The following is a 54,879-nucleotide window of genomic DNA, read 5'->3' on the forward strand; positions in this document are numbered from 1 at the left end:
GGCATGAAAGACTCCAAAGTCATCGTCGCCATCAACAAGGACGAAGAAGCCCCGATCTTCCAAGTCGCCGACTTCGGCCTCGTCGCGGATCTCTTTGACGCCGTGCCCGAATTGACTGAAAAGCTCTAAAAGGATTGTGCCATGACCTATCACGCCCCTTTGCGCGAAATTAACTTTATCCTTGAAGATCTGTGCAACCTGTCCGGGCTCTCCGCGCTGGACGGGTTTGAGGATTTCACGCCTGAAACCATCGAGGCCATTCTGCTTGAGGCCGGAAAATTCGCCAATGACGTTCTGGCGCCTTTGAACCATCAGGGCGATGTCGAAGGTCTTGGCTTCAAAGACGGCAAGGTCACCATGCCACGCGGCTGGAAGGAGGCCTACGCCAGCTTGGTTGAGGCGGGTTGGAACAGCCCCGCCGCAGACCCCGAATTTGGCGGTATGGGGCTTCCGGTGTTGGTCAACACCTGCATCCAAGAGCTGTTCAATGGGGCGAATATCTCGTTTCAGCTCTGCCCCTTGCTGACCCAAGGCGCCATCGAAGCACTGGCCGCCTATGCCAATCCGGCGCTTCAGGCGGTCTATCTTGAAAAGATGGTTTCGGGCGAATGGGCGGGTACGATGAACCTGACCGAACCTCAGGCCGGGTCGGACCTGTCGCAGGTGCGTTCCAAAGCGGTGCCAAAGGGTGATCATTATCTGATCAGCGGCCAGAAGATTTTCATCACCTATGGCGAACACGATATGGTCGACAACATTGTCCATCTCGTCTTGGCGCGTTTGCCCGATGCGCCCGAAGGCACCAAAGGCATTTCCCTGTTCGTGGTGCCAAAATTCTTGCCGGATGCCGAGGGTCAGCCGGGGGTCGCCAATGATCTGCGCTGCGTGTCGATTGAGCACAAACTCGGCATCCATGCCAGCCCGACCTGCACCATGGCCTATGGCGACAATGAGGGCGCTATCGGCTATTTGGTCGGTGAGCCGAACCGTGGCCTGCAGTATATGTTCGCGATGATGAACAACGCGCGGCTGAACGTCGGGCTTCAGGGCATCGGTGTGGCCGAACATGCGTTTCAAACCGCCGCCATGTATGCCTCCGAGCGCAAACAGGGCGCGGTTGCCCATGGCACTGCGCCCGCGCCGATCATCCAGCACCCCGATGTCAAACGCATGCTGGGCGTGATGAAAGCGCAGACAGAAGGCGCGCGTATCCTTGCCTTACGCGCCGCTTTGTCCATCGACATGGCCGAACACGCGCCTGACGCGGACATCCGCGCCCGCCACCAACGCCGGGTGGATTTGCTTATCCCGGTGGTCAAAGCATGGTCGACCGAAATGGCTGTCAGCGTGGCCTCGCAGGCCGTGCAGGTGCATGGCGGCATGGGCTATGTCGAGGAAACCGGCGTTGCGCAGTTTTATCGCGATGCCAAAATCACCACGATCTACGAAGGCACGACCGGCATTCAGGCGATGGATCTTGTTGGGCGTAAAATTTTGCGGGATCAAGGGCTTGCGGTGCGTGAAATCGTGTCGGACATCCGGGCCAGTGCGAATGCTTTGTCGGGTGAGGTGGTGGGGGCGCTTGACGTCAATCTCATGCGCCGCAGTGCCCATGAGGCCGCTGATCTGATCGAAAAATCCTGTGAATGGTTGCTTGCGGCTCAGGTCACGGATGCTGCCTTGCCGCTGGCTGCCGCGCAAAGTGTGATGGATGTGTTTGGCATGAGCCTTTCGGCGTGGTGCCTGATCGACAGTGCGGCGGCGGCGTCGCGCCATCTTGCCCTGGGGGATGGTGACGCTGCGTTCTGGCGCTATCGGATATCCTTGGCCGAATGTTTCATCCATCATATTTTCCCGATGGCACAGGCGCGTCTAACCACCATGCGCAATGGATCGTACAGTGTGATCGGGCTTGAGCCTGACATGTTGGCCCAGGCAAGCTGATCGGATTTCGGCCCCGCCGCAGCGATGGCGCGGGGCCTTTCACAAAAGGATAAGAGATGACGGATATTGTAATTCTGGGCGGGGCCCGGACCGCGATTGGCACCTTTGGTGGCGCATTGGCTGGGATGCCGCCGATTTCGCTTGCGGCGCATGTGACCAAGGCCGCTTTGGAGCGTTCAGGCACCACGCCGGACCAGATCGGCACCGTGGCCTTTGGCCATGTGTTGAACACCGAACCGCGGGACATGTACCTCAGCCGCGCCGCCGCGATCGAGGCCGGGATGGCGGTTGAGACCCCGGCGATGAACGTGAACCGACTGTGTGGCTCTGGCATTCAGGCCATCGTGTCCGTGGTGCAATCCTTGATGCTTGGCGATGCCGAGTTTGGCCTTGCCGGTGGCGCGGAATGCATGAGCCGCGCGCCCTATATCGTTCCCGCGATCCGCTGGGGGCAAAAGATGGGGGACACAGGTGCGACCGACATGATGCTCGGCGCGCTGACTTGCCCGTTTGGCACCGGACATATGGGCGTGACCGCCGAAAATGTTGCGGCGGAACACGGCATCACCCGCGAGGCGCAGGATGCCTTTGCGCTTGAAAGTCAAAACCGCGCCGCTCAGGCGATTGCCGAGGGCCGGTTTGCCAGCCAAATCACCCCGGTCGAGATCAAGACCCGCAAGGGCGTCACCCTGTTTGACACCGATGAGCACCCCAAACCAAGCTCCATCGAGGCACTGGCCAGCCTGCGCACCGCGTTCCAAAAAGACGGCACGGTGACGGCGGGCAATGCATCGGGGCTTAATGATGGGGCCGGGGCGATTGTTCTGGCGCGGCGCGGTGCCGCCGAAGCGGCGGGCCTGACCCCGACATTCCGCATCGTTGGCTATGGCCACGCCGGTGTGCGCCCTGAGGTGATGGGCATAGGTCCGGTGCCCGCCGTGCGCAATTTGATGCAGAAAACCGGCCTCTCGGCGGGGGCTTTTGATGTGATTGAATCAAACGAGGCCTTTGCGTCTCAGGCGATCGCGGTCAGCACGGAGCTGGGATTTGATCCCGCACGGGTGAACCCGAATGGCGGTGCCATCGCGCTTGGTCACCCGATTGGGGCCACAGGCGCGATCATCACGCTGAAACTGATGTACGAGCTTGAGCGCATTGGCGGCCGCTATGGTTTGGCGACGATGTGCATTGGTGGCGGGCAGGGCATCGCGCTTGCCATTGAGCGGCTGTAAAACACGCGCGGGGCCGGGGATCAAACTCCGGCCCCGCGTTTAAACGATCCCTTCGAAAGGCCTTTTGAGATGACCAAAGCAGAGCCCATCGCAGTCGAACAACGTATCGCTTTTGGCGACTGCGATATTGTCGGCATCGTCTACACCGGGCGTCTGCTCAACTATGGGGTTGAGGCGATTGACGAATTTTACAAACAGGTGGTCGGGGGCGGGTGGTTCGAATTTTGTACGGACCACAAACTTGCGACGCCCTTTGTGAATGTGACTGTGGATTTCCGCAAACCGGCAACGCCACGTGACAAGCTGATCTGTCACGTTGCGCCGACCCGGCTTGGACGCACCTCGATCGTCTTTTCCGTGGTCGGCAGGCAAAACGATGCGATCTGTTTTGAGGGCAGCTATACCTGTGTGTTCACCTCGATGGACACGCTGGAAAAACAGGCCCCGCCCGATTGGCTCGCCGAGGCGATTGCCCCTTGGGTCGGTTAAATGTCAGGCAGGGCTGTTTTTAGACGATAATCCGGTGATGTGGTGGGGCTGCCCGATGTTTGGCTTTGAGCATCCGCGCGTCAACAAAAGCCGACCGCAGCAGTGCGGTCGGCTTTATATGTCTGAGGCGCAATCGCGTGGGGATCAGTGCGCGACCATCACATGACGCACGACGGAATAATCTTCGAGCGCATAGGACGACATGTCCTTGCCATAGCCGGATTGTTTCATCCCGCCATGGGGCATCTCGTTGGTCAGCATGAAATGAGTGTTCACCCAAGTGCAGCCATATTGCAGACGGGACGCGATCTGCATGCCGGTGGAGACGTCTTTGGTCCAAACTGAGGACGCCAGACCGTAGTCGCTGTCATTGGCCCATGTGATCGCCTCCTCCGCATCCGCAAAGCGGGTGACGGAGACGACAGGTCCGAACACTTCGCGCCGGACAATTTCGTCCGTTTGCAACGCGCCCGCGACGACGGTCGGTTTGTAAAAGAAGCCGTCGCCATCGGGGATGTCGCCGCCTGTGGTGATCTCGATGTGATTGGCCTCGCGCGCACGGGCCACGAAACTGGCGACCCGATCCCGTTGGCGCAATGAGATGAGCGGACCCATTTCATTGAGGCTGTCATCCGGGTTGGCATATTCGATCTGCGAAATGGCATCGGTGAGTTTGCCGACGAAATCATCATAGACCGAGGCCTGTGCATAGATGCGGCAGGCGGCGGTGCAATCCTGACCCGAGTTGTAGAACCCAAAGGCGCGCAGACCCTCGACCGTGGCGTCAATATCGGCGTCCCCCATCACGATGACCGGGGCTTTGCCGCCGAGTTCGAGATGGGTGCGTTTGATTGTTTTATTGGCCGCATCCAGAATTTTGCGCCCGGTGGCGATGTCGCCAGTGAGCGAAATCATCGCCACTTTCGGATGGTTGATCAAGGCGGAGCCGACGGTTTCACCACGCCCAAGGATGATGTTCACCACACCTTCGGGCAGGACATCGGCAAAGATCTTGGCCATCGCCAGTGCGGTGAGCGGCGTTTGTTCGGAGGGCTTGAACACCACCGTGTTGCCCGCCGCAATCGCCGGGGCGATTTTCCACGCCATCATCATCAAAGGATAGTTCCACGGCGCGATGGAGGCGACGACGCCGATGGGATCGCGGCGGATCATTGAGGTGTGGCCTTCAAGATATTCGCCCGCAACCGGCCCGGTCATGCAGCGCACGGCACCGGCGAAAAAGCGGAAGCAATCGACAATGGCGGGCAATTCGTCATTGAGCGCCAAAGGCCCCGGCTTGCCACAGTTGAGCGCTTCGAGCCCGGCGAGGGTTTCGGCCTGCGCCTCGATCCGATCCGCGAGTTTCAACAAATATCCCGAGCGCGCGGCGGGCGTTGTGCGCGACCACTGTGCAAAGGCTTTCTCCGCCGCCGTCACTGCCGCTTCGACTTGGGTCAAAGAGGCCTCGGGCAGGGTGGTGATGATCTCACCTGTGCGTGGATTAAAGATGCTTTCTTCGGTTTCGGTGCCGCGGACGAGCGTGGCGCCGATCAGCATTTGGGTGTCCATGAGAGTCTCCCTGTTTTCGTTATTTATCGGAACCGGCGGTATGTTCGCCGTCGCGTGTGAGGTAATAGGCGGCCAAAATCGGCAGCACGGTGACGATCACCACCGCCATGGCAACCACATTGGTCACCGGGCGTTGACGGGGGCGGACAAGTTCTTCGAGCATCCAGATCGGCAGGGTGGTTTGGTTGCCTGCGGTGAATGTGGTGACGATCACCTCATCGAAACTGAGCGCAAAGGCCAACATCCCACCCGCAAGCAAAGCGGTGGCGATATTGGGCAGGATGACGAGCACAAAGGTCTGAACCCCATCCGCACCCAGATCCATCGCCGCATCAACCAGTGCGCCAGAGGTCCGGCGAAACCGCGCCACCGCATTGTTGTAGACGATCACGATACAGAAGGTGGCGTGACCCAAAACGATGGTCCATGTCGAAAACGGAATGTCCAAAAGCGAGAAGGCCGAGCGTAATGAAATCCCGGTGATGATGCCCGGCAAAGCGATGGGCAGGATCACCAAAAGTGAAATCGTTTCACGGCCAAAAAAGCGAGACCGCGCCACGGCAGCGGCGGTGAGCGTGCCCAGGATCAAGGCCAGCGTGGTGGAAATCGCCGCGACTTTGAGCGACAAAGCCAAAGCCTCCCAGACATCCGCACGCCCTAAGGTGACGCCAATCCATTTCGTGGTCAGGCCGGGCGGCGGCCATTGAAAGCTCTTTTCCTCGGTGGTGAAGGCATAGACAAAGATCAGCGCAATCGGGGCCAAGAGAAAGATCAGCCCGCCGATGGCCGCAAATTTCAGGCCCAATGGGGCGCGGGTGTTAGAGTGCATCGAAAGCCCCCATTTTGCGTGCGCCCCAGAGGTAGATCCCCATGATGACGATCGGAACGACGGTGAACGCGGCGGCCAGCGGGATGTTCCCGGCGGTGCCTTGTTGGGTGTAAACGGCTTGACCGATAAAGAGCCTTGAGTTGCCGACGATCTGCGGCACGATGTAATCGCCCAAGGTCAGCGAAAAGGTAAAGATCGACCCGGCAATGATCCCCGGCAGAGCCAGCGGAAACAACACCATGCGGAAACTTTGGCGCGGTGTGGCGCCAAGATCAGAGGCCGCTTCCAACAACGCCCCCGGCACGCGTTCAAGTGACGCCTGAACCGGGATGATCATGTAGGGCAGCCAAATATAGAGGAACACGAGGAAGGTGCCGGTATAGCTGACCGAGAGGGAATTGCCGCCGATGACGGGCAGGCTGAGCAGGCCGTCCAACAGCCATGTCAGATGCAGCTTGGCAAAGAGCCACGTCAGAATGCCCTCTTTCGCCAACACCAATTTCCACGCATAGACCTTGACCAGATAGCTCGACCAAAGCGGCAACATCACCCCGATGTAAAACAGCGCCTTCCATTTGCCCTTGGCATAGCGTGCCGCGAAATAGGCGATGGGAAAGGCCAGTACGGCGGCGGCGATGGTGACCGCAGCGGCCATGGAGACCGTGCGTAAGATGATGTCGAGGTTATAGGGTCGTAGCAATTCGCCGTAGGTCTTGAACGTAAACTCGCGCACGACGATGCCGGAGAATTCGTCGATGGAGAAAAAACTTTGGATCAAGAGCGCGATCAGAGCCCCGATATAGACGATGCCAAGCCAAAGCGTGATCGGCAGCACCATCAGGAACACGAACATGCGCGGGTGACGGATCACCCAATCGACCGTGCGCGACAGTGGTCCGCTTCTGGGCGTGAAAATCGCCGGTTGCGTGGTGTCAAACCCGCTCATGCCTCATGCTCCATGAGATGCGCGCGCGATGGCTCCCATGACACATGGGTGGTCTCGCCAATCTCGGGGGTGGTTTCATGCGCCGGGATGAGCGCGGTCAGGCTTTGACCGTTGACATTGAGCGACAGTTTGGTCACGCGCCCGTGGAAAAACTTGCCCGTCACCGTGGCCTCGCGCCCTGATGCATCCAGGATGATGTCTTCGGGACGTAAAGAGGCCCATTGGCCAGCGGCCCCAACCCCGGCCAGATCGGCGGGCACCACATTGGAGGAGCCAACGAAATCCGCGACGAACTTTGATGCGGGGCGGCGATAAATATCTTCGGAACTGCCGATCTGTTGGATTTTGCCGCCCGCAAACACCGCCACGCGGTCTGCCATTGAAAGGGCTTCGTCCTGATCATGGGTCACGAACACAAAGGTCAGACCCAGCGCGCGTTGCAATTTGCGCAGCTCTTCTTGCATCTGTTCGCGCAGCTTGAGATCAAGCGCACCCAGAGGTTCGTCCAACAGCACAACCCGAGGTTTGTTGATCAACGCCCGTGCCAAGGCCACGCGTTGACGTTGCCCGCCCGACAATTCGCCCGCCCGACGCGCGCCGTAGCCCGCGAGTTCAACCAGCTCAAGCGACTCTTCGGCGGCACGGTGACGTTCGGCGCGTCCCACGCCTTTGACGCGCAGGCCAAAGGCCACGTTGTCGAGCACATTCATATGCGGGAACAGGGCGTAGTTTTGGAACACCGTGTTCACATTGCGCAAATACGGCGGCACCCCCTCGGCGCGCTCGCCAAAAATCTCGATCCGCCCGGCGGTTGGTTGTTCGAACCCCGCAATCAGGCGCAGACAGGTGGTTTTGCCAGAGCCGGATGGGCCAAGCATGGCAAAGAATTCACCATCGCGAATGGCCAGATCGACCTCATCTACGGCTTTCACGGTTCCGAAATGGCGCGATACGCCTCGGAAGGTCACTGCATCAGTCATTGTCCGTCTTTCAGGGTCAGTCTTCAGGGAGAAAGGTCGGGCCGGCCCGAAAAGGCCAGCCCGTGGGGGGGGAAGGATCAGCGGCCGCCAATCACACCGATGTAGTCAGAGACCCAGCGGTAATACGGCACACAGGTGCCTTGGCTTTCGCAGCTTGAAACCGGAGTTTGCCAGAATTTGATCCGGTCAAAATCGTCCAAACCGTTCTCGGAACAGCCTTCGGCGGTCTGCATGCCAGAGCCATCGGTACAGGCCTCCGGCACAGACGGCACCGCGCCAAACCAGACGGAGAGATCCGATTGCAGGTTGGAGTTCAGCGAATGCTCCATGAACTGATAGGCGCAATTCGGGTGCTCGGAGTCCGCGTGCAACATCAACGTGTCGGCCCAACCGCTCGCGCCCTCAGACGGGATGGTGGAGGCGACCGGCACTCCGTCGGCTTTCAACAGATTGACCATGAACGGCCAAGACGAGGATGCCACCATGCCTTCGTTTTTGAAATCGTCGATCTGGATGAATGCATCATGCCAGTAACGCGATACCAAGGTGCGCTGGGTGCGCAACACGTTCAGCGCGGCGGCGTATTGATCCTCATTCAACTCATAGGGGCTTTCGATGCCAAGCTCCGGCTGATGCGTCATCAAATACATCGCCGCGTCGGCAATATAGATCGGGCCATCATAGGCCTGCACCCGGCCTGTGTTGCTTTCGCCATCGGGCAGGGTCATTTCTTCGAACACCACATTCCAACTGGTCGGAGCCTCTGGGAAAACCTCGGTGTTGTACATCAACACGTTCGGACCCCACATGAATGGCGTGCCATAATGGGTGCCTTTGACCGTGTGCCACGGCGCGTCTTTCAGACGGTCGTCGACGCGCGACCAGCTTGGGATCAGGTCAATATTGATCGGCTGGACCCGGCCGCCCGCGATCAGACGCAGCGAGGCATCGCCCGATGCGGTCACCAAATCAAAGCCGCCTTCGTTCATCAGCGCGACCATTTCATCCGAGGTGTTGGCGGTTTTGATCTCGACCTTACAGCTTGTGGCCGCTTCGAATTTGGTCACCCAATCAAAGGCCGCATCGGTTTCACCGCGCTCGATATAGCCCGGCCATGCGACGATGGAGACGGTGCCTTCGCCCGCGCCAAGTTCGGTCATCATATCGGCGGCAGAAAGCGGCACGGCGGTGGCGGCGACGAGTGCAAGACCGGAGGCACACCCTTTGAAAATCTTTTTCATCTTCGGTTTCCCTGTTGCTGCGGGAGTCAAAGCCCCCTTGGGCGACAGGGTGGGAGAACGGGTCCGATTTCACAAATTCAATTCTCAGGTTTTGGGTATCGGAAAAATTGATACCCATGAATTACTTCGTGTTTTTATGGGTTTGTGCCGCCAAAACAAATTCACGCGTCGGACGGGACAGCGGCGAGCCTTTGCGCCAGACGGTTCCAACCTGCACAACGGGGAGGCTTCCCGATACATCGCGCGACACAATCCGGTCACCTTCAAGCGACCAGCGACGATACACCATCTCCGGCAAAAGCGCGATTCCCGCACCCGTCGCCACCAAAGAGCGCACCGCCTCCACAGAGCGGGTGCGAAACGCGACACGCGGGCGGGCGCCAAAGGCCGAGAGCAATTTGCGCGTGGCCTCTTCGATCTCATCAATCCGCAGCATGATCATCGGCTCATCGGTCAGATCCTCGATCGACACCGAGGGCCGGGTGCTCAACTCATGCCCGTTGGGCAGCCAAAGCTGATAGGGGGATGTGTCGATGATTTCTGTCTGAAGCGCCATGCGGTCGCGCAGATTGGTGGTCACCATTACCGCCACATCCAACTCTCCGCCGATCAATAGATGCTCAAGATAATCGCCGCTGTCCTCGACCGCGGTCACTTCGACCTTGGGATTGGCGCGGCGAAACCGGGCCAGAATATCGGACAACACATAGCCCGCGACCAAGGAGGTCACGCCAACATGCAAAGTGCCGGACAGGGTTTCGGCCTCTTGCGTCAGGGCAAGGCGGGCATCCGAGACACCGGCCAAAATACCGGTCGCATGGCGCAGGAATTGATGGCCTTTGTGGGTGATGTCGAGGCCGCGCGGATGGCGGTCAAACAGGGACACGCCAAGGTCGGTCTCCAGCTCGCGAATGGCCTCTGTCACCGCCGATTGCGAGATCGCCAGGGCCTGTGCCGCGCCGGACACGGTGCCGACCTCCGCCACGGCGATGAAATAGCGCAATTGCTTGAGTGTGAACGCCATGTGTTTCCCTTCCGCCGGTCCGTTGTGGGACAGAACGCGCCTGTCGCCGCCCGTGTCACAGGTAGGTTGCAGGCGGCTCGGCTTGTCAAGCGATGAGGTGGCGCTGGGATGTGACGCAGGGGGCGATAGGGGGGGGGCGCGGGTTACTGCGGCACCACGACAAAGCCCTGACGTTCGAACGCGGCGCGGGCCGGGGCACCGTGCAGGTAATCCAAAAACGCCTGTGTCGCTTCATCGTCGTGCTCGGCAATCGCGGCGGCGGGATAGACAATCGGCGGGTGGGTTTCGGACGGAAACGTTGCCACAATGTGTACGTCATCTTCGGCCGCCGCATCCGTGGCGTAGACGATCCCAAACGGCGTTTCTCCCAAGGCCACAAGCGAGAGCGCGGCGCGGACATTGTCGGTTTGGGCAACAGAGGGGGAAAGTTGATCCCATAGACCAAGCGTCTCAAGTGCTGCTTTGCCATAGATCCCCGCCGGAACCGCATCGACCAGCGCCATCGCCAGCCGATCCTCGCCAAGCGCCTCTGGCAGATCAGAAATCGCCACTAGGGTGGAGTCTTGGCCATGGGCGATGAGGACAATCGAATTGTTCAAAAGATCAAAGCGCGAGCCTTTGGAGAGAAGCCCGTCGTTTTCCAAAACATCCATCCAGTCGGGATTGGCGGAGATGAACACATCCGCAGGCGCACCCTGTTGAATTTGCCGCGCAAGGGCGGAGGAACCGGCGAGCGAGACGATGAGGTCATGCCCGGTGTCGGTTTCAAACCCCTGTTCGATGTCGACCATCGCAGTGGTCATGCTGGCGGCGGCAAAGACGATCACCTCTTCGGCGTGGACGGCGAGCGGGGCGCAGGTGAGGAGGAGGAGGGCGGTGAGGCGGGCAAAGGGCAGGGACACAAGCAACTCCGTTCAATATGTTTGTGGAAACATATCGCAGCCCATCACTGATCTGGCAAGCGCTATTTCCCTTCGGACATATCGCCAAACAGCGCCGCAATCGCTTCGATCTGCTCAGACCCCGCCGCAAGTGCGCGCTGCTCAAGCGCACGATACTGGGCCAAAACCGCCTCTCCCGTCTCCGACAGATGCGCCCCACCGCCCTGTGCCCCACCCCGCGACGAAATCACCAGCGGCGCCCCAAAGGCCGCATTCATGTCTTCGACCAGCGACCAAGCCCGTTTGTAGCTCATCGACATGGCGCGCCCGGCGGCGGAAATCGACCCGGTGTCACGAATGCCCGCAAGCAAATCGGCCTTGCCGGGGCCAAGCATCAACCTGTCCCCGAAATGCAACCGCAGGCGCATCCTGACCTCTGTGATATGGTTTTGCTTTGAATTCATAACGTGACTGTGCCGTGTCTGCGGGGCAATCGCAACGCCAACCTACCCGGCGCTCACACCAAAAATCATCCCAACCCCTGCCGTGGCCACCATGGCCAAATCGGCTTGGTTCGTATCGGTTTGCGACCACACGGACACATAGTCCCCCGCCTACGCGGCGGCACTGAGGCCCTTGGGCGTGATGCGCAAGGCCCGCAGCGCATTCAAGATGACGGCGACGTCAATCACCTCTTGCAACAGCGCGCCTTGCACTGGCGTGAGGTATCCAAAGGCCGCCGCGATCATGCCCAAGACCGACAAGCCGATCCCGGCAATCACGCTTTCAACGGCAATGCGGCGGGCGGCGCGGGCAATCTCGATCCCCGGTCCAAGCCGGTCGATCCGATCCACCAGCAAGACCACATCGGCGGCCTCCGCCGAGGCGGCGGCCCCCCGCGCGCCCATGGCAACACCGACATCGGCGGCGGCCAGAGCAGGCGCATCATTCACACCATCGCCGACCATCATCACCGGGCCATTTTTGCGCTCGGTCAGAACCAAAAGCACCTTTTGATCCGGCGACAATCCGGCCCGAAGCGCATCAAGACCAAGCCCCTCGGTCACCCGTTCGGCCACGTCTGCACGGTCTCCGGTGGCCAACACGATCCGCACAATCCCTTGGGCGCGTAGCCCGGTCAGCATGGCCTTTGTGCCCTCGCGCAGCGGATCGGCCATGACGAGATGCCCGGCCATTTGCCCATCTATCGCCAAAGCCACAAGCACCGACCCCGCAGACCGCATGGGGTGTGGCGCAGGCCCTGTCACATGCTGGGCGATCAAATCCGTGCCACCCACGACGACGGCATGACCTTCGACCCTGCCGCTGACGCCTTCGCCGGGTGTTTCAACCACATTGGTGGGCAGGGGCAGGGACATCCCCTTGGCTTTCGCGGCGGCGACAACCGCCTGTGCGACCGGGTGTTTTGACGCCTGATCAAGTGCTGCGGCGAAGCGCAGGATGTCGGTGTCGCTGTGCGTGTTTTGACTGTCGATGCGGATGATTTGTGGCCGCCCATCGGTGAGTGTGCCGGTTTTGTCCAGGATCAGCGTGCGACTGCGCGCCATGGTTTCAAGCGGACCTGCGCCTTTGATCAACACGCCAAAATGCGCCGCACGCGACAGGCCTGCGGTCAGGGCAACGGGCACGGCAAGGATCAGCGGGCAAGGGGTTGCCACGACCAAAACCGCCACCGCGCGGATCGGATCGCCGGTCAGTCCCCAAGCGGCGCCGGCAATCATCACGGTGACGATCAAAAACCCCAAAGACCAACGATCCGCCAGCCGCGCCATCGGCGCTTTTGACCGCTGGGCCTCTTCGACCAGGCGGACAATCCCGGCATAGGTGCTGTTTTTGGCGGGCTGGGTTGCGGTCAGATCAAACGGCGCGCCCGCATTGGTCGAACCGCTCATCGCCTCCGCGCCTTGCGCCAAACGCACCGGAAGCGACTCGCCGGTGAGCGCAGAGGTATCGACAAAGGCGGTCTCGGAGGCAATCACGCCATCGACGGGCACCACATCGCCTTGACGGATCAGCAAAAGATCACCGGGGAGGATGTCGTCCAGCGGCACGTCTTCCAGCCCACCATTTTGGTGTCGGGTGGCTGTGCGCGGCACGCGGGACAACAGGTCATGCATCTCACGGCGGGCGCGGCCCTCGGCCATGCTTTCAAGAAAGGTGCCACCGGAATACATCACGGCAACAACCGCCGCCGCCATGGTTTCGCCAAAGCCAAGCGCCGCCGACATCGACAGCGCGGCGACAATATCAAGCCCGACCTCCCCGGCGCGCAGACTGCGCAGAATTTCGATCAAAAGCGCGATCAATACCGGAAGAACGCCGAAGGCCCAGACGAGGGCCGCGAGGTCTTTGAGACCCGCGAAAAACAGGCCAAGCCCGATCACAAGCCCGGCAATCGCCAGCCCCAAAAGTCCGGTTTTCATCCGCTCAATCCGCGCAAAGTCCATTATATGGCTCTCCCTGGGGCATTTGCCGCCGCGTCCTCATCGGCAAACACGCGGCCGACGCCAAGGCTGCGATATTCCGTTTGGCTCACGCGGAGCAAGAACAAGGCCTCCAAGCCTTGCGCACGGGCAAGGGCCGCGCCCTGTTCCGCGCCGAGCACCATCAATGCGGTGGCCCAAGCGTCGGCTTCGGCACAGGTTTTGGCCACAACGGTGACGGAGGCGGGTGAGCTCATCAGGGGCGCACCCCGGCGCGGGTCCATGGTGTGCGACAGGTGGCGGCCTTGGACCTCGACCCAATGGCGGTAATCGCCAGAGGTGGCCACAGCCGCGTCTTGCAGGGTCAGCACGGAATGGGCGCTGCGGCTTTCCGGGTCGGGGGCCTCGACCGCGATGGACCATGGCGCCCCATCGGGACGCAGGCCCATCGCGCGCATTTCGCCGTCAATGCCAACAAGCGCATTCATGATGCCAAAATCGCGCAGGGTCTCGGCCAATCGGTCCACGCCATAGCCTTTGGCAATGCCGTTGAGGTCCAATGCGATGGGCGCGGTTTTGCGCAGGCGTCCTGCCGCAACGTCCAGGTCAAGCGCATCAGAGGCGGGCACACGTTTGGTGTTCATCGCGGCTTTGATGCGGTCAGGCGCGGCCTCAGCGGGGCCAAAGCCCCAGGCCGTCACCGCATCACCCATGCCAATGTCGAACGCCCCCTTTGAGGCGCGCCCGATCTCTAGCCCAAGGGTGATCACGGTCATCAGCGAGGCGGGCACATCGCACCAGTCGCCCAGAGGCGCTGCGTTGAGGCGCATCAAATCGCTGTTGGCGGACCATGTCGACATTTGTGTGTCGACTTCGGTGACGGCTGACTGAAGCGCGGCTTGGATCACGGCTTGGATCACGGACGGGTCCACGTCCGGGGCCGTGTGAAATTGGGCCGACCAGCGCGTGCCCATGGTCGGGCCGTTGAGCGCGTGGCGGGTGAGATCAGTAGACATCTTCGACATAGCGCCCTTCTGACTTGAGCATGAGCGGGGTAAGCCCGGCAGGAGATAGTATATCCGCCAAGACCTCGGACACGCCTTGCGCCATGTCACGTCCGCCACAGACCATCACACGGGCACCGTCGCGGATCAATCGGATCACTTCGCTTCGTTCAGTGCGCAGAACATCTTGGACATATTGCGGATGTGCAGTGCGCGACACGGCGGTGGTGAGATGCGTCATCTGCCCGGCGTTTTGCCACCCCGGCATATCCGAACCATAAAGAAAATCGCTATCCGGGTGGCGCATCCCGAAGAACAGATGCACCGGGCGCTTGTGCGTGTTGCCCCGGATGATCCCGGCCAGCGGGCCGATGCCCGTGCCCGCACCAATCAAGATCAGCGGCGTGCTGTCTTTGTCCGGGTGAAACACCGTGTTGCGGCGCAAGAATCCGGTGACAGTCTCGCCCAGTTGCAGGTCGATGAGTTGGCCGGAGCACAGCCCGCCGGCATGTTTTTTGACCACGATTTCGATGAATCCGTCACGGTTCCCAGAGGCCAGCGAGTACAGCCGGGGCACGGCGGAGCCTTTGGGCAGGATGCCGATCAAATCGCCCGCTTGGAACCGCCCAAATCCGCGCCGCATCAGCCGGTGCATCAGCGAAGCCTTGGGCAAGGCAAAGCGTAGGATCGCAGTCGGGGCCTGGACCTCGGCGCCATAATCGCGGCGGCTGATCAAGATCAGGCTTTGTGTCGTGGGTTGGACCGGATGGTGGGCCAGTTCAAGCGGGAGTCCCATCGTTGTGCCAAGCGCGTGACCCCAACGCGCGAATTCTTGTGCCGATTGCCGGTCCACGGTGTGAAAGGCCAAAAGCTCGGGCCAGCCTTTGGCCCGCGCTGCCTCCGAGACCGCTTGCGCATAGGCGCAATAGGCCGGAAAGCTGCGATCGCCCAGGCCAAGCACGGCCAGCGGGACGTTTGGCAAGACCTCAGCGGTGGCGAGCTGATCAAGGAAACCCTTGGCGGAACTCGGTGCATCGCCATCGCCATAGGTTGCGGCCAAAATGAGGATGCGTTTGGCTTTGCTATAGCGGCTTGGATCAAAGGCGGAGAGGGCGGTGGCATGGACGGTTTGCCCGGCCTCGGTCAGGGCTTTGTGGAGCGTCGCGGCAAAGCCCCATGTGCTGCCGCCTTCGCTGCCAATGAGGAGGATCGTTTCGGCGCGACTGGCCGGGGCATTGTGGCGCAAACGCGGTCGACCACGACGCCCAGCCAGCCAGACCAAAACTCCGGTGATCGCCATCGCCGGAATGGCCAGCGCCATCAGCCCAAGCACCAGCCCCAACAGCGCGGCACCTTGACCGGTGTGCAGCATATAGATGGTCTCAGACAGGATTTGCATGGGGCTCAGATCGGCCCAGACCAGCATCTTGCCGGTGCCTTGGTCGATAAATCCCATGCCCTGATCGGTCGTCAGGGTGAACACGTCACTGGCATCATCGGGGTAGGGAAAGCTCAATTCGCGCAAATCAGACACCGGGGTGCTTGCAAGCCGCTCCATCGCGGCAAAGGCCGCACCCGTTTCGCCGCTGGTTTCAGTGGGGAAGGCGGGGATCACCTCGCCATCCGGCAAAAGATCAAAGGTCGAAGCGGTCATCCACAGCGCGGTCACGGACGACAGCGCAAGGCCCAGCACCGCGACGCGGGCCAATTCAACGTGAATGCGTCCCGCAAGGGGCCCGCGCAGAGGCGCAAACCACCGCCGCCAGCCACCCATGCGCCGCACCACCAAAAGCGTGCCAGAGATCGCAAGCACAAGCATCGCCAAAGCCCCAACTGCCATGGCAATGCGCCCGCCATCGCCCAAAAACAGCGAGCGGTGCAAATTGGTCAACCAGCGCAGCACCGGGTTTGGATCGGCGGAGGCGACCGCTTGGCCGGTGAGCGGATCAATGATGTCCGCGCCGGGGGTGCCGTCTTTGAACCAATAGGCGGTGATCCGCCCCGAAGGCGCGCGTTTGATTTGCTCGACACCGGGGAGGGCGCTTTGGATGCGCGTGGCAAGATCCGCCACGCTTTGATCGCTTACGGTTTGCGGCGCGGACAGATATTCAAGGCTTGGAAAGATCGACAAAGCCGCGCCACTGAGCGCCAGAAGGGTGACAAGAGCCAGAGCCAAAAGACCCGGCCAACGGTGGAGTTTGCGGATCATGGCTCTGTCCCTTTTACATGTCGTAGGTGAAATTGGCGATGTAGCCGCGACCCTTCACGGCGGTTCCGGCCCCGTCAGAGGTCAAGGGCACAGAAATTTCGTTCGGGCTGTCGCGGCGATCTTCGACGGCGGCGTCGATATGAAGCGTATAGCCAGCATCAAACAGCGCATCCGCCAGATCCAGAGAGATTTTCAGTGACCGCCCAGCGCCCACACTTGCGCCGGTGATGCCATTGATCTGCGCCGTGTCGCCGCCGGTGAACCGATACCAATCGGTCAGGTGTTTGTAATATTTCGACTTTCGACCCGCCATCCACAGGCTGCCGGCATAGGCACCTTGGGGGTCGGTGACATACACCGCCAGATAGGCCCCATCACCGCCATAGTTTTTGAGCTGTGTTGTGAGGGTCACGGGGCGCGCCATGGCGAGGCCGGGCAGGGTCAGCGCCGTGGTGAGCGCCAGAGTTGCGAGAACAGATTTCATCTTGGGTATTCCTTTTTTGTCACAGTTTATACGCGCTGCAGCGGTCGTCCCGGCGCAGCGCGGTGTCATTTAATTCACCTGAACTTGGGGTGGGGTGCCGGTGCCAAAGAGCCCGTTTTGCGGTGGGGCAACGGTGCCTGCGGGGGCAGGCGTGTCGATGGACCCGCTGCAGTCATCATCGTCGTCATCATCGTCGTCGTCGTATTTGTTTTTACGGCGGTCCTCCTCGTCCTCGTCCTCGTCCTCGTCATCATCCTCGCACTCGTCATCATCATCATCGTCGTCGTCATCCCCAAGCCAACGCAACCAACCGCGCCCCTCATCGTCGTCATCACTGACAAACATGAGAGAGGGTGTGTTTGAGGTGTCTGCACCTGCGGACACGGCGTCGAGCGGTATGCCATAAAGCGGAGCAGAGGGGCCGCTCCATGCGGGCAAGCCGAATGTGGCGGACAGGGCGGTTGAGGCGGCAAGAAGGGTTAAGGTCTTTTTCATGATACAGGTCCTTGGTTGTTTTGTGACACTCTGAGGTGCCAAGCTGAGCGTCTCCTGACGCGGAAAAGATTTTTGCTTCAGCTTGCTGTCAGGTGCCAAAATCAGATCCAAAAAAGGCCCCGCCGGTCAGGACGGGGCCAAGGGGGCCGAGGGGACACACGGCATGGGATACAAGGCGTGGGAAAACAGGGCGCTGGCCTTCAGTCATCATGACGTTCGTCACGTTCAACGTGGTGATGATCGTCGTCCTCCGCCTCGTCTTCATATTCAAATTCAAGCACTTGAAGCGTTGCGGGGTGTACCGTCACTTCAATTGGGCGGCCCTCGGTATCGCTGCCGATGATCTCATAACAGCCATCGTCGATCTTGATCCGGCGCACTGTCCAGCCGTTTTCTTGCGCCAGTTGGGCCACCGCTTCGCGCGGTTGCCAATCGGCCATGGGGACGAAACAATCGTCCTCGGCCAAGGCCATCCCGGCGGGCAAGGCCAGGAGAAAGCTCAGAATTGTCAATGGTGTCTTCATGGGCCAAACTCCGTTTTGCGGCCATCTTGGGAGGACTGTGCATCCCAAAGCTGACGGGAACCTGACGCGGGGCACATCTCTGCGTCAGCTTTGCGTCAGCCAGAAAGGTGATAGAAGGTCATCAAGAGATAAAAGGGAAAGCCATGCGACTCCTGTTGATCGAGGATGACACTGTTTTGGGCGCCGCGGTGCGCGACCAGATCGCGGCGGATGGCCATTCGGTGGATTGGGCCAACCGTCTTGATGCAGCTATGGATGCGATCCATGGCGCGGCGTTTGATCTGATTCTGTTGGATTTGATGCTGCCTGATGGGCGCGGGATCGGGTTTCTCAAAACCCTGCGTGCGCGGGGCGATGTCACCCCGGTGATCATCTTGACCGCCTTGGATCAGATTTCGGACCGGATCGAGGGGCTGAATGCGGGGGCGGATGATTATCTGGTCAAACCGTTCGATTTGGCGGAGCTTTCGGCCCGGATCGGATCAGTCGCCCGGCGTTATTCGGGCAATCCCAACCCGATCATCAGCCATGCCGGTCTCGACATTGATCTCGCGGCGCGCAGCGTGCATCGCGATGGCAAACAGGTGGCTTTAACCGCCCGCGAATGGGCCTTGCTGGAGGCGTTTCTGGCGCGCCCCGGTCAGCTTTTGTCAAAACCGCAGCTCGAAGAAAAGCTCTATGCCTTCTCGTCCGAGGTCGAAAGCAACACCATTGAGGTTCACGTCAGCCGCCTGCGCAAGAAACTCGGGGCGGGGGTGATCGAGACGGAGCGTGGCATGGGCTATCGTTTGGGAAAACCATGAGAATGCCGCGCAGTCTTCAGGCCCGGCTGGGACTGTCGCTCGGCGTGTTGTTGACGCTGTTGTGGATTGCGACGGCGTCGGTGACGGCGGTGATTTTGCGCCAGGAAATGGATGAGGTGTTTGACAGCGCATTGCAAGAAACCGCCCAACGGATTTTGCCACTGGCCGCCGTCGATATTGTCGGGCGCGATGACACCGGCGCGACCCAAAGGATCGGGGAGGTCCGCGAACACAGCGAGTTTTTCACCTATGTCGTGCGCGACAGCGAAGGCCGCATCCTGTTGCAATCGCACGCCGCTGATCCGGCGGTGTTTCCGGTCTATGATGGGCCGGGGTTTCGTCAAACCGCCACGCATCGCCTCTATAATGATGATGTGTTGCAAGGCAGCATCCGCATCACCATCGCCGAGCCTTTGGACCACCGCGCACAGGTTGCGCGCGAAATTCAGATGGGGCTTGGCCTGCCGCTTTTGGTGGTGATCCCGGTGGCGCTTTTGGCGATTGCTTTGGCGGTGCGGGCGAGTTTTGCTTCGCTGCGCCATTTTCGTGCGCGGCTTGAAACACGCAATGCGCGGGATTTGTCCCCCATTCCGGTGGATCATATGCCTGCCGAAGTCGCCCCGATCGCCGCCACGCTCAATGATCTGTTGCACCGTTTGAACGGCGCGTTTGAGGCCGAACGCAGCTTTGCCGCCAATGCCGCGCATGAGTTGCGCACGCCTTTGGCCGGGGCCATTGCGCAGGCGCAGCGGTTGCAATCGGAAACCGATGATCCGGCGGCCCGCGCCCGCGCTGGCGAGATCGAAGCGACGCTCAAACGCCTCACCCGCCTGTCCGAGCGGCTGATGCAATTGGCCCGCGCCGAAGGCGGGCGGTTGCGGTTGGATCAGGCCTCGGATTTGCGTGTTGTGGCACGGATCATCGTTGAGGATATTGCGCGCACCACCGCCCCGGATCGCATTGTTTTGACCCTGCCAGAAAGCCCGGTGATGTCTGATCTGGACCCGGACGCTTTTGGTATCCTGTGCCGCAATCTGGTTGAAAACGCGCTGCGGCACGGGTCACAAAGCGCGCCGATTTTGGTGGTGCTGACAGCCGATGGTCAACTGAGCGTGTCCAACGAAGGCCCCGTGGTGCCGCCCGAAACGCTGGCCCGCCTGACCGCCCGTTTTGAACGTGCGGGCACCCAAACCGATGGCAGCGGGCTTGGCCTCGCCATTGTGGCGGCGATTGCCGAACGGATCGGCAGTCCGCTTGTCTTGACCTCGCCGCGGCTGGGCTCGGCGTCCGGTTTCGAGGCCAGTGTGCGATTGATCGCGGCGGATTTGGTCACACCTCTGCGCTAGCTATATGGGCTAAGAGGGTCCACGCTGGCTTTGGGAGTGTTTATGATAGTCCAAGTGGATGGGAAGAGCCGCATAGATGTTTTCTCGCCTGTGGATCGGCCTTGTGAAAGCCTCGGTGGTTGTCGACCGCAGGGTGCCAGTCCCCGGAGCCAGTCGCCATACCGGCAAAACCGTTGGGTGTGGCCCACCTTATTGCGGACTGAACCGGATATGTGGCCGGTCGGCATCGGACGATCCGCTTACATGCGCCGTGACCCGGAAGACATCGCGCAGGATTGCCTGTGTCAGCACGGCGTCGGGCGTGCCGCAGGCGCGGACGGCCCCGGCCTCAAGCACCACGATCCGGTCGCAAAACATGGCGGCAAGGTTGAGGTCGTGCAGCGCGATGACACTGGTCAGATCGAGATCGCGCACCATGCGCAGAATCTCGATCTGGTGATGAATGTCGAGATGATTGGTTGGCTCGTCAAGGAACATCACCTGTGGTGTCTGCGCCAGCGCCCGCGCGATATGCACACGCTGACGTTCGCCCCCCGACAGGGTTTGCCAAGGTTGCGCCCTGCGGGACGTCATGTCCACACGCTCAAGTGCGTGGGCCACCGCGGTCTCGTCGGTCTCGGACCAGCCCGCAAGGGCCGAACGGTGCGGGGTGCGACCCAGCCTCACGACATCGCGCACCGTGACATTGGTGTCGGTCGCCGCGCTTTGCTGGACAAAGGCAATCTGTCGCGACAGCGCCTTGCGGGGCACCTGCGCAATGTCCTGGCCGTTGATTTCGACCCGCCCGGACAATGGGTGCCTCAACCCTGACAGCAACCGCAACAAAGACGACTTGCCCGATCCGTTGGGGCCAATCAGGCCAAGCGTTTCGCCCGGTGCGACTGTCAGAGATACGTCGGACACGATGGTCTTGCGCTTTACGCCCCATCTCAGGTTTTTCGCAACGACACTCATGCCTGAGGCCTCGCGCGGTAGAGAATGATCGCAAAGAACGGCACGCCGACAAGCGCGGTCACAACCCCGATAGGCACGGTTTGCTGTGTCGCGATCACCCGCGAGGTAATGTCGGCGATCACCATAAAGACCGCCCCCACGACAGCGCAGGCCGGTAGCAACCGCAGATGCAACGGCCCGACCACATATCGTGCCGCATGGGGCACGACCAATCCGACAAAGCCGATGGCACCCACCATGCTGACAATGGTCGCGGTCAGCAGGGCGGTCACCCCGAACAACACAAGCCGGATGCGGGCCACCGGCACGCCAAGCGCCGCAGCATCCTCGTCACCGAAGGTGAAGGCGTCAAGCGCCCGGCCCATCCAGATGCAGACGCCCAGGCTGACGATCACCACCACCAAAAGAAGCTGGACATCCGGCCAGCGCACGCCGCCGAAGCTGCCGAGAAGCCAGAACATCACGTCCCGTGCCTGTTGGGCATTGCCGGACGTCGTAACGATGTAGGAGGTCAGCGCGTTGAACAGTTGCGACGCCGCCACGCCGGCCAGGATCGTGTGGTTCGGGCCGCTCGTCGCTCCGTTGGACAAAAGCGCCACCAGCGCAAAGGCGGCGAAGGCCCCGGCGAAAGCTCCCAGTGACAGCGACAGGCCGCCCGCGCCGATGCCCAGCACAATCACGCAGACCGCCCCGGTCGACGCCCCTGCCGAAACGCCCAGCACGAAAGGCTCAGCTAAAGCGTTGCGCAACAATGCCTGTAGGATCGCGCCGCATATCGCCAGCCCGGCCCCGGCCAATGCGGCCACCAGCGCGCGGCTCAGGCGCAGGTTCCAGACGACGCTTTGCTCTATCGGTGCGATGTCGGCACCCGTCAAGCCGAGCTCGTTGGTGACCGACAGGAACACTGTCCTCAGATTGATATTATAATCACCAATCGCTGTCGCAGTGGCGACGGTGAAGGCAAGAACAATCAATGACAGACACAAAAAGAGGGCAAGGCGGACAGCCCCGCCCTCTGGTGCATCAGACGCCATCATGGAAGATCGAGCGCCTTGAGTTGTTCGGCCACCTGCTCGGCGCCGTAGAGCGTGCGAATACTCGGGTTCATGGCGGCGCCGCTCATGACGACGATCCGTCCGTTGCGAACCGCCTCCATCTGGCTGACGGTTGGATCGGATTCCAGAAAGTCGATCTTGTTGTCTGCGGTGTCCAGATCCCAGCGGTTGCGGTCGACCTGTGTCACGACAAAAACAGTGGGATCGGCGGCCATAATGCCTTCCCAGCCAACGGCCGGCCAGTCCGCTTCGGTTGTGATGGCGTTGGAGCCGCCAAGAACATCTGCGATGTAACCCGAAGGCCCGTTGCCCCCGCCAAGATAGGCATCATCGGCGGGTGATGGGCTGGAGAACCAGAACAGGAAGGTCAGGTCCTTGTTCTCGGAGAATTGCGCGCGCAGGGCGGCCTCGCGCGCCTTGAAATCCTCGATCAACGCCTGTCCGCGTTCGGCCACGTCGAATATCCGGGACAGATCCTCGATCTCCTTGTAGAGCAGGCCCATGCTCCAGAGCGCGTCGCGCGAGCCATAGGCGTCGCTTGCATCGAGCGTGGTCGAACAGGCACTCGGCGAAAGATATGTTGGGATCCCAAGGTCTTCGAAATCCGATCGCTTGGCGACCTTGCTGTCAGGGCCGAGCAGCGTCGTAAGCATTGCCGCCACGAAGTCGGGTTGCTTCGAAAGCACGGATTCCAGCGATGGAAATTCGACGGTGAGGAGATCGATCCCGCTATTGGCTTCCGCCACTTCGGGCAGCACCGCATTGGGCCAGAAGGCGGTTGCGGCCATCTGATCTGCCAACCCCAGAAGCAGCATGATTTCTGCGCTGTTCTGGCCCAGGGCCACGGCATTTTGGGGGGCCTGTTCGAAGGTGACGGTCTGGCCGCAGTTTTCGATCGCCAGAGGGTAGTCCGTTTCCGCCTGTGCGGCCACGTTGGAAAACGCCAGCGCAGCACTTCCCAACGCCAGAATCGACTTGAGTCGCATCAACAGTCTCCTAATTCTTGAGTAGTTTAGTCGGAAATTGAGTAAAGGCATGCGAAACCAAGTTCAAGAGTGTTTTTGTCAGGAATTCACTGATGGAGGTCACACCGCGTGTTTCTCCTCCCCTCAGCACCCCCGAACGCCTGATGGCCGTCCCCTTTTTCAGAAAAGAGTGCGGCCGCCAGAATCTGGAGTTGCGCAACCAGAGGGCCTGTATCCCGGAGCCAGCTTTCAATAAAAAATGGCCACTCATGGCGGGTCGCGCGTTTGACTGGGGAAAGGGCTGCAAAGCGATCAGCACGGCCCAAGGGAGCGGATCACAGCATGGGATTTTCGCAGGGAAAACAGCACCCGTCTGCGCGGCAGAGGAAAAACCTCTGACGAAAAAGGCAGAAATATCTGGTGCTTTTGAAGGGATGGGAATTGTCACGAAGTTCTGCCTCTGCTGGCGGAAATTTCTCTTTTATTTCAGTACCAAAAAATCTCGATGCTGAACTGAAGCTGCCTTTTTCGTCAGATAAGGTTGCCTCTGAGAAGACATGAAAAAAGCCGACACAGCGGCCGGCTTTCTCAAGGCTTTCGTGTTAGAAGGTGCCGGAGGTGAATTCACAGGCGGCCGCCCTACCAGGCAAGCGGCCCCACCCGCATTCCTGACCTCATCTCTCGTTCACATCACGGCGGCGAAAAATGATCCGGTTCTCGCCGTTGAAAACGAGTGGTTCGACGCCGTTTTTGTAGAGCTCGCGACAGAGATTGGCGGTATCGCGTCGCAGTTCGCGAGCAAGATCGGCAGCCGAAATATACCGTTCGCCGAAGGTTGTGACGGAGGCCTCGTCGACCACCAGCCAGCGTTCGGAGGACTTTGCGGTCTTCGGAGCAGCACTCAGATAGCCTGCGTTGACCAGGTTGCGGATTGTTGCGGTATCGACCCCGAGCTTACCGGCAGCTTCCGACATGCTGATCGCACCAACTGAGCTCTGGCCTATGGCCGTTTTCGCCCGCTCGACAGATATCAGGAAATCGTTGAACCTTGGGTCTGTGCCCGCCGCGCAGCGTAGCGGAATGTCGTGTTCGAAAACCAGATGCAGGAGTTCGAGGGTCGAACATTGGCACGCGGGCGTGGCCGCAATGAGCGGGATCTCATCATTGGCGGGTTCCAACTTGGGGCGTGTTTGGCGGTACAAGCGACCGAGAAAGGCGTCGAGATCTTTCTTCCGAAAATACGGCGCGTTTCGGGCCATCTCTCCGGCTTTCTTAATGAGCCCTTCCACGACGAAAGTGCGCAGCAGGTGGATGTCCAGCCCGAGATAGTCTGCCGCGTCAAACCCGCGGAGTAGCCCATTCGTTTCTTCGGCGAGTTGCTGCAGCGTCTCCCGCGAGGGGTAGCGACGATAAGTGATGGCACCGGATTTGCCCGATTTCGAGATGTCGCCACGCTCTAAGAGCTTATGGCGCAGCATCCGTTCGTCGATGCCGTAGGCCTTCGCGCCTTTTCGAAGGGAATATACCTGTTGCCTGTCGCACCGTAGCCGCAGGACGGTACTACCGACGAGCACGGGATAGGTCCGCAGGATGTAGTCGAAGACAATCTGGCGGATGTCATTGAAGGCGGCATCATCCTCACGTTGGGACAGCCAGGTCAGGAATGAACCGGCAATCGCACCGTAGGTGTGACAGCCAGGGCCTGCCTTCATGCGAAGCTCTTCAAGCGTTGCGAACATGTGATCTGGCCCGTTGCGCAGAATGTCGTAGCCAGCGGCACCGGCCTCAAGCCATTGTCGTTCGGTCGTTTCCGTTCGGCTGGCTTTGGGGCCGTTGGTCAACAACAGGCCGAAGTTCTCGCAGAGCTGCGCCGCGACGTGGAAATCCAGCGTGTCCAGCCAGCAACCACTGGAGGCGCCTTCCAATCGGCCAATGAGGTAGCGCTCCAAGGATCGCGCTTCCTCTGCAACAGGCTTGACGTCACTCAAGTTCATATTGTCGACCATCCGCGCGAAATCATAGCTGTGCTTGTGATGGGTTGGAGGCGGTACCTCGATCAGCATGCAAGAATGCTGGGCGCAGGTCCGGATTGATGTGAGTTGCCATATCCCGAGGTGAAATGGCCCATGGGCGCCATGTTTGGACCGGGATTCGGCGGCACATTTCGGGCATCCCCTGATCAAGCTTCGGCTGTAAGCCGTGAACCTCGGTGCTTCCGCTCCCAGTTGATAATTCGTCTTCGACGGGGCGTGGGGCGTCCAGTTGCGGAGTGTGGTGGGATCGCACCCGGCAAGTGCGGCAACCCGCTCGATCTCGATTGGATCACCGACCTTCAAGGCGCGATATGAAATGCTCATGTCGGCGCAGAAGGACTGAAGGCTTGCCGTCCCGTTCTTCCGAGCGATGCGGGACGCAAGCGACGTCGCGCTTTCGCCACGCACCGGGCTGACGTAGAGCGGAAGCGGCTTGAGGGGTGACAACATCATGTGCGGTTCTCCCGAGAAAACACCTGACGGGCGTCGATGCGCATAAAATCCGGCACGACAAACGGATTGAACTCGGCATCGCAGGATGTCCGGCGATGATAGGCCCGGATGAAATTGTGCCGGTTCAGTGTCTTCTGACCCTGCAGGTAGGCGTCTTCGATGGCGTCCAGGATCAGGACGATGGCGATGCCGAACTGATTGGCTGCGGCATGGACAACGCGTTCGCCGTGGGACAATTCCAGCACGTCGTCCTCTGGTTCGAGGTTTGCACGCTCACAGTAGCTGTCCAGGAGGTCGAGGATTTCATCGCCATATGCAGCGGGGGATAGGCTCTCAAACCGGACGGTCTTCATGCGGCGTGCGAGCTGGTAATCGTGGTTGAGAATGTCCTCCAGTTCGTTCGTTCCGGAAAGAATGATCCCGACGGGCCACTCCGGATCAGTCATCAGCGTCTTCAACATTGATGTCACTGAATCGAGCTCGTGCTTGGTGCCACGCGATGCGAGGTCCTGCGCCTCGTCCAAGTGCACAAACAAGACGCGGCGCTCTCTAAGGTGGTGTTGGACCAGATCCCAAATGTACCACGCGTGACGATCGGCACCGATGGGGTAGCCGAGCGCCCGCAAGAGCATTTGTCCGACGAACTTCAGCGTTGCGGGTGACGGCACCCGCAAGCTGACGATGGTGGTGTCGCCGTGCCCATGCTCGGCCAGTCTCTGGCCTTCCATAGCGAGCAGATGGGTGACCGCGGCGCTTTTCCCGGCCCCCGAATGCCCCGACAGGGCCAGCCCTTGGGCCTCACTGGTTCGTCCGGTCTGGATGTCCACGATGCGCTTTTCGGCGAGAATGGAGAAGCCTTCTGCCAACGGTACGAAGCGTTCGTGGTGGACGAAATGCCCCTTCAGAGAAGCGATCCGTTGGGCTGCCTGAGTGACCAAATCATTTTTCATCATCAAACCTCCAATGCTTGCGGCGTTCGCGTCTTTCACGGCGTTCGGGCGGGTTGGTTGTGTCGTTGCTGGGGGCGTCTAGTTTGCCTTTGCCGATGGGCGCAGTGATGGAGATTCCGTTACTAAGTGGGTCATCGCTGGGCTTGATGTGTCCCAATCGCATGGAATCGGAGCGGATCGGGTAATGCAGGGCAGCCTCTGAACGTGCCACATCGATATCCGTCATGTGGAATGGCGTCAGTTCGCGGAGAGCAAAGGCGCGACGGTTTATTTCGGAAATTCGCTGGATTGCTCTCTGGACCTTGGGTGCGTCCAGCAGGGCATCCCGTTTGTGCTTTTGTCGAATGGACCGCCTACCTTCACGGAGCTGCTCGAACGTGATGCCATCGAAGCCCGGCTGGTTGGCCAAAGCGGGATACCATGTCGCGCCAACACGGACGGCAACCCACCCGATGTCGCTTAGGTCAGCCCTAATCTCGGCCTGCCGTGTCGGGGAGTGGAGATAGGCCTCACGCAGCGCCTCGCAGCTATAGCTGAGGCCTGCAAACAAGACCCCGTCGCCGCGCAATTTGCGGACCATCGGCCGACCGAACTCCTTGCGCAATGTTAGCCCGTCAGGAACCAAGGGCGTACCATGCTCCACAACGAGGCGCTCCCAAGCTGCATTCGGTGTTTCGCCCTTAAGCGACCCATGCGGCTGGTTGTGATAGATGTCGACGATGAAGGTCAGCAGGATCTTGATCAGATCGTCGTCGCACAAACAGGCAAGCGTTTCCGAAGGGTAGTCGCCACGTTCCACTGTATCGAAAAACGTACGCCCCGCCAGAAGGGGCATCAATTGATGGCCGAGCGTACGGAAGAACGACTCGATATGTCCACGTAGCCAGGGCACTCCGGCACTGGGGAGATGAGCCGTCGTTCCAAGCGATGCCACCGTACCTTGAAAGGCATCCGACGTGAAAGCTGACCCCATGTCTGTGACCAGGGTTCCGATGCCGCCATGGTGATGCCAAGTGCTTTCGCATTCGGCTGCCTGCGCCAACGGCGTCTTGTCCTCAAAGATCTGACGTAGAGCCCGAATTGCATCATCGGAGTTGGGATTGTCGGCCAAACGCATCGACAGCACGCACTTCGTCGCACAATCGATCGCGATGTAGAGCCAGCGCCTACCGGACTCGAATTTCTTCTGGCGCTCTCGTGGCAGGTGGTCCCAGATGCCCGTCAGTGTCAGTAATGAGATCACATCGAGAAGGTTTTCATCCATCTCGACTCGCTCCATTGGCCGCACGACATCAGGACCGTTGCTGAACAGTGTAAAGTGCTTGGCCGCCGCTGCCGCCCCGTACCTTTTTGCATAAAGGTAGAATGGATCCGCCATGCTAAGGCGTCGTCGGATACTTGCCGCCGACGGCACGACAAGAGGAGGCGCCCCCCTTTCAGCACGCCGACGGTTCTCTTCGTCGAAACGTGCCTGTGTCTCCTTGATCGCCTGAACCTTGGTCGGGCGCTGCGTGTCAGCGTAGATCTCGACAACCTGATTCATCAGGGCTTCAGAGCGTGGGCACCAAAACCGTTCCCTATTTCCAGAGCGGTAGGTTTCCGGGATGAGTGCAAGCGGTGAACAACTTGCAGACTGATAGGAGCGAACCCACTGAAACGCCGTTCGACTTCCAGGGAGATTTCGAACTATGACGTCTTTACCTGGTCGTACCTTCTTGGGAGCCGCGGCACCTTCGCCGACGCGCCGCTGCGTTTCCGCGGCCAGTCTGGGGCGAGCATGATCATAGCCCTCCTGCGTGCGTCTGATGTCACCAGTTGCCTCCAAGGCAAGGAAAGCGTCGCAGACCGCCTTTCGCCAAATGACGAGCCGCCTGATCTGCTCCGGCAACTCGCTGATGAGGTCGACCGGCTTTTTCAGCCGCATCTCTTGGGCGGCGCGGTCGAAATACCCGGCAAAGTAGGTTGTGTCCGGCCGGCGCATCATCTCAGCCAGTTCCTGATGGGAGAAAGCTTCCGTGATCCCCGGCTGGCCGACGCGCTCAAAAGTGCCACCCGCATCGGTGATCTCAATCGGGCGCATGGCGACGCCCGCCGTGGTGATCATGTCAGATTTCGAAAAGCGAAAACGCAGGGTCATGCTGCCACCTCCGTAAGAGAGGGGCGTGACCAGGCCAGCGTCCTCGCCGCTTCGGCGGCTGCTTGCCGATCAATGTGCTGATCAGTGACGAGCAGCACACGGTCCGCAAAGGACTTGGAGACTGCGACCGACACAGATTCGAGCTCCGAGGCGAAGTTCAGCTTCAGAACACGCTGCATAGGTTTGATGGCCACCGCGATGCGCTCGCCATCCTTCTTGGTGACTAGGAAGTCGAAGATATGCCGCGCGGGACGGCCATCGGTACCGACATAAGAGATCGCCGGAGGCTGTTCGCGGATGTGGTGCACGTCGTCTCGCACCAGCATCAGGCAGAGGAAGGCATATTCGAGCGCACTCTCGAAGTGGATAAGGCGCGGACGCTGGAAACCAGGTAGCATGGCAACCATTGAGCCGCGCAAACTGCCCTTGGAGCGGCGTGCAGGAATTCGGGTCGCGTGGCTCGGTTCCGGCCCGCGGTAGATCAGATTGTTCTTCATGTTAATTGGAGCGCACCTCACCAGCGCACCGAACCAGACGGCTCGGAGCTGGAGAGGGGCGGCATCCCCCTATGTTTGGAATGAGTTGAGCAGCCCTGCCGAGAGATGTCTCGGCAGGTTGACTTTTCTTGAGACTCAGGGGATGAATAAGAAGTCGAGTCGAAACGACACTTATTCAAAAGGCCTTCCTGTTGACGCAGGAGGGTCTTTTCTTTTCCCGATGTCAGGTTTTACTTGCCGCGCTGTCCTCCTCTGCTGAGTATCGGTCAGGGAAAAGCTCTGCCGGTGTCGTTCCGACTGCATTGGCGAGGGCTTTCTCGATTTTCGAAGACCTGCGCAGGCCTTGGCTGACAAGCGTTACTGTCGAACGCAGCACATCAAGCTCTCGTGCGACTGAAGCAATGGATTTACCACGCAACCGTAGTTCCATCTTCAGGCGTTCATGAGCAGGTTTCACTTTGTGGGACATTGACGCTGTAACCATGATTGCTGGGACTTCGTGATCTGGAGAGAATCAGCTATGAACGAATCAGTCAAGGATAACTGTTTGAAATCAGATGGTTAAAAAATTCGGCGAAATTCTTGGGATATATGTCTGTGGAATTTTGCCGAAGTTTTTGGCCAGAGGGAGAGCGTATGGGAGCTGCCAGAAATTATCTGGATATCGCGGGCGATACCGTTTTTGTCTTCGCCGACGGAGAGGCAAAAGGCGTCCATCATTCTGAACTCCTTGATTTAATGAGGCGCAGCCGCTCGTTAGCAGAGGTTCGGAAGCGCTTTATGGCCAGCCGGTCCAATCTAATCGAGACGTTGGATCACTTCGGATACGACTTCGACACGCTGCTCGAAGAGCAGTTTCGGGAGGGGTATCGCGATGCTGCCTTGGCAAAACTTCATCGCGTTGATCCCAAATGGATTGCGGACAAGCGGCAAGCATTGGGCTTCCCGAATGCGCCAGGACGGACGCGTGTCGAGTTTTCAGTGGATGAAATCATGCGCGCTTACGATGCAGCCGGAAGTTTTGTTGGAGCGGCGGCGCTGCTTGGCATCAACCGGAAGACCTTCAAGAAGTTGTACTTATGGGCCCTTGAAAATGGCCTTCAGATCGAGCACCGATCTAGCGCATCGGCCGAACGCCTAGCAGCACTACAAGAGAAGGCAAGGGCACTCGGTATCACTACGACATTGACTGAAGCGGAGCTGAAGGCCTTTATGGACGACCAATGGGGCGAGGGCGACTAGCGCGATCATCGCTACAAGATGCCTCCCGAGAGCGAAGGTAAGAGGGCGACAAATTTTGGACCGCATAGAAGAATTTGTCGACGAGCGACAGCAAGCTTGGTGTATCCATTGCAGCCGTTGGCTAGCGGGTCTTGAGACAAATGAAGATCATGTGCCTACGAAGAGTTTCCTTTCAAAACCGCGCCCTCACAATCTGCCGAGCGTGACCATTTGCCGTGAGTGCAATAATGGCTTCTCGCGGGACGAGCAGTATGCTGTGATCTTTCTGAGTTGCGTGCTATCGGGCACTACTGAGCCAGACCGACAACAAAACGCCAGTGCTGCCCGGGCACTGGCAAAAAGTGCTCGGTTTCGGGCCATGATTGACCGGGCGAAAACAGAGTACCAAACACTGGGTGGAGAAACGAGGGTCGTTTGGCAGCCCGATGTTGAGCGGATCAACCGCGTAATTATCAAGAACGCCCGAGGGCATGCGTACTTTGAATATGGGGAACCTTTGATGGAGACGCCTTCCCATGTATGGGCCGCGCCGTTGGGAACGATGTCGGCGAGCGATCACGCTGACTTCGAAAGTGTCAACAATTGTCAAGAACTTGCCGCTTTGCCCGAGGTCGGAAGTCGGATGATGACGAGGGTCTTTACTGGCCAAGATCTGGACGATGGTTGGGTTGTCGTGCAAGATGGTGCCTACCGATATGCAGTTCATCAGACTGGCGTGCTTCGCGTGAGGTCGGTCTGGTGGGAGTATCTCGCGACGGAGGTGAAGTGGTGACGACAAAATCACCCAGTTCGGTATTGTCCGACGCGAAACGAAGCTCGCTCAATGCGCGGCTCGCTATGCTGCGCAATGCGGTGTCCGCCGAACGATCTCGTGCAAGTTGTCTTCGACGGTGGAGCGAATTTGTCCGCGAGCGTGACGGATTTCGCTGCGTGGACTGTCACTCGCAAGAGCGGCTATCTGCCCATCATATTTGTCGAAAAACGTTCCTCGGTGCTGCGCAATTCGACACGGGGAACGGGATTACACTTTGCCGTACATGCCATCGCGAGGCTCATGCAGGCTTCAATGGGCGTCCCGACATGTCACTGCCAGTTGACGCTCAGGGGGGCGAGAAGCTCGCCTCGATGGAACGACTATACAGCATACTTTTGGATGACGCGATCGAGCGCGGAAGAATGTGTGAGGAATACTATTTTCTCAGTGACGAAGTGCTTGGCTTTCTCAAAGTGTTGCAAGGCTTTGATCCGAAAACTTATTTTCCAGGTTCGCGTCTCGAACGAGCATACCTCATCTTGGCGGAACCTGAACTGCAAATGCGTCAGGCTATTGCTGGGGCGAATGGTTTCAGTTTTGGAGACCAACCTCTTTTGCCTGGTGGAGTGATGATCGTGTTCGATGACGAGAAAGATCGGTCGCAGAGTTCAATCCTGCAAGCACGCTGGGGCAGATTGTAGAAAATTGCGCACAGAACAACTCTGAAAGCATTTTCTGCGTCACTGAGTAAGCTGTTATCTGGCCACAAATAGTGATGGTATCGAAGCAACATAATAGATGATGGCATTGGCACAGGCATAATTCAAAGATAGCCTACCGCATGAAAAAATGCGGATCGAGTTATGCGCGAGTGCCTCGTGTGCACAAAAAAAGGCGGCAACAATAGTGGCAAAGTTTCACATCAGAGCGCGAACCATAGATCTTCTTGGTCGACAGCAAATCGCCAACATATCTACGGCAATAAGTGAGCTTTTCAAGAACGCGCATGACGCTTATGCCACTACAGCGGAAGTCGACTACTTTCGGGATGATGGCATGTTTGTCTTGAGAGATGACGGCCTCGGGATGACCAAACAAGATTTCGAAGACCGCTGGCTCACACTTGGAACTGACAGCAAGGTAGGATCGTTTTCAGGCCTGAAACGCCCCCCAGTGGATAGTGCACAAGACGTCCGTCCCCTTCTTGGGGAAAAGGGCATAGGGCGGCTAGCAATCGCTGTCATCGGCCGACAAGTACTTGTACTAACCCGCGCAAAAGTCGATGGGCAAACTGAGGATACCATTACGGCCGCTTACATCCATTGGGGGTTGTTTGAACTACCTGGGATAGATCTCGACGAAATCGTTATCCCACTTGAAACTTTCAGAGCTGACACCCTGCCGAACCTTGAAGACGTGCAAAAGATGGTAGCAAAAGCCCGGGACAGCCTCGAAACCCTATCAAGCCGGATAGACGATAAAACTGCTAAGACTATCCGCGAAGACATGGACGCCTTTAAAGTCGACCCTCGAGATGCATCAACCTACCTTGGCCAGCCTTCTTTTGATTTGAACGGTTCGGGCACTCATTTCTATATACTGCCTGCCGATGAAATCATCCAAGATGATATTGACGATCGGGATGAATCAACCAAGGCGACAAGGTTCGAAAAAAACCTCATTGGCTTCACAAACACTATGACGCCGGATTTCCGGAAGCCGAAGATCATAACCCGATTTAGAGATCACGTTGATGAAGGGGCGCCGTTGGAGCGAGTTGGGGAGAAAGCTTTCTTTAGCCCTGAAGAGTTCAAGCAAGTAGATCATCATATACGAGGACGCTTCGATGAATATGGCCAATTCCGAGGCAAGGTCGGTGTGTATCAGACATTGCCTTCGGAGTATGTACTCAATTGGTCAAACGCAGACAGCAGGCCGACTAGCTGCGGCCCATTTGACTTTTCAATAGCGGTGATTCAACCAACTCCAATGGACTCGTTGGTGGACCCTACAGAGCACGCCAAAATTCGGCGCAAGCTTGAACGCCATGGTGGTATTTACATCTACAAAGACGGTGTCCGAGTTCAGCCATACGGTGGTCCTGACTTCGATTTCCTCGATGTTGAACGCAGGCGGAACTTGAGAGCAGCAACGGCCTACTATTCCTTCAGAAACATTATGGGGGCAGTCGAACTGACATCTAGAGATAACCCCAACTTGGTCGAAAAAGCAGGGAGGGAAGGTTTCCGTGAGGATAAGGCTTATCGACAGTTTCGAAGTATACTGATCAATTTCTTCATACAATCGGCGGCGGACTTCTTTAGGGAAAATGGCGGCAAGTATTCAGAAGAATGGGTTGAAAAGCGTCAAGAACTTCAACACCTTGATAAGGTCCGAAAGACTCGAGAAAAACAGTCAAGGGGTAAGAAGAACAAGTTCGGTGAGCAGCTAGAGAAATTCTTCAAGGTAATAGACTCAGGACAGCTGCCCGAAACTATATCTGGTACTGTTTCTGATTTTGAAGCGAACGTGCTTTCTGAACTCAATAGCACGAAGACTCCACAATCAAAGGCGCTTGCAATTGGTCGTCTGGAGGCTGAAGCAAAGTTGCAATTGGACCAACTTCGCAAGGAGCATGCTATCTCAAAACCTCGAGGTGTAGGTCTTAACACTGAACTACGAAACAACTGGGAGGCCTACCAAACAGCAATGGGCCGGATAACGAGCGATCTTGTGTTGCCTGCCGAGAAGACGATCGAGAACATCGTTACAACAACCGTAAAGAACAACAAGCTGAACCTTGAGCCGGGGCTGCGACTGAATGCTGCTGTCCAAAAACACACAAAAGAGACCCTTTCATCTATGAAGTCTTTGCGGACGCAGACAGAAGAGACCCTCACCGACCTGACACGAATAGTAAGGGATACAACAAAAAACAGCTTTCGAAACGTATCGAAAGTCGTCGATGAAGTCCTTGCCGAACTAGAGGCCGTCAAAGGTATGAAGCAGGCAGAGTTCGATTTCTCAAAACAGCGTGAGGCTTTCGAAACCTTGGTGGCCGACGCCTTCGAAGAAGAGAGTGAAAAACTGCGGAGAATCTACAGTCAGCTCGAAGCTGTTCTCTCATCAACCCAAAACAGCGGTTCAGATATGGTCGAAGTCACTGAGGCGCTGGAAGAGGAAGTCGTCGCGCTTCGCGAGCGACAGGAGGCCGATTTCGAGCTTGCCCAGATTGGGATGGCACTTAACACGATCAATCATGAATTTGGTAAGACTGCTGGCAGCCTGCGAGATGGCCTCAGACGAATGAAGTCCTGGGCGCATGCCAATCCTGATATGAAGCGCCTCTACGATGACATGCGCGTCAATTTTGATCATCTGGACAGCTACTTGGCCCTATTCAACCCGCTCGACCGAAAGCTGCAGTCGACTGCTGTCGACATTAGAGGCAGTGACATATTTCGATTTGTGTCTGACTTGTTTGAGAAGCGCCTCAAACGTCACAACGTTCGGCTGGTCGCCGATGAGGGTTTTAAGGCCCATACTCTTCATGGGTTTCACGCAGACTTCTATCCTGTCTTCGTCAACTTGATTGATAACGCGATCTATTGGGCGTCTAGCGCTAGAAAAGACGCGGGCATTATTGAACTAATTGAAGACAATGGCGACCTTTGTGTCAGAGACAACGGTCGTGGGGTGAGTAGCATTGACGTCAGGAACATTTTTGAGCTCAACTTTACCCGCAAGCCGGGTGGTAGAGGTATGGGACTGCATATTTCAAGGCAGGCGCTTGGCCGCCTTGGTTATGAACTGAACATCGATCCACCAACGCCCAATTCTGGTGCCTGTTTCCGTATTTCAAAGATGTCCCAAGAGAAGATTTGATCAGATGAATTTTGCAGATGACCAATACAACGCTGCCAGCTCTTTCGCCTATACAATGATCGTAGTTGATGACGAACCTGTAGCTGACCCCATCGAAGCGGCGCCGACCGTTGATGTTAAAACACCCAGTAGGCGCGATGTTGTAGCCGCTAAAAAGGTTGACGAGAAACCTGAGGCACAACGTTCACATCCGCTAGACGCAAAAGGATTGATAAAAAGTGCCCTAGACTTGGGGCTTATCTGCTCGGTTGTTAATCCGAGTGGTGATGAAGGTAGTGTAGCAAAAAGTGTCGCTAAAGCCTCCTTGAGAGCTGATATCGTATCCTTAGACTGGCACATGGATCACGGTGATGATGGAGAGCTCGCATCCGAGATTATTCAGGAAATTCTTCGTGGAGATGAGGCCATTGGAGGACGCCTGAGATTGATTGCGATTTACACCGGCAACAAGGATCACGGAGCCATCCTTGAAAAAATCGCTGAAAGGCTCAACGCAGCTGAGGAAATCACTGGCAATGTTACTAAGACAGGTGATGTGCTTACCAACTCTTCAGGTCTACGTCTAATTTGGCGCGAAAAATCGATGGGCAATGAGAAATTAACTGGTGCCGTTTCCGAGACGCAACTTCCAAAAGAATTGTTGAAGGCATTCTCGGAGTTATCAAATGGTCTACTTTCGAACGTCGCGCTCGCAACGATTTCCTCGATGAGAGACACGACGCATCATGTTTTGAGCAAATTTTCATCAGAGCTCGATGGCCCATTCTTTCACCACCGAGCGCTTCTAAAAAATTCATCAGATTCGATGGATTATGCAGTTTCTGTTGTGATGAGTGCGTTGAAATCGGAGGTGGACAAGTCAAAAGTCACGTCGAAATATACAACGGTGGACGCAATAAAGCGTCGCTTAAGTCAGATGCCTCAGTGCCCTGAGAATTTCACACTCCGCTACTCGAAGAAAGATCAAGAAAAAGAGTTTAAGCTGCATGTTGATGATGTCATTTCAATTATGGAGCGTGGGTTCTCCGCTTGGCCAGAACCAGACAAGAAAGCAGCTCTTGGGAGGCAACAAGACCCGCAAGCCAGCCCAATGCCGTCAAAAGCTGAATTTTCCAAGAATTTTTCTACGCTGTTCTGCGATACCATTGAGACAGCAAGTTTCTCCATGCGGCAGTTCTCGTTCCTGACTAACTCTCAGTCAAGTGAGCTCAGTATGGTACACCGAAAAGCACCACCAAAATTAGGGCTAGGATCAGTCATTTTCTCGGATGCTGGCGGCTACTTTTTGTGCTTACAAGCGACCTGCGATACTGTCCGTGGGGCTGGATTGTTTTTCTTTGTTCCGCTCGAAATCGTTGATAGTGATACCCCTGATATCGTCGTGCCTCATGGAAAAAATGGGACGCTTATCAACTACGTGGGCCTTTCGGTTCCGCCAAAGTGTTACACCAAATCCCAGTCTCTTGATTTTGGTGTGATAAACGATGCCATAGGGCATATCCCAATATGCTACGATGAGCAGCGAGAGATTTACCATGTCCCGGATGCCAACAATACGGACTACCGCTGGCTCGCAAATCTAAAGTACAAGCGGGCACTTAGAATTGCGCAGAATATGAGCCAGGAAATCTCTAGGATTGGCTTCGATGAATTCGAGCCATTTCGCAAAGGTTAGCACCCCCTGATCTGGGGGCAGCCGTAAGACAACGATTTTGAAATCTGTACCGCGTGCCGCCTAATAAACTCTGGGGGTAACGCATTACCGATCATTAGAGCGACCTTGCCGCGACCTTCCGTGAGGTCAAACTGATAATCAGCAGGAAACGTTTGAAACAACGCGGCTTCACGTAGACTTATTGCACGGTCCTCTTCGGGGTGAAGATATCGCCCCTTTGAGGGATTTCCGCAGCCACCAGTCATCGTTGGTGAAACCTTGTCCCACGACATTCGTCCATAAACATCTCGAAAACCAGTGTTCTTCTTATGGCATTCCAATACCAAATGGTCGGGCAAGGATGTTCTTGAGCCCCCGTCCTTTGGTATATTTCGGATGATCTCTGCAACATGAGCTGCCCTGTTAGGAACATGATCATGCAATGGATCCCCTGCTTCACCAACTGGCGCCAGACGAACAGCTTCGAGGCATTTGCGGACAGTAATAGCTTCTGATTTTTCAGCTTGCTTGACTTGGCCAGTCTTGGACGCGAGCAAGATCATCCTGTAGCGGCGCTGAGGTACACCGTATTCCGCAGCGTCCTCCACCCTTACGTTCTTCCGCCCAACCTTGTAGCCAAGAACAGAGATACGCTTCAAGAACGTCTTCATCCGGATATCGTGTGCTAATGCAGGCACATTCTCCATCATGATTGATCGAGGAGAAAGAGCCTCAACTATGCGAAGAAACTCGAACAGAAGATCGTTCCGATCATCTGCAACCGCATTGGATTTTTTTCTGGTTCGGAGCGTGGAGAAGCCCTGGCAAGGTGGACAACCTGCTAATAAGTCGAGTTCGCCACGTTTTAAGCCAGTTGCTTTCAAGATCTCAACAGCACCAATTTTGCGTATGTCCTTGTCAAAGCAATGAACATCTGGGTGGTTGAGCTTATAAGTCGCTGCAGGTATTTTTTCAATTTCTATGCCAGCCAGCACGCGAAACCCGGCCTGCTTCAAGCCCAGCGTCAGGCCACCTGCGCCGCTAAACAGGTCGATAGCCGTCAGTGTCTTGCACATGCACGGTTGTGGCTGACTATGCTGATTTGCTTCTGTACTTTCCTCGCTCAAAGTAATGCCACCTAACGTGCTGATAGAAATGCGCAATTTTTGGGGCAATGATAGCCTTTTCTAACGCCCTTCTCAAGGCGCTATCTTCGCAATTTGGTGGCGTCGAGAGAACCGGAAAGCACAGTATCCAAGAACTGTTTTTCTGCTCCATCTATGGAATGCTTGCGGTATGTACTAAAAAGACCGTTTCTCAGTACGGGTTTGGATTGCGAGTCAATCGCAACGGAGGACTTTGTGCCGCCGTTTGTGACCCTCTTCTGGAGGTGTATGGTCTGTTAAATTCGAAGTATCCTCGGCGAAAGGTTCCATGGGGAAGGGCTGCAAAGCGATCAACACGCCAAAAGGCGCGGACCGAAGTAGCTTAGATTTCCGTAGGAAAATAAGCACCCATCTTCGCGACAGAGGCAAATCCTCTGGCAAGAAAGGCAGAACTATCTGCCCCTTTTCAAGGGAATATGGTGGAGCCTAGCGGGATCGAACCGCTGACCTCCTGCATGCCATGCAGGCGCTCTCCCAGCTGAGCTAAGGCCCCATTTGACCGATTTTACCGCTGTGTCTGGCGGGGTGCGAGGGGCGATTTCCGCCCGCTCGCGCTTCCTAGGGTGTCTCGCTTGGGGTTGCAAGCGAAAAAATCCGGCCCCGTGAACTTTTTTACGAGGCCACTTTCAACCCTCAATCGTCGTCGTCTGCGGCCACGTCAGCGATGTCGTCGAGCGAGACATTGTCGTCATCGTCATCCACGAGCAGATCGTCTTCGATATCGACATCTGCATCATCATCAATCAACAGATCTTCATCATCGGCATCGTCGTCAATCGGGGCGGTTTTTTCGGCAATGGCCACGCGCGACTTGTTGTTCATGTCAAACGTGACGGTTTCGCCGGTGTAGGGCGACACAATCGGAGTTTTGTTCAGGTCGTAGAACCGTTTGCCGGTGGTTGGGCATACGCGCTTTACGCCCCATTCCTCATTGGGCATGATAATCCCTTTCGTCATAACTGGTCCAGGTGCGGAGATTGACGCGCCATGCCATATCACGACGGGGGTGTCAAAGCCTTTCGCCCTAAACTAGAGTAAACACGGATATGAGGCGGACCCAGAGCTGGTCTGACCCTGCGGTCCTACCGGAGAAAAAGACGTTGTGAGCGAAACCATTTTGTTAGGCCAGCCGCCTGTACATATCACCCTGCGCCGCTCTGGTCAGGCGCGCAGGCTCTCGCTGCGTGTATCGCGGCTTGATGGTCGAGTGACCTTGTCGATGCCCAAGCGGGTGCCAGAACGCGAAGCCATGGCGTTTTTGCGTGAAAAAGAACTTTGGATCAGAAAACATCTTGATGCACGTACGCCCGATCGAACGGTGCGCTTTGGGCAGGCGATTCCCTTTTTGGGGCAACAGGTCGAGATCGTCCCCGGACAGGGGCGGGCGGCGCGTCTGATCGAGGGGCAATTGCATGTGCCGGGCGCAGAGGATCGCGTGGCGGCTCGGGTGCAGGCCTTTCTCAAACTTCAGGCCCAACTGCGCCTCAGAGCCGCCTCTGATCACTATGCTGCGGCGCTTGGGACCAGCTACGGGCGGATCACCCTGCGCGACACCCGTTCGCGTTGGGGGTCATGTACCAGCGCGGGCAATCTGATGTATTCGTGGCGGCTGGTGATGGCTCCGGTTGAGGTGCTGGACTATGTCGCGGCGCATGAGGTGGCGCATCGGTTGGAGATGAATCATTCGGACCGGTTTTGGGCGCAGGTTGCCAAGGTTTGTCCTGATCATGCCCGACATCGCGCCTGGCTGCGTTCAGAAGGTGAAGGATTGCACGCCTGGCGGTTCGAGACGGATTGACCTTGCGACATTTTGTGATCACATTGCTCCCATGATCACACCCATCCCACGCCCCTCTGATACGCTCGGTGCCGCCCATGATCGGGTGTACCGCACTTTGCGCACGCGCATCATGCATGGCGAATTTCGCCCCGGTGAGGCGCTGACCCTGCGTGGGATTGGCAAGATGTTTGACGTGTCGATGACGCCCGCGCGCGAAGCGGTGCGGCGTTTGGTGGCCGATGGCGGGCTGAATCTTAGCTCCTCTGGTCGTTTGAGCACGCCGGAACTGAGCAATGAGCGGATCGAAGAATTGGCGTCGATTCGGGCTTTGATCGAACCGGAACTGGCCTCTCGGGCTTTGCCGCGGGCGCATATGGCTCTGATCGAACGGCTTCAGACCATCAATGGTTCAATTGCGGAAATGGTCGCAAAACATGATGATGTTGGGTATATCCGCACCAATCTTGAATTTCACCGCACGCTCTATTTGCGCGCCCAAGCCCCGGCGATGTTGGCGTTGACTGAGACGGTTTGGCTGCAACTCGGCCCAACGATGCGCGCGCTCTATGCCCGCCTTAATCGCACCGAAGTGCCGCAAAACCACCGGCTGATTGTGGCCGCTTTGCGGGCGGGGGATGAGCCGGGATTGCGGCTTGCCGTGCGCTCCGATGTAACCCAAGGGCTACGGATGTTGGCGGTCTGAGGCGGGGTTTTGCCCAGACTTCGGTCCTTTTTGAGCCTGCGTAAAAATAGAAAACGTTCAAAAAATTCGTCGGAAATCCTGCGCTGCTGCGTTCCTGAAAGAGGCGTGTCCGATCTTTGGCGTGCTCAGACACGCGCTCTACGGACTCCGGCCCGAAATCACCCCCCCCGATGATGGGTCGGGCAGGAAGGGATCATTTTTGATGAATGATCCCTTCCTGCAATTCCGCCAATGCTTGACCTTTTCTGCTCTGCAGCGTCTTTTGGTGGGTAGGGTATTGAAGGGATCGCCATGGCACGTTATTTAGAGATGACCGAATTGATGACGCCGGATATGGCGAATTTTTCCGGCAAGGTGCATGGCGGCGCTTTGCTCAACCATCTTGATCGCGTCGCCTTCTCCTGTGCCTCGCGGTATTCGGGCAAATATGCGGTGACGCTGTCCGTCGATCAGGTGACGTTCAAAGAACCGATTGCCGTGGGCGAATTGGTGCATTTTCGTGCGACGGTGAATTACGTGGGTCGCACCTCGATGGAGATCGGCATCCGGGTCGAGGCCGAAGACATCCGCACCCAAACCGTGCGTCATACCAACTCTTGCTATTTCACCATGGTGGCGGTGGATGACGATGGCAAATCGGCCCCTGTGCCGCAATTTGTGCCGGAGACGGAGATGGATCAAAAGCGTTGGAATTCCGCCGAGCTGCGCAAAGTGTTGCGCCGCGAACATGCCGCGCGGATGGCCAATATTGCCGCCACGGGCGAAGACAAGAAATGAAAAAAAGGCGCCGGTTTGAGGCGCCTTTTTTTTTTGATTTTAGAACCGCTTAGGCGTGGATCGGACCGTCACCACAGGCCAAAGCCGCCTCCCGCACCGCTTCCGAATAGGTTGGGTGCGCGTGGCAGGTCAGCGCGATGTCTTGGGCCGATCCGCCGTATTCCATCGCCACACAGATCTCGTGGATCATGTCGCCCGCAGCCGGGCCGATGATCGCAGCACCAAGCAAACGGTCGGTGTCCGCATCCGCGATGAGTTTGACGAACCCGTCGCCTTGGAACACGGCCTTGGCGCGGGCGTTGCCCATGAAGGAGAACTTGCCGATTTTGACTTTGCGGCCTTCTTCTTTCAACTGTGCTTCGGTCTGGCCAACGGTGGCGACCTCGGGCGAAGTGTAGATCACGCCGGGGATCACGCCGTAGTTGACGTGGCCATGTTTGCCGGCAAGCACCTCTGCCACGGCCATGCCTTCGTCCTCGGCTTTATGCGCCAACATCGGGCCGACAATGGCGTCACCGATGGCGTAGATGCCTTTGACGTTGGTCGCCCAATGGGCGTCTGTTTTGACCTGACCGCGCGGGGTGAATTCGACACCCAGTTCCGCCAATCCAAGACCATCGGTGAAAGGTTTGCGACCCGTGGCGACCAAAACGACATCGGCGTCCAGCACATGCTCAGAGTCGTCTTTTTTGAGTTTATAGGTCAGTTTGGCTTTGGTTTTCGAGGCATCTACCCCCTGCACAGCCGCGCCAAGGATGAAGTTCAGGCCTTGTTTCTCAAGCAGCTTTTTGAAGGTGCGCTGAACGTCTGCGTCCATGCCGGGCGTGATGAAATCCATGTATTCGACCACGGTCACTTCGGAGCCAAGGCGGGCATAGACCGAGCCGAGTTCCAAGCCGATGACACCCGCGCCAATGACAGCGAGTTTTTTCGGCACTTTCGGCAATTCGAGCGCGCCGGTGCTGTCGACCACGATACCGCCGTCATTGTTGACCTCAACGCCCGGCAGCGATGTCGGCACAGACCCCGTGGCGATCACGATGTTTTTTGCCTCATGCACCTCGTCGCCGACTTTGACTTTGCCCGCGGCGGGGATGGTGGCCCAGCCTTTGATCCAATCGATCTTGTTCTTTTTGAACAAGAATTCGATGCCGCCGGTGTTCTGACCGACCACATCATCTTTGTAGGATTTCATCTGATCCCAATCGACGGACGGGGATTTGCCTTTGAGGCCCATGGCGGCGAAATTATGCTCCGCCTCATGCAGATGGTGGGTGGCGTTCAACAGCGCTTTCGAGGGGATACAGCCGACATTGAGGCAGGTCCCGCCCAAGGTGTCGCGGCCTTCGACCACGGCGGTTTTCAGGCCCAGTTGGGCACAGCGGATCGCGGACACATAGCCGCCGGGGCCAGCACCGATGATGATTACGTCGTAGGAAGCCATGGTCTTCTCCTTGGTCTTGAACTCTATGCGGGGCCGCTCAGATCAGAGCGGCAATGAAAAGAACGGCGATGGAGAGCATCGCCACCATCCAGATATAGGACCGCCACGGCGCCCATCCGAGGGCATAGGCGGGAATGTAAAGCGCGCGGGCAATGAGATAGGCCCAGGCCGCCGCCACGGTCACGCCGCTCGACTGACCCGTGACATGGATCAGGAGCACAGCGGCGGCGAAAAACGGGAACATCTGAATGTGATTGTCATAGGCCCGCAACATCCGCGCCGTGACCTTGCGCATCTCGCGCGACGGTGCCCGGTCGCGCGGGGAGGTGGTGTAGCCCGGCCCGACATCCTTATTCGCCATGTAAGACGCCACCACGAATTGCGCGATGTGCAAGAGGCCTGCGAGGGCGAGGGGGATGAGGGTTGGGGTCATTGGAACCACATTAAAGGTGGGCGGGCCATTGGCCCGCCCTAGTATTTTTACAGATCCATCAACAACCGACGCGGGTCTTCCAGCGCTTCTTTGACGCGCACGAGGAAGGTCACGGCACCTTTGCCGTCGACGATGCGGTGGTCATAGGACAGGGCCAGATACATCATCGGGCGGATCACAACTTGGCCGTTGATCGCCATCGGGCGGTCTTGGATTTTGTGCATGCCGAGGATGCCGGATTGTGGCGGGTTGAGGATCGGCGAGGACATCAAGGACCCGTACACACCACCGTTGGAGATGGTGAAGGTGCCGCCCTGCATTTCCGCCATGGAGAGTTTGCCATCACGGGCACGACGGCCTTTCTCGGAGATCGCTTTTTCGATCTCGGCGAAAGACATCGCATCCGCGTCGCGAATGACAGGAACCACGAGGCCCTGCGGCGTGCCCGCCGCGACGCCCATGTTGACGTAGTTTTTGTAAACCACATCGGTGCCGTCAATCTCGGCGTTCACTTCCGGTACTTCTTTGAGCGCATGGACACAGGCTTTGGTGAAGAAGGACATAAAGCCCAAACGTACGCCGTGCTTTTTCTCAAACTCGTCTTTGTACTGATTGCGCAGCGCCATCACCTCGGTCATGTCGACCTCGTTATAGGTGGTGAGCATGGCGGCGGTGTTTTGCGACTCTTTGAGGCGGCGGGCGATGGTTTGACGCAGCTTGGTCATTTTCACCCGCTCTTCGCGGGCGGCATCCGAGGGCGCAGACGGTGCGCGCGGCGCGGCGGCGGGTGCCGGTGCGGCTTTCGGCGCGGCCATGGCTTTGAGCACATCGTCTTTCATGATGCGGCCATCTTTGCCGGTGCCGGTCACAGAAGAGGCATCCACACCGTTTTCGGCCATCATTTTGGTGGCAGAAGGCGCGTTTTCAACGTCTTTGCCAGTGGACGCAGTAGCCGGAGCGGCAGCGGCAGCCGGGGCAGCAGCGGACGCACCCGCACCCGAGGCGATCACGGCGAGTTTGGCGGAGGCGTCGACGGTGGTGCCTTCGGCGGCGACGATTTCGGTCAACACACCGGCGGCAGGGGACGGCACTTCGACGGAGACCTTGTCGGTTTCCAACTCGCAGAGCATTTCGTCCTGCGCCACAGTGTCGCCCACGGCTTTGAACCATGTGGCAACGGTCGCCTCGGTGACGGATTCGCCAAGGGTCGGGACCATGACATCGACAGAGGCACCAGAGGCACCAGAGGCAGCGGCAGCAGGTGCTTCGGCTTTCGGTGCGGGGGCAGCAGCGGCGCCGTCGCCTGCGTTCAGCGTGGCCAAGAGCGCATCAACACCCACGGTGTCGCCCTCTTTGGCAATGATGTCGCCCAACGTGCCCGCCGCAGGCGAGGGGACTTCGACGGTCACCTTGTCGGTTTCCAATTCGCAGAGCATTTCGTCAACGGCAACAGCGTCGCCCGGCTGTTTGAACCAAGTTGCGACAGTGGCCTCAGTGACGCTTTCGCCAAGGGTGGGGACGCGGATTTCAACGGACATGTGATTATCCTTCGATGTTGAGCGCATCATTCACGAGCGCCGATTGTTGTGCTTTGTGTTGAGATGCGAGACCAGTGGCTGGCGACGCGGAGGCGGCACGACCAGCATAGACCGGACGCGTGTGTGTGGCATTGATCCGGGTGAGGACCCATTCGATATTGGGTTCAACAAAGGACCAGCCGCCTTGGTTTTTCGGTTCTTCCTGACACCATACGACCTCAGCCTCTTTAAAGCGCTCAAGTTCCTTGACCATCGAGAGCGCCGGGAACGGGTAGAATTGCTCAAGGCGCAGGATGTAGGTGTCGTCTTTGCCGGCCGCATCGCGGGCTTCAAGCAGGTCATAGTAGACCTTGCCCGAACAGATCACGACGCGTTTGATGTCTTTGTCGGCTTTCAGTTTCAGTTCCGATTTCGCGGTCCCGTAGGTGGCATCGGCATCATCCCAAAGGACGCGGTGGAAGGAGGAGCCTTCGATAAAATCAGCGGCCACAGAGGTCGCCAATTTGTGACGCAACAAGGATTTTGGCGTCATCAGCACCAGCGGTTTGCGATACGAGCGATGCAACTGGCGACGCAGAATGTGGAAGTAGTTCGCAGGCGTCGTACAGTTGGCCACGATCCAGTTGTCCTGACCACACATTTGCAAGAAGCGCTCAAGACGGGCGGAGGAGTGTTCCGGGCCTTGGCCTTCGTAGCCGTGTGGCAAAAGCATCACGAGACCGGACATGCGCAACCATTTGCTTTCACCTGAGGAGATGAATTGGTCGAACATGATCTGCGCGCCGTTGGCAAAATCGCCAAACTGCGCCTCCCAAAGCGTCAGAGCATTCGGTTCAGCCAAGGAATAGCCATATTCAAAACCCAAAACCGCATATTCGGAGAGCATCGAGTCGATGACCTCATAATGGGCCTGACCTTCGCGAATGTGGTTCAGCGGATAGTAACGATCCTCGGATTTTTGATCAATCAGAGCCGAATGACGCTGAGAGAAGGTGCCGCGCGTGCTGTCCTGACCGGCCAAACGCACCGGATACCCCTCGGTCAAAAGCGATCCAAAGGCAATCGCTTCGCCGGTGGCCCAGTCAAAACCCTGACCGGTTTCAAACATCTGTGCCTTGGCTTCAAGTTGACGGGCCACGGTTTTGTGGATGTTGAAATCAATGGGATGCGAGGTCAGCGACCGGCCGATTTGGGCCATCGTGTCTTGCGAAATCGCGGTTTGACCGCGCTGATACTCTTCGCCCTCACGGTTGATATGCGACCACCGCCCGTCAAGCCAATCGGCCTTGTTCGGCTTAAAGGTCTTGCCCGCTTCGAACTCGTCATTAAGCTGCGCCTGAAACGCCGCTTTCATGTCCTCGATCTCGCCCTCGGGGATGAGACCATCGGCCACGAGACGCTCGGTGTAGAGTTGCAGCGTGGTTTTGTGCCGCTTGATGTTGGTGTACATCTGCGGGTTGGTGAACATCGGCTCGTCGCCTTCGTTGTGACCAAAGCGGCGGTAGCAGAAAATGTCGATCACCACGTCTTTGTGGAACTTTTGACGGAACTCGGTGGCCACTTTGGCCGCGTGCACCACGGCCTCCGGGTCATCGCCGTTGACGTGGAAAATCGGCGCCTCAACGACCAGCGCGTTGTCGGTCGGGTAGGGCGAAGAGCGCGAAAAATGCGGTGCGGTGGTGAAACCGATCTGGTTGTTCACCACGATATGGATCGTGCCGCCGGTGCGGTGACCGCGCAGACCGGAGAGGCCAAAACATTCCGCCACAACACCTTGGCCCGCAAAGGCCGCATCGCCGTGCAGCAGGATTGGGATCACCGAGGTGCGGTCTTTGTCGTTATACTGATCGGTCTTGGCGCGGGCCTTGCCCAGAACCACCGGGTTCACCGCCTCAAGGTGCGAGGGGTTCGCGGTCAGCGACAGGTGGACCTTGTTGCCGTCAAATTCGCGATCCGAGGAGGCGCCGAGGTGATATTTCACATCGCCCGAGCCATCCACGTCTTCGGGTTTGAACGAGCCGCCTTGGAATTCGTTGAAAATCGCGCGGTAGGGTTTGGACATCACATTGGCCAAAACCGACAAACGGCCGCGGTGCGGCATGCCGATGACGACCTCTTTGACGCCAAGACTGCCGCCGCGTTTGATGATTTGCTCCATCGCCGGGATCAGGCTTTCGCCGCCATCAAGACCAAAGCGTTTGGTGCCCATGTATTTGACATGAAGGAATTTTTCAAAGCCTTCAGCCTCAACCAGTTTGTTGAGAATGGCTTTGCGGCCTTCACGGGTGAACTGGATTTCTTTGCCGTAACCTTCGATCCGCTCTTTCAGCCAACCGGCCTGTTCGGGATCGGAAATATGCATGTATTGCAGCGCGAAAGTGCCACAATAGGTGCGTTTGACGATGTCCATGATCTGACGCATCGACGCATGTTGCAGCCCCAAAACATTGTCGATGAAAATCGGGCGATCCATGTCGGCCTCGGCGAAACCGTAGGAGCGCGGATCAAGTTCCGGGTGCTGGGTTTCTTCACGCATTTTCAGCGGATCGAGATCGGCGGCCAAATGGCCCCGGATGCGGAAGGCGCGGATGATCATGATCGCGCGGATCGAGTCGAGCACAGCGCGTTTGATTTGATCCTCAGAGATCTCAACGCCTTTCTCAACGGCTTTCTCTTTGATCTTTTTCGCGGCAGCGACCGGTTCGGCCCATTGCCCATCCAACGCCTGGGTCAGATCGTCATGCGGCACAGGCGGCCAATCGGCGCGCGCCCAAGAGGGCCCTGCGGCCTCGGCGGTGACATCCGATGCGGCATCGCCCAGAGAGTTGAAAAACTCAGCCCAGGAGGCGTCCACGGAGGAGGGATCTTGGGTGTATTTCGCGTAGACCTGTTCAAGGTACTCGGCGTTGTGCCCCTGCATAAAGGAAGAGGCGTGAAGGATGTCGTTGGGACTCTGGTCGTTCATGTTACTGACCTTCTGAGGGCGTCTGAAATAGGGTCGCTTTGACGTTTGGGCCGTTTTTGCGGCAAAGCCTGCGTCCGATGAGACCACCGGGCGCAGGCTGTTTTTAAGAGCTGAGCGCCGTTGGCTTAGCCTTTGTTGATCGCTTCCATCACAGCTTCGCCAAGGGTGGCGGGGCTGTCGGCGACCACGATACCAGCGGATTTCATCGCTTCGATCTTGGACTCTGCATCGCCTTTGCCGCCTGCCACGATGGCGCCAGCGTGACCCATGCGACGGCCCGGAGGGGCAGTGCGGCCCGCGATGAAACCAGCGGTCGGTTTCCAACGGCCTTTTTTCTTTTGCTCGGCCAAGAATTCCGCAGCTTCTTCTTCTGCCGAGCCGCCGATTTCACCGATCATGATGATGGAGGTGGTTTCCGGATCATCCAGGAACATGTCGAGGATATCGAGGTGCTCCGTGCCTTTGATCGGGTCGCCGCCGATGCCCACAGCCGTGGACTGACCCAAACCGAGGTCGGTGGTCTGTTTCACAGCTTCGTAAGTCAGCGTACCGGAGCGGGAGACCACGCCGACGGACCCGCGACGGTGGATATGACCCGGCATAATGCCGATTTTGCAGGCGTCCGGGGTGATCACGCCGGGGCAGTTCGGGCCGATGAGGCGCGAGGTGCTGTCGATCAGCGCGCGTTTCACCTTCATCATGTCGAGCACCGGGATGCCCTCGGTGATGCAGATGATCAATTCCATTTCGGCGTCGATCGCCTCAAGGATGGAATCCGCGGCGAAGGGCGGCGGTACATAGATCACGGTGGCGTTGGCTTCGGTCACGGCTTTCGCTTCGTGAACCGAGTTGAACACTGGCAGGTTGAGGTGGCTGGAGCCGCCTTTTCCGGGCGTCACGCCACCGACCATTTTGGTGCCATACGCGATGGCTTGTTCAGAGTGGAAGGTGCCCTGCGAGCCAGTGAAGCCCTGACAGATGACCTTGGTGTTTTCGTTTACAAGAATTGCCATGGGTCTTAGCCTTTCACCGCTTTAACGATTTTCTGCGCGCCGTCTTTGAGGTTGTCGGCGGCAATGACGTTCAAGCCAGAGTTTTTGATGATCTCTTTGCCGAGTTCGACGTTGGTGCCTTCGAGGCGCACAACGAGCGGAACGGTCAGGCCGACGTCTTTCACGGCGGCGATGACGCCCTCAGCAATCACATCACAGCGCATGATGCCGCCGAAGATGTTGACCAAGATGCCTTTGACGTTCGGGTCAGAGGTGATGATTTTGAACGCTTCGGTCACTTTCTCTTTGGTCGCGCCGCCGCCCACGTCGAGGAAGTTGGCAGGCTCTGCGCCGTAGAGTTTGATGATGTCCATCGTGGCCATCGCCAGACCGGCACCGTTCACCATACAGCCGATTTCACCGTCAAGCGCGATGTAGTTCAGGTCATGTTGGGATGCGGCCAGTTCTTTCGGGTCTTCTTCGGTCTCGTCGCGCAGACCCACGATGTCGGGGTGGCGGTACAGAGCGTTGCCGTCGAAACCGGCTTTACAGTCGAGACATTTGATGTCGCCAGCCGGGGTCACGATCAGCGGGTTGATTTCCAGCATCTCCATGTCTTTTTCGACGAAGAGGCGGTACAGGTTCTGGATCAGTTGCGAACACTGTTTGATCTGTTTGCCCTCAAGGCCCAGAGCAAAAGCGACGCGGCGACCGTGAAAGCCCTGAAGGCCGGTCGCGGGATCGACGGAGAAGGACAGGATTTTGTCAGGGGTGTTCTCAGCCACCTCTTCGATGTCCATGCCGCCCTCGGTGGAGCAGACGATGGACACACGGGACGACTGACGATCCACGAGCAGGGCGAGGTAGAGTTCGCGTGCGATGTCGGAGCCATCTTCAATGTAAATGCGGTTGACCTGTTTGCCAGCCGGGCCGGTCTGGTGCGTGACCAGAGTGTGGCCGAGCATTGCATTGGCTTCTTTCGCGGCTTCCTCAACGGATTTCGCAAGACGCACGCCGCCTTTTTCACCAGCGCCAGCCTCTTTAAAGGTGCCTTTGCCGCGTCCACCTGCGTGGATCTGCGCTTTGACAACCCAAAGCGGTCCGTCAAGTTCGCCAGCTGCGGTTTTTGCGTCGGCCGCGTTCAAAACGACACGACCGTCGGAAACCGGCGCGCCGTATTCCTTGAGGAGGCGTTTGGCCTGATACTCGTGGATATTCATTAGAGATGTCCTCTCCCTGGTTCGATTGGCCCTGACATGACACACCGCTTGGCGCAAACGAAAGGATTTTTCGACCGTTAGCGATAAATAGCCGATGTTTTTGAAATTTGTGATCACAGCAATAATTCGTGTGATCACAAAACGCATTCCGTGTGGCAATGGAGGTCTGAAAAAAGAATCGACGCACTGATGTGTTTGCCTTTCATGTGCAATTGCCTGATGTCGCATGTCAGTGTGGTTTGGGCGCGACGCTTGCGCGCATCCGCACAGCTTAGGCTCGCGATATATACAGAATATCGTGTATGTAGAGACAAAGAGACTCACTTGCGAAATGAATTGGAAACATGATGCGCAGCATTGCACTGAAAGCCACATTGGCCGCAACCGTGGCGACCCTTGCCACACTGTCCGCGGCGCAGGCCGAAAATTTTACCATCTCTGTCTACTCCGGCTACCAAACAGCGCCACATAGTGGCGTGTCCGGCAACGATGGTGTGACAGATTTTGATTTCACCACCGGTTGGGATGGCAAGAGCTTTGAAATGCCGCCCTATTACGGCATCCGTGGCACCTGGTGGGTGCGGGATAATTTCGGCTGGATCGCGGATTTCAACCACACCAAGGTCTATGCTGACGAAGACGACATGGCGGCAAACGGATTTTCGACGCTGGAATTCACCGACGGGCTGAACAACCTGACGGTGGGGCCGATCTGGCGTTGGCCGGGGGCGTGGAACAAGCTCACCCCCTATGCGAGCGTCTCCGCCGGGATCGTCATTCCGCATGTCGAGGTGGTCACCGCCAATACGAACACCATCGAATATCAAATCGCCGGGCCGACCGTCGCCGTTGTGCTGGGGGCAAGCTATGCGATCAATGACACATGGGATATTTTTGGCGAATACAAAGGCACGTATAGCCAAGTCAAAGCGGACCTGAACGGTGGCGGCACGTTGGAAACCGACATCATCACCAATGCGCTCAACTTTGGTGTGGCCTATAATTTCTAAACGATCCTTGGATCAATGTCCTAAGCCGGGTCCGAAAGGGCTCGGCTTTTGCTTTGGGCTAAAGCTTTAACCCGGCTGTGGCGATCAGCGACGCTTCACGCTCACGCAGCATGGCGTTGAACGTGGCGGGTGACAGGTCCAGATCGGCGCAGGCTTTGGGCACAAAAGGCACCTCGTGCAACACACCCAAAATGCCAAGGATCGTCGTCTGATGCTCGGTCAGGCTTTGTACCCCGCGCACCAGTTGGAAGAGCGCGTTTGGATCACTGGCGTGATCGCGGATAAAGCGAAATTGCGCCGTGCGTTCTTGGCCGATTTTCCGTTTTGGCCCCGCGTAGTTCTCAAAGGCTTTTCGAAGCAATTTCAAAGCGTAATGCAGCTCCGTCAGCCCGTCGAAATGCAGCAAAAGTCGGGAGTCGGATTTGACCAGTTTGCTTTGATCAAATCCATTGGGGGTGTGAATCCCCATGGTCCAATCGCGCCCTGTGCGCACGATGGTTTTGCCGACACGATGGCCGGTCAGACCAAAGTTGAGAAACGTGGCAAACCGCCCAAAAAGCGCCTTGGCGTCTGTTTCGGTGAACCCGATTGGGCCGCGAAATGCGCCCTCGAAAATATGTACTCCGGGTTCTGAGGCACGGTGAACGCGCTCAAGATTGCCCAAGACGATGCCCTCTGCGCTCTGCTCGTGGGCCAACAGTGCCGATAAAGCTGCGCCATCCGAGATGAATTCATCAACGTCGCAATGCAAAAGCCAGTCACAGCCAGTGGTGCGATAGGCGCGGGTGGCATTGAATTTTTGCCGCCCGAGGTGACGACCGGGGCGGCGACCGTGATTGACCCTCTCCCAGTAGACCTGATCACAGAGGGTCAGGATGCACCCCTCAAGACCGTTGAGCAACGCTTCGGCTTCGGGATTGGGGCGATCGAGGAAAATATGCACTTCGCGCGCGCCAATGGCCAGGTGGTGCCGGACAAAAGCGGCGATCAGCGGCGCGGGTTCGTCGGCCAGCGCGGCGATTGCCCAAGACGGTCCATCCTGTGTCACAGGTTTGAAACTCCAACAAAAAACCCCGCGCCTCGGGGAGGCACGGGGTCCATTTAGTAAGCTCTCAAAGCATCAGGCAAGGTTGCTGTCGATGCCTTTGCACGCGTCGACGAGACCTTTGACGGCCTCAACCGACTTGTCGAACATGACTTGTTCGTCTTTGGACAGTTTGATGTCCACGACTTTTTCGATGCCGCCGGCGCCGATGATGGTCGGAACGCCAACATACATGCCGTCAAGACCGAGCTCGCCATCGCAATAGGCGGCGCAAGGCAACAGGCGCTTTTGGTCTTTGAGGTAGGCTTCGGCCATTTCAATTGCGGAGGTCGCCGGTGCGTAGAAGGCAGAACCGGTTTTCAGCAAGCCCACGATCTCTGCGCCACCGTCACGGGTGCGCTGAATGATCGCGTCGAGTTTTTCCTGAGTGGTCCAACCCATTTCCACCAGATCCGGCAGCGGGATGCCACCAACGGTGGAGTAGCGGGTGGAGGGGACCATGGTGTCGCCGTGACCGCCCAGAACGAAAGCGGTGACGTCTTTCATCGACACGCCGAATTCGACGGAGAGGAAGTGACGGAAACGGGCGGAGTCAAGAACACCGGCCATGCCACAGACTTTGTTGGCCGGAAGGCCGGAATATTGCTGAAGCGCCCAAACCATCGCATCGAGCGGGTTGGTGATGCAGATCACGAAAGCGTTCGGAGCATGTTCTTTGATGCCTTCGCCAACGGATTTCATAACTTTCAGGTTGATGCCCAGAAGGTCATCGCGGGACATGCCCGGCTTGCGCGGCACACCGGCGGTGACGATGCACACGTCTGCGCCTGCGATGTCGGCGTAGTCATTCGTACCGATCATGGTGGCGTCGAATTTTTCGGACGGGCCGGATTCAGCGATGTCGAGCGCTTTGCCCTGCGGGGTCCCTTCGGAGATGTCGAACAAAACGACGTCGCCGAGTTCCTTGATGGCTGCGAGGTGGGCGAGCGTGCCGCCGATTTGACCTGCGCCGATGAGGGCAATCTTGGGTCTGGCCATGGAAAGTCTCCAATCAGTTGGTAAGATTGGGGCATGGGTAGCCCTTCGCGGGCGTTCACGCAAGGCTGCGCTGCGGCAATGCATTAAGGTTTTCGCTGGCGTTAGCGATAACCGCTCTGTAATTTCGAGAAAAATCTCCTTTTGCCGTCTGGGCCCCCCGCATGACGTTTGATCTTCATTTCTTTCTCTTCGCTGTGCCTGCCGTGATTTTCGCGGGTCTGTCAAAGGGCGGATTTGGGTCTGCGGCAGCTTTTGCGGCGACACCGTTTTTAGCACTGATTCTCACTCCGGGACAGGCGGTTGGCCTGATGTTGCCACTGTTGATGGTGATGGATGTGACCGCGATCCGGGTGTTTTGGCGCAAATGGGACGGGTCGGCGGCGCGCGTTTTGATCGCGGGGGCTGTGCCGGGGATTGTGATCGGGGCCTTGGTTTATGGCATCGCCAAACCTGAGGTGTTCAAATTTTTGATTGGTCTCGTTGCCATTGGTTTTGTCGCCTATCAGGGTGCCAAGGCGAAAGGGTGGATCAAGCCGCCGAAACGCGCCATCGGCGCGTTTGGCGGCACGATGTGGGGGCTGGTGACCGGGTTCACCAGCTTCATATCCCACGCCGGCGGCCCGCCCGCGGCGGTTTATATGCTGTCGCAACGGATGGATAAAACCACCTATCAGGCGACATCGGTGTTGGTGTTTTGGGCGATCAACCTGATCAAGGTGGTGCCCTATTCCATCGTCGGGATTTTCACGCCTGAGACGTTAAAGGCCGACCTGATGCTCTTTCCCTTTGCCATTCTCGGCGTGTTGATGGGAGCATGGCTGCACCATAAAATATCGGATCGGTTCTTTTTCGCGCTGGCCTATGTGTTCTTGGTGATCACGGGGGTCAAATTGATTTGGGAGTCTTTGGGATGAGGGTCATCCGGTCTGCGACGGTGGATGATTTTGAGGTCTGCCATGTGCTTTACAAGGCGCTTGTGGGGGAAGTCGACGTGCCCGAGGGACCGTCTGGCCGCCAGCGGTTTGCCGAGGTCATCACCCATCCGGGCACCACTGTCTTTGTGGCCGACGTGGACGGGGTGGCGGTGTCTATGGCGACGCTCCACCTGTTGCCAAACATGACCTATGGCGGGCGCCCTTACGCCATGGTGGAGAATGTCGTGACCTTAAAAAGCCACCGAGGGCAAGGTACTGCACGCGCCGTTATGAACCATATTGCGGACGTCGTTTGGGCGGCAGATGGGTATAAAATCATGCTGTTGACGGGGCGGACCTATGGGGCTCGCGGGTTTTATGAGGCGCTGGGCTATACGGCTGAGGACAAATTCGGCATGGTCCTGCGCCGTGTGCCGTCGCGAAAGCCCTCCTAAAGCATTACGCGTCGTCGCCTTTGGCCTGTGCTACCTCGGCGGATGAGGTGGGTGGCTCCTGCTCCACCGGCATCGAATGTGCCAAAGTGCAGTTATCAATGACTGCTAGGAAAGGAGCCACCCAATGACAGTTAAGACAGTAGGCCTTGATCTGGCCAAGGATGTTTTTCAGGTTCACGGCATTTCGGAGAATGGTCGGGTCATCTTCAATAGGGCCATAAAGCGGGCGAAGCTGCTTGCCTTCTTTGAGACGCTGCCGCCCTGTTTGGTCGGCATGGAGGCGTGTGGATCGTCCCACCATTGGGGTCGCCAGCTGCGCAAATTGGGACACGAGGTGAAACTCATGCCCGCCGGATACGTCAAACCCTACGTGAAG

At 57.9% G+C, this 54,879-nt stretch carries 49 protein-coding genes, 1 tRNA gene and 2 pseudogenes; 19 read left to right on the top strand and 33 right to left on the bottom strand.

The annotated features are described in order from the left end of the window. From BLT54_RS22405 to BLT54_RS20570, 4 genes and pseudogenes are all read left to right on the top strand, one after another. Positions 1 to 129: pseudogene (locus BLT54_RS22405) on the top strand (electron transfer flavoprotein subunit alpha/FixB family protein); the annotation flags it as partial. A 12-nt stretch (positions 130 to 141) separates the two neighbouring features. Beyond that, positions 142 to 1,944 (top strand): acyl-CoA dehydrogenase, encoded by a 1,803-nt coding sequence (locus tag BLT54_RS20560; RefSeq protein ID WP_074647321.1) that lies wholly within the window; start codon positions 142 to 144, stop codon positions 1,942 to 1,944. Positions 1,945 to 2,000: 56 nt separating this feature from the next. Beyond that, positions 2,001 to 3,176, top strand: a complete 1,176-nt coding sequence (locus BLT54_RS20565; protein ID WP_074647322.1) for an acetyl-CoA C-acyltransferase family protein — start codon at positions 2,001 to 2,003, stop codon at positions 3,174 to 3,176. A gap of 69 nt (positions 3,177 to 3,245) precedes the next feature. Next, on the top strand, positions 3,246 to 3,665 hold the full coding sequence (locus BLT54_RS20570; RefSeq protein ID WP_074647323.1) for an acyl-CoA thioesterase: 420 nt from the start codon (positions 3,246 to 3,248) through the stop codon (positions 3,663 to 3,665). Positions 3,666 to 3,809: 144 nt separating this feature from the next. Here BLT54_RS20570 and BLT54_RS20575 read toward each other — a convergent pair whose 3' ends face one another. From BLT54_RS20575 to BLT54_RS20640, 14 genes are all read right to left on the bottom strand, one after another. Beyond that, the gene (locus tag BLT54_RS20575; protein ID WP_074647324.1) at positions 3,810 to 5,234 is read right to left on the bottom strand and encodes a gamma-aminobutyraldehyde dehydrogenase; all 1,425 of its coding nucleotides are present in this window, start codon (positions 5,232 to 5,234) and stop codon (positions 3,810 to 3,812) included. A 19-nt stretch (positions 5,235 to 5,253) separates the two neighbouring features. Further along, a complete protein-coding gene (locus BLT54_RS20580) occupies positions 5,254 to 6,063 on the bottom strand; it encodes an ABC transporter permease (RefSeq protein ID WP_074647325.1) in 810 nt (269 codons plus the stop codon). Further along, positions 6,053 to 7,009: an ABC transporter permease gene (locus BLT54_RS20585; protein ID WP_143026911.1), complete on the bottom strand. Its 957-nt coding sequence runs from the start codon at positions 7,007 to 7,009 to the stop codon at positions 6,053 to 6,055. Before BLT54_RS20585 ends, BLT54_RS20580 begins: the two co-directional genes overlap by 11 nt. After that, positions 7,006 to 7,989: an ABC transporter ATP-binding protein gene (locus BLT54_RS20590; RefSeq protein ID WP_074647326.1), complete on the bottom strand. Its 984-nt coding sequence runs from the start codon at positions 7,987 to 7,989 to the stop codon at positions 7,006 to 7,008. The genes BLT54_RS20585 and BLT54_RS20590 overlap by 4 nt, the downstream gene beginning before the upstream one ends. Before the next feature lie 77 nt (positions 7,990 to 8,066). After that, complete coding sequence (locus BLT54_RS20595; protein ID WP_074647327.1) at positions 8,067 to 9,230, bottom strand: ABC transporter substrate-binding protein; 1,164 nt, start codon at positions 9,228 to 9,230, stop codon at positions 8,067 to 8,069. A gap of 121 nt (positions 9,231 to 9,351) precedes the next feature. Beyond that, positions 9,352 to 10,254 carry a LysR family transcriptional regulator gene (locus BLT54_RS20600; protein WP_074647328.1) on the bottom strand — a complete coding sequence of 301 codons (903 nt, stop codon included), beginning with the start codon at positions 10,252 to 10,254 and terminating at the stop codon, positions 9,352 to 9,354. A 143-nt stretch (positions 10,255 to 10,397) separates the two neighbouring features. After that, complete coding sequence (gene modA, locus BLT54_RS20605) at positions 10,398 to 11,156, bottom strand: molybdate ABC transporter substrate-binding protein (RefSeq protein WP_425429342.1); 759 nt, start codon at positions 11,154 to 11,156, stop codon at positions 10,398 to 10,400. A gap of 62 nt (positions 11,157 to 11,218) precedes the next feature. Further along, positions 11,219 to 11,563, bottom strand: coding sequence for a winged helix-turn-helix domain-containing protein (locus BLT54_RS20610; RefSeq protein ID WP_074647329.1), 345 nt, complete (start codon positions 11,561 to 11,563; stop codon positions 11,219 to 11,221). A gap of 186 nt (positions 11,564 to 11,749) precedes the next feature. Continuing rightward, a complete protein-coding gene (locus BLT54_RS20615; RefSeq protein ID WP_074647330.1) occupies positions 11,750 to 13,603 on the bottom strand; it encodes a heavy metal translocating P-type ATPase in 1,854 nt (617 codons plus the stop codon). Next, positions 13,603 to 14,604 (bottom strand): FAD:protein FMN transferase, encoded by a 1,002-nt coding sequence (locus BLT54_RS20620; protein ID WP_074647331.1) that lies wholly within the window; start codon positions 14,602 to 14,604, stop codon positions 13,603 to 13,605. The genes BLT54_RS20615 and BLT54_RS20620 overlap by 1 nt, the downstream gene beginning before the upstream one ends. Beyond that, on the bottom strand, positions 14,585 to 16,792 hold the full coding sequence (locus BLT54_RS20625) for a PepSY domain-containing protein (RefSeq protein WP_074647332.1): 2,208 nt from the start codon (positions 16,790 to 16,792) through the stop codon (positions 14,585 to 14,587). Before BLT54_RS20625 ends, BLT54_RS20620 begins: the two co-directional genes overlap by 20 nt. Positions 16,793 to 16,805: 13 nt before the next feature. Beyond that, entirely contained in the window at positions 16,806 to 17,276 is a 471-nt protein-coding gene (locus BLT54_RS20630; RefSeq protein ID WP_074647333.1) for a DUF2271 domain-containing protein, read from the bottom strand. 69 nt (positions 17,277 to 17,345) lie between these two features. Beyond that, a complete protein-coding gene (locus BLT54_RS22410) occupies positions 17,346 to 17,771 on the bottom strand; it encodes a hypothetical protein (protein WP_074647334.1) in 426 nt (141 codons plus the stop codon). A gap of 200 nt (positions 17,772 to 17,971) precedes the next feature. Then, entirely contained in the window at positions 17,972 to 18,295 is a 324-nt protein-coding gene (locus tag BLT54_RS20640) for a PepSY domain-containing protein (protein ID WP_074647335.1), read from the bottom strand. A 143-nt stretch (positions 18,296 to 18,438) separates the two neighbouring features. Here BLT54_RS20640 and BLT54_RS20645 point away from each other — a divergent pair, with 143 nt between their 5' ends. After that, on the top strand, positions 18,439 to 19,098 hold the full coding sequence (locus BLT54_RS20645; protein ID WP_074647336.1) for a response regulator transcription factor: 660 nt from the start codon (positions 18,439 to 18,441) through the stop codon (positions 19,096 to 19,098). Further along, positions 19,095 to 20,444, top strand: a complete 1,350-nt coding sequence (locus tag BLT54_RS20650; protein WP_074647337.1) for an ATP-binding protein — start codon at positions 19,095 to 19,097, stop codon at positions 20,442 to 20,444. Before BLT54_RS20645 ends, BLT54_RS20650 begins: the two co-directional genes overlap by 4 nt. 189 nt (positions 20,445 to 20,633) lie before the next feature. On the opposite strand, the gene BLT54_RS20655 is transcribed toward BLT54_RS20650, so the two are convergent. The 3 genes from BLT54_RS20655 to BLT54_RS20665 are packed head-to-tail and all read right to left on the bottom strand — an operon-like array spanning position 20,634 to position 23,439. Further along, a complete protein-coding gene (locus BLT54_RS20655) occupies positions 20,634 to 21,398 on the bottom strand; it encodes an ABC transporter ATP-binding protein (RefSeq protein WP_074647338.1) in 765 nt (254 codons plus the stop codon). After that, the gene (locus BLT54_RS20660) at positions 21,395 to 22,435 is read right to left on the bottom strand and encodes a FecCD family ABC transporter permease (RefSeq protein ID WP_074647339.1); all 1,041 of its coding nucleotides are present in this window, start codon (positions 22,433 to 22,435) and stop codon (positions 21,395 to 21,397) included. The genes BLT54_RS20655 and BLT54_RS20660 overlap by 4 nt, the downstream gene beginning before the upstream one ends. Further along, positions 22,432 to 23,439, bottom strand: coding sequence for an ABC transporter substrate-binding protein (locus BLT54_RS20665; protein ID WP_074647340.1), 1,008 nt, complete (start codon positions 23,437 to 23,439; stop codon positions 22,432 to 22,434). The genes BLT54_RS20660 and BLT54_RS20665 overlap by 4 nt, the downstream gene beginning before the upstream one ends. A 92-nt stretch (positions 23,440 to 23,531) precedes the next feature. Between BLT54_RS20665 and BLT54_RS20670 the strand changes: the two genes are divergently transcribed. Beyond that, entirely contained in the window at positions 23,532 to 23,930 is a 399-nt protein-coding gene (locus BLT54_RS20670; RefSeq protein WP_074647341.1) for a hypothetical protein, read from the top strand. 162 nt (positions 23,931 to 24,092) lie between these two features. Here BLT54_RS20670 and BLT54_RS20675 read toward each other — a convergent pair whose 3' ends face one another. The 5 genes from BLT54_RS20675 to BLT54_RS20695 all read right to left on the bottom strand — a co-directional run bounded on the left by BLT54_RS20675 (position 24,093) and on the right by BLT54_RS20695 (position 29,945). Beyond that, positions 24,093 to 25,904 (bottom strand): TniQ family protein, encoded by a 1,812-nt coding sequence (locus BLT54_RS20675; protein ID WP_074647342.1) that lies wholly within the window; start codon positions 25,902 to 25,904, stop codon positions 24,093 to 24,095. Beyond that, on the bottom strand, positions 25,901 to 26,857 hold the full coding sequence (locus tag BLT54_RS20680; RefSeq protein ID WP_083351928.1) for an ATP-binding protein: 957 nt from the start codon (positions 26,855 to 26,857) through the stop codon (positions 25,901 to 25,903). The genes BLT54_RS20675 and BLT54_RS20680 overlap by 4 nt, the downstream gene beginning before the upstream one ends. After that, positions 26,844 to 28,991, bottom strand: a complete 2,148-nt coding sequence (locus BLT54_RS20685; protein WP_074647343.1) for a DDE-type integrase/transposase/recombinase — start codon at positions 28,989 to 28,991, stop codon at positions 26,844 to 26,846. Before BLT54_RS20685 ends, BLT54_RS20680 begins: the two co-directional genes overlap by 14 nt. Further along, a complete protein-coding gene (locus BLT54_RS20690) occupies positions 28,988 to 29,488 on the bottom strand; it encodes a Tn7 transposase TnsA N-terminal domain-containing protein (protein ID WP_245708086.1) in 501 nt (166 codons plus the stop codon). Before BLT54_RS20690 ends, BLT54_RS20685 begins: the two co-directional genes overlap by 4 nt. A 223-nt stretch (positions 29,489 to 29,711) precedes the next feature. Then, the gene (locus tag BLT54_RS20695) at positions 29,712 to 29,945 is read right to left on the bottom strand and encodes a helix-turn-helix domain-containing protein (protein WP_245708087.1); all 234 of its coding nucleotides are present in this window, start codon (positions 29,943 to 29,945) and stop codon (positions 29,712 to 29,714) included. A gap of 179 nt (positions 29,946 to 30,124) precedes the next feature. Here BLT54_RS20695 and BLT54_RS20700 point away from each other — a divergent pair, with 179 nt between their 5' ends. From BLT54_RS20700 to BLT54_RS20720, 5 genes are all read left to right on the top strand, one after another. Then, on the top strand, positions 30,125 to 30,730 hold the full coding sequence (locus BLT54_RS20700) for a hypothetical protein (protein ID WP_074647346.1): 606 nt from the start codon (positions 30,125 to 30,127) through the stop codon (positions 30,728 to 30,730). 55 nt (positions 30,731 to 30,785) lie between these two features. After that, positions 30,786 to 31,502, top strand: a complete 717-nt coding sequence (locus BLT54_RS20705; protein ID WP_074647347.1) for a hypothetical protein — start codon at positions 30,786 to 30,788, stop codon at positions 31,500 to 31,502. Beyond that, a complete protein-coding gene (locus BLT54_RS22055) occupies positions 31,499 to 32,185 on the top strand; it encodes an HNH endonuclease (protein ID WP_176832940.1) in 687 nt (228 codons plus the stop codon). Before BLT54_RS20705 ends, BLT54_RS22055 begins: the two co-directional genes overlap by 4 nt. A gap of 205 nt (positions 32,186 to 32,390) precedes the next feature. Next, positions 32,391 to 35,369 carry an ATP-binding protein gene (locus BLT54_RS20715; protein ID WP_176832941.1) on the top strand — a complete coding sequence of 993 codons (2,979 nt, stop codon included), beginning with the start codon at positions 32,391 to 32,393 and terminating at the stop codon, positions 35,367 to 35,369. 4 nt (positions 35,370 to 35,373) lie between these two features. Further along, positions 35,374 to 37,044, top strand: a complete 1,671-nt coding sequence (locus tag BLT54_RS20720; RefSeq protein ID WP_074647350.1) for a response regulator receiver domain — start codon at positions 35,374 to 35,376, stop codon at positions 37,042 to 37,044. Here BLT54_RS20720 and BLT54_RS20725 read toward each other — a convergent pair. The 3 genes from BLT54_RS20725 to BLT54_RS20735 form a co-directional block, all read right to left on the bottom strand. Further along, on the bottom strand, positions 37,041 to 38,198 hold the full coding sequence (locus tag BLT54_RS20725) for a DNA cytosine methyltransferase (RefSeq protein ID WP_218129416.1): 1,158 nt from the start codon (positions 38,196 to 38,198) through the stop codon (positions 37,041 to 37,043). The genes BLT54_RS20720 and BLT54_RS20725 overlap by 4 nt on opposite strands. A 408-nt stretch (positions 38,199 to 38,606) precedes the next feature. After that, positions 38,607 to 38,682: transfer RNA gene (locus tag BLT54_RS20730), tRNA-Ala, on the bottom strand. 140 nt (positions 38,683 to 38,822) lie between these two features. Further along, positions 38,823 to 39,128, bottom strand: coding sequence for a TIGR02300 family protein (locus tag BLT54_RS20735; RefSeq protein ID WP_074647352.1), 306 nt, complete (start codon positions 39,126 to 39,128; stop codon positions 38,823 to 38,825). A 163-nt stretch (positions 39,129 to 39,291) separates the two neighbouring features. On the opposite strand from BLT54_RS20735, the gene BLT54_RS20740 reads away from it, so the two are divergent. From BLT54_RS20740 to BLT54_RS20750, 3 genes are all read left to right on the top strand, one after another. Beyond that, positions 39,292 to 39,987, top strand: a complete 696-nt coding sequence (locus BLT54_RS20740) for a M48 family metallopeptidase (protein ID WP_074647353.1) — start codon at positions 39,292 to 39,294, stop codon at positions 39,985 to 39,987. 31 nt (positions 39,988 to 40,018) lie between these two features. After that, positions 40,019 to 40,672, top strand: coding sequence for a GntR family transcriptional regulator (locus BLT54_RS20745; protein ID WP_040402851.1), 654 nt, complete (start codon positions 40,019 to 40,021; stop codon positions 40,670 to 40,672). Between the two features lie 291 nt (positions 40,673 to 40,963). After that, complete coding sequence (locus tag BLT54_RS20750; RefSeq protein ID WP_074647354.1) at positions 40,964 to 41,449, top strand: acyl-CoA thioesterase; 486 nt, start codon at positions 40,964 to 40,966, stop codon at positions 41,447 to 41,449. 49 nt (positions 41,450 to 41,498) lie between these two features. On the opposite strand, the gene lpdA is transcribed toward BLT54_RS20750, so the two are convergent. The 6 genes from lpdA to sucC all read right to left on the bottom strand — a co-directional run bounded on the left by lpdA (position 41,499) and on the right by sucC (position 50,041). After that, entirely contained in the window at positions 41,499 to 42,893 is a 1,395-nt protein-coding gene (lpdA, locus tag BLT54_RS20755) for a dihydrolipoyl dehydrogenase (RefSeq protein ID WP_074647355.1), read from the bottom strand. A gap of 37 nt (positions 42,894 to 42,930) precedes the next feature. Next, positions 42,931 to 43,326, bottom strand: a complete 396-nt coding sequence (locus tag BLT54_RS20760) for an MAPEG family protein (RefSeq protein WP_074647356.1) — start codon at positions 43,324 to 43,326, stop codon at positions 42,931 to 42,933. A 47-nt stretch (positions 43,327 to 43,373) separates the two neighbouring features. After that, positions 43,374 to 44,864 (bottom strand): 2-oxoglutarate dehydrogenase complex dihydrolipoyllysine-residue succinyltransferase, encoded by a 1,491-nt coding sequence (gene odhB, locus BLT54_RS20765; RefSeq protein ID WP_074647357.1) that lies wholly within the window; start codon positions 44,862 to 44,864, stop codon positions 43,374 to 43,376. Between the two features lie 4 nt (positions 44,865 to 44,868). Next, on the bottom strand, positions 44,869 to 47,829 hold the full coding sequence (locus tag BLT54_RS20770; RefSeq protein WP_074647358.1) for a 2-oxoglutarate dehydrogenase E1 component: 2,961 nt from the start codon (positions 47,827 to 47,829) through the stop codon (positions 44,869 to 44,871). Between the two features lie 125 nt (positions 47,830 to 47,954). Then, positions 47,955 to 48,842 (bottom strand): succinate--CoA ligase subunit alpha, encoded by an 888-nt coding sequence (gene sucD / locus BLT54_RS20775; RefSeq protein ID WP_074647359.1) that lies wholly within the window; start codon positions 48,840 to 48,842, stop codon positions 47,955 to 47,957. Positions 48,843 to 48,847: 5 nt separating this feature from the next. Next, a complete protein-coding gene (gene sucC, locus BLT54_RS20780) occupies positions 48,848 to 50,041 on the bottom strand; it encodes an ADP-forming succinate--CoA ligase subunit beta (protein WP_009573388.1) in 1,194 nt (397 codons plus the stop codon). A 344-nt stretch (positions 50,042 to 50,385) separates the two neighbouring features. On the opposite strand from sucC, the gene BLT54_RS20785 reads away from it, so the two are divergent. Then, positions 50,386 to 51,051, top strand: coding sequence for an outer membrane protein (locus tag BLT54_RS20785; protein WP_074647360.1), 666 nt, complete (start codon positions 50,386 to 50,388; stop codon positions 51,049 to 51,051). A gap of 58 nt (positions 51,052 to 51,109) precedes the next feature. Here BLT54_RS20785 and BLT54_RS20790 read toward each other — a convergent pair whose 3' ends face one another. Both BLT54_RS20790 and mdh read right to left on the bottom strand, forming a co-directional pair. Then, positions 51,110 to 52,099 (bottom strand): glycosyltransferase family 2 protein, encoded by a 990-nt coding sequence (locus tag BLT54_RS20790; RefSeq protein ID WP_074647361.1) that lies wholly within the window; start codon positions 52,097 to 52,099, stop codon positions 51,110 to 51,112. Between the two features lie 72 nt (positions 52,100 to 52,171). After that, entirely contained in the window at positions 52,172 to 53,134 is a 963-nt protein-coding gene (gene mdh / locus BLT54_RS20795; protein ID WP_009573385.1) for a malate dehydrogenase, read from the bottom strand. A 161-nt stretch (positions 53,135 to 53,295) separates the two neighbouring features. On the opposite strand from mdh, the gene BLT54_RS20800 reads away from it, so the two are divergent. The 3 genes and pseudogenes from BLT54_RS20800 to BLT54_RS22965 all read left to right on the top strand — a co-directional run. Continuing rightward, positions 53,296 to 54,048, top strand: a complete 753-nt coding sequence (locus BLT54_RS20800; protein ID WP_074647362.1) for a sulfite exporter TauE/SafE family protein — start codon at positions 53,296 to 53,298, stop codon at positions 54,046 to 54,048. Next, on the top strand, positions 54,045 to 54,503 hold the full coding sequence (locus tag BLT54_RS20805; RefSeq protein WP_074647363.1) for a GNAT family N-acetyltransferase: 459 nt from the start codon (positions 54,045 to 54,047) through the stop codon (positions 54,501 to 54,503). The genes BLT54_RS20800 and BLT54_RS20805 overlap by 4 nt, the downstream gene beginning before the upstream one ends. A 124-nt stretch (positions 54,504 to 54,627) precedes the next feature. Continuing rightward, positions 54,628 to 54,879, top strand: a pseudogene (locus tag BLT54_RS22965) (IS110 family transposase); the annotation flags it as partial.

It is taken from the genome of Celeribacter baekdonensis (assembly GCF_900102315.1).
In the GTDB taxonomy this organism is placed as follows: domain Bacteria; phylum Pseudomonadota; class Alphaproteobacteria; order Rhodobacterales; family Rhodobacteraceae; genus Celeribacter; species Celeribacter baekdonensis.

Excerpts from the sequence above, each read along its gene's own strand:
- BLT54_RS20560 (WP_074647321.1), top strand. The coding sequence starts at position 142 with ATGACCTATCACGCCCCTTTGCGCGAAATTAACTTTATCCTTGAAGAT.
- BLT54_RS20565 (WP_074647322.1), top strand. The coding sequence starts at position 2,001 with ATGACGGATATTGTAATTCTGGGCGGGGCCCGGACCGCGATTGGCACC.
- BLT54_RS20570 (WP_074647323.1), top strand. The coding sequence starts at position 3,246 with ATGACCAAAGCAGAGCCCATCGCAGTCGAACAACGTATCGCTTTTGGC.
- BLT54_RS20575 (WP_074647324.1), bottom strand. The coding sequence starts at position 5,234 with ATGGACACCCAAATGCTGATCGGCGCCACGCTCGTCCGCGGCACCGAA.
- BLT54_RS20580 (WP_074647325.1), bottom strand. The coding sequence starts at position 6,063 with ATGCACTCTAACACCCGCGCCCCATTGGGCCTGAAATTTGCGGCCATC.
- BLT54_RS20585 (WP_143026911.1), bottom strand. The coding sequence starts at position 7,009 with ATGAGCGGGTTTGACACCACGCAACCGGCGATTTTCACGCCCAGAAGC.
- BLT54_RS20590 (WP_074647326.1), bottom strand. The coding sequence starts at position 7,989 with ATGACTGATGCAGTGACCTTCCGAGGCGTATCGCGCCATTTCGGAACC.
- BLT54_RS20595 (WP_074647327.1), bottom strand. The coding sequence starts at position 9,230 with ATGAAAAAGATTTTCAAAGGGTGTGCCTCCGGTCTTGCACTCGTCGCC.
- BLT54_RS20600 (WP_074647328.1), bottom strand. The coding sequence starts at position 10,254 with ATGGCGTTCACACTCAAGCAATTGCGCTATTTCATCGCCGTGGCGGAG.
- BLT54_RS20610 (WP_074647329.1), bottom strand. The coding sequence starts at position 11,563 with ATGCGCCTGCGGTTGCATTTCGGGGACAGGTTGATGCTTGGCCCCGGC.
- BLT54_RS20615 (WP_074647330.1), bottom strand. The coding sequence starts at position 13,603 with ATGGACTTTGCGCGGATTGAGCGGATGAAAACCGGACTTTTGGGGCTG.
- BLT54_RS20620 (WP_074647331.1), bottom strand. The coding sequence starts at position 14,604 with ATGTCGAAGATGTCTACTGATCTCACCCGCCACGCGCTCAACGGCCCG.
- BLT54_RS20625 (WP_074647332.1), bottom strand. The coding sequence starts at position 16,792 with ATGATCCGCAAACTCCACCGTTGGCCGGGTCTTTTGGCTCTGGCTCTT.
- BLT54_RS20630 (WP_074647333.1), bottom strand. The coding sequence starts at position 17,276 with ATGAAATCTGTTCTCGCAACTCTGGCGCTCACCACGGCGCTGACCCTG.
- BLT54_RS22410 (WP_074647334.1), bottom strand. The coding sequence starts at position 17,771 with ATGAAAAAGACCTTAACCCTTCTTGCCGCCTCAACCGCCCTGTCCGCC.
- BLT54_RS20640 (WP_074647335.1), bottom strand. The coding sequence starts at position 18,295 with ATGAAGACACCATTGACAATTCTGAGCTTTCTCCTGGCCTTGCCCGCC.
- BLT54_RS20645 (WP_074647336.1), top strand. The coding sequence starts at position 18,439 with ATGCGACTCCTGTTGATCGAGGATGACACTGTTTTGGGCGCCGCGGTG.
- BLT54_RS20650 (WP_074647337.1), top strand. The coding sequence starts at position 19,095 with ATGAGAATGCCGCGCAGTCTTCAGGCCCGGCTGGGACTGTCGCTCGGC.
- BLT54_RS20655 (WP_074647338.1), bottom strand. The coding sequence starts at position 21,398 with ATGAGTGTCGTTGCGAAAAACCTGAGATGGGGCGTAAAGCGCAAGACC.
- BLT54_RS20660 (WP_074647339.1), bottom strand. The coding sequence starts at position 22,435 with ATGATGGCGTCTGATGCACCAGAGGGCGGGGCTGTCCGCCTTGCCCTC.
- BLT54_RS20665 (WP_074647340.1), bottom strand. The coding sequence starts at position 23,439 with ATGCGACTCAAGTCGATTCTGGCGTTGGGAAGTGCTGCGCTGGCGTTT.
- BLT54_RS20670 (WP_074647341.1), top strand. The coding sequence starts at position 23,532 with ATGGAGGTCACACCGCGTGTTTCTCCTCCCCTCAGCACCCCCGAACGC.
- BLT54_RS20675 (WP_074647342.1), bottom strand. The coding sequence starts at position 25,904 with ATGATGTTGTCACCCCTCAAGCCGCTTCCGCTCTACGTCAGCCCGGTG.
- BLT54_RS20680 (WP_083351928.1), bottom strand. The coding sequence starts at position 26,857 with ATGATGAAAAATGATTTGGTCACTCAGGCAGCCCAACGGATCGCTTCT.
- BLT54_RS20685 (WP_074647343.1), bottom strand. The coding sequence starts at position 28,991 with ATGACCCTGCGTTTTCGCTTTTCGAAATCTGACATGATCACCACGGCG.
- BLT54_RS20690 (WP_245708086.1), bottom strand. The coding sequence starts at position 29,488 with ATGAAGAACAATCTGATCTACCGCGGGCCGGAACCGAGCCACGCGACC.
- BLT54_RS20700 (WP_074647346.1), top strand. The coding sequence starts at position 30,125 with ATGGGAGCTGCCAGAAATTATCTGGATATCGCGGGCGATACCGTTTTT.
- BLT54_RS20720 (WP_074647350.1), top strand. The coding sequence starts at position 35,374 with ATGAATTTTGCAGATGACCAATACAACGCTGCCAGCTCTTTCGCCTAT.
- BLT54_RS20735 (WP_074647352.1), bottom strand. The coding sequence starts at position 39,128 with ATGCCCAATGAGGAATGGGGCGTAAAGCGCGTATGCCCAACCACCGGC.
- BLT54_RS20745 (WP_040402851.1), top strand. The coding sequence starts at position 40,019 with ATGATCACACCCATCCCACGCCCCTCTGATACGCTCGGTGCCGCCCAT.
- BLT54_RS20750 (WP_074647354.1), top strand. The coding sequence starts at position 40,964 with ATGGCACGTTATTTAGAGATGACCGAATTGATGACGCCGGATATGGCG.
- lpdA (WP_074647355.1), bottom strand. The coding sequence starts at position 42,893 with ATGGCTTCCTACGACGTAATCATCATCGGTGCTGGCCCCGGCGGCTAT.
- BLT54_RS20760 (WP_074647356.1), bottom strand. The coding sequence starts at position 43,326 with ATGACCCCAACCCTCATCCCCCTCGCCCTCGCAGGCCTCTTGCACATC.
- odhB (WP_074647357.1), bottom strand. The coding sequence starts at position 44,864 with ATGTCCGTTGAAATCCGCGTCCCCACCCTTGGCGAAAGCGTCACTGAG.
- BLT54_RS20770 (WP_074647358.1), bottom strand. The coding sequence starts at position 47,829 with ATGAACGACCAGAGTCCCAACGACATCCTTCACGCCTCTTCCTTTATG.
- sucD (WP_074647359.1), bottom strand. The coding sequence starts at position 48,842 with ATGGCAATTCTTGTAAACGAAAACACCAAGGTCATCTGTCAGGGCTTC.
- sucC (WP_009573388.1), bottom strand. The coding sequence starts at position 50,041 with ATGAATATCCACGAGTATCAGGCCAAACGCCTCCTCAAGGAATACGGC.
- BLT54_RS20785 (WP_074647360.1), top strand. The coding sequence starts at position 50,386 with ATGATGCGCAGCATTGCACTGAAAGCCACATTGGCCGCAACCGTGGCG.
- mdh (WP_009573385.1), bottom strand. The coding sequence starts at position 53,134 with ATGGCCAGACCCAAGATTGCCCTCATCGGCGCAGGTCAAATCGGCGGC.
- BLT54_RS20800 (WP_074647362.1), top strand. The coding sequence starts at position 53,296 with ATGACGTTTGATCTTCATTTCTTTCTCTTCGCTGTGCCTGCCGTGATT.
- BLT54_RS20805 (WP_074647363.1), top strand. The coding sequence starts at position 54,045 with ATGAGGGTCATCCGGTCTGCGACGGTGGATGATTTTGAGGTCTGCCAT.